This is a genomic window from Mesorhizobium sp. M8A.F.Ca.ET.021.01.1.1, from assembly GCF_003998025.1.
In the GTDB taxonomy this organism is placed as follows: Bacteria; Pseudomonadota; Alphaproteobacteria; order Rhizobiales; family Rhizobiaceae; genus Mesorhizobium.
Map to the genome: position 1 here is coordinate 1 of NZ_RZSJ01000004.1, position 44,533 is coordinate 44,533.

The 44,533-nt window shown below is 55.2% G+C and carries 40 protein-coding genes and 1 pseudogene; 27 read left to right on the forward strand and 14 right to left on the reverse strand.

Annotated features, from left to right (window positions below; translation table 11 throughout):
• Window positions 1-1,291, forward strand: a 1,291-nt coding sequence (locus EOA36_RS01380) for a malate synthase G (RefSeq protein WP_127275288.1), incomplete at its 5' end; no start/stop codon positions are given.
• Between the two features lie 176 nt (window positions 1,292-1,467).
• Here the strand turns inward: EOA36_RS01380 and EOA36_RS01385 are convergent.
• A pseudogene (locus EOA36_RS01385) lies at window positions 1,468-2,370 on the reverse strand (ATP-binding protein); the annotation flags it as partial.
• Between the two features lie 118 nt (window positions 2,371-2,488).
• On the opposite strand from EOA36_RS01385, the gene EOA36_RS01390 reads away from it, so the two are divergent.
• A complete protein-coding gene (locus tag EOA36_RS01390) occupies window positions 2,489-4,282 on the forward strand; it encodes a recombinase family protein (RefSeq protein ID WP_281040037.1) in 1,794 nt (597 codons plus the stop codon).
• A 927-nt stretch (window positions 4,283-5,209) separates the two neighbouring features.
• On the opposite strand, the gene EOA36_RS01400 is transcribed toward EOA36_RS01390, so the two are convergent.
• A complete protein-coding gene (locus EOA36_RS01400; protein WP_127275291.1) occupies window positions 5,210-6,673 on the reverse strand; it encodes a hypothetical protein in 1,464 nt (487 codons plus the stop codon).
• A 192-nt stretch (window positions 6,674-6,865) separates the two neighbouring features.
• Between EOA36_RS01400 and EOA36_RS01405 the strand changes: the two genes are divergently transcribed.
• From EOA36_RS01405 to EOA36_RS01415, 3 genes are all read left to right on the forward strand, one after another.
• Window positions 6,866-7,822 carry a hypothetical protein gene (locus EOA36_RS01405; RefSeq protein ID WP_127275292.1) on the forward strand — a complete coding sequence of 319 codons (957 nt, stop codon included), beginning with the start codon at window positions 6,866-6,868 and terminating at the stop codon, window positions 7,820-7,822.
• Window positions 7,823-7,906: 84 nt separating this feature from the next.
• The gene (locus EOA36_RS01410; RefSeq protein WP_127275293.1) at window positions 7,907-10,846 is read left to right on the forward strand and encodes a plasmid replication protein, CyRepA1 family; all 2,940 of its coding nucleotides are present in this window, start codon (window positions 7,907-7,909) and stop codon (window positions 10,844-10,846) included.
• 268 nt (window positions 10,847-11,114) lie between these two features.
• Window positions 11,115-11,486, forward strand: coding sequence for a hypothetical protein (locus tag EOA36_RS01415; protein WP_127275294.1), 372 nt, complete (start codon window positions 11,115-11,117; stop codon window positions 11,484-11,486).
• Window positions 11,487-11,541: 55 nt separating this feature from the next.
• On the opposite strand, the gene EOA36_RS01420 is transcribed toward EOA36_RS01415, so the two are convergent.
• On the reverse strand, window positions 11,542-11,805 hold the full coding sequence (locus EOA36_RS01420) for a helix-turn-helix transcriptional regulator (RefSeq protein ID WP_127275295.1): 264 nt from the start codon (window positions 11,803-11,805) through the stop codon (window positions 11,542-11,544).
• A gap of 105 nt (window positions 11,806-11,910) precedes the next feature.
• Here EOA36_RS01420 and EOA36_RS01425 point away from each other — a divergent pair, with 105 nt between their 5' ends.
• Together EOA36_RS01425 and EOA36_RS01430 are read left to right on the forward strand one after the other, a co-directional pair.
• A complete protein-coding gene (locus EOA36_RS01425; protein WP_127275296.1) occupies window positions 11,911-12,240 on the forward strand; it encodes a hypothetical protein in 330 nt (109 codons plus the stop codon).
• Window positions 12,241-12,250: 10 nt separating this feature from the next.
• A complete protein-coding gene (locus tag EOA36_RS01430) occupies window positions 12,251-12,796 on the forward strand; it encodes a hypothetical protein (protein ID WP_127275297.1) in 546 nt (181 codons plus the stop codon).
• Here the strand turns inward: EOA36_RS01430 and EOA36_RS01435 are convergent.
• Complete coding sequence (locus EOA36_RS01435) at window positions 12,793-13,122, reverse strand: helix-turn-helix transcriptional regulator (RefSeq protein WP_127275298.1); 330 nt, start codon at window positions 13,120-13,122, stop codon at window positions 12,793-12,795. The two genes, EOA36_RS01430 and EOA36_RS01435, sit on opposite strands and share 4 nt — an antisense overlap.
• 261 nt (window positions 13,123-13,383) lie before the next feature.
• Between EOA36_RS01435 and EOA36_RS37080 the strand changes: the two genes are divergently transcribed.
• Window positions 13,384-13,533, forward strand: coding sequence for a hypothetical protein (locus EOA36_RS37080; protein ID WP_189553062.1), 150 nt, complete (start codon window positions 13,384-13,386; stop codon window positions 13,531-13,533).
• Window positions 13,534-13,613: 80 nt separating this feature from the next.
• Here the strand turns inward: EOA36_RS37080 and EOA36_RS01440 are convergent, their stop codons facing one another.
• Window positions 13,614-13,997 carry a hypothetical protein gene (locus tag EOA36_RS01440; RefSeq protein ID WP_189553064.1) on the reverse strand — a complete coding sequence of 128 codons (384 nt, stop codon included), beginning with the start codon at window positions 13,995-13,997 and terminating at the stop codon, window positions 13,614-13,616.
• A 220-nt stretch (window positions 13,998-14,217) separates the two neighbouring features.
• Here EOA36_RS01440 and EOA36_RS01445 point away from each other — a divergent pair, with 220 nt between their 5' ends.
• The 5 genes from EOA36_RS01445 (at window position 14,218) to EOA36_RS01465 (ending at window position 18,418) form a co-directional block, all read left to right on the forward strand.
• Window positions 14,218-15,438, forward strand: a complete 1,221-nt coding sequence (locus EOA36_RS01445) for a hypothetical protein (RefSeq protein WP_127275299.1) — start codon at window positions 14,218-14,220, stop codon at window positions 15,436-15,438.
• A gap of 75 nt (window positions 15,439-15,513) precedes the next feature.
• Window positions 15,514-15,948: a MucR family transcriptional regulator gene (locus tag EOA36_RS01450; protein WP_127275300.1), complete on the forward strand. Its 435-nt coding sequence runs from the start codon at window positions 15,514-15,516 to the stop codon at window positions 15,946-15,948.
• A 316-nt stretch (window positions 15,949-16,264) separates the two neighbouring features.
• On the forward strand, window positions 16,265-16,735 hold the full coding sequence (locus EOA36_RS01455; protein ID WP_127275301.1) for a hypothetical protein: 471 nt from the start codon (window positions 16,265-16,267) through the stop codon (window positions 16,733-16,735).
• Window positions 16,736-16,743: 8 nt separating this feature from the next.
• Window positions 16,744-17,574: an excalibur calcium-binding domain-containing protein gene (locus tag EOA36_RS01460; protein ID WP_127275302.1), complete on the forward strand. Its 831-nt coding sequence runs from the start codon at window positions 16,744-16,746 to the stop codon at window positions 17,572-17,574.
• A gap of 13 nt (window positions 17,575-17,587) precedes the next feature.
• Window positions 17,588-18,418 (forward strand): hypothetical protein, encoded by an 831-nt coding sequence (locus EOA36_RS01465; protein ID WP_127275303.1) that lies wholly within the window; start codon window positions 17,588-17,590, stop codon window positions 18,416-18,418.
• Here EOA36_RS01465 and EOA36_RS01470 read toward each other — a convergent pair.
• Window positions 18,372-18,848 (reverse strand): DUF488 domain-containing protein, encoded by a 477-nt coding sequence (locus EOA36_RS01470; RefSeq protein WP_127275304.1) that lies wholly within the window; start codon window positions 18,846-18,848, stop codon window positions 18,372-18,374. The two genes, EOA36_RS01465 and EOA36_RS01470, sit on opposite strands and share 47 nt — an antisense overlap.
• A 1,141-nt stretch (window positions 18,849-19,989) precedes the next feature.
• Between EOA36_RS01470 and EOA36_RS37960 the strand changes: the two genes are divergently transcribed.
• Window positions 19,990-20,508 carry a DUF2235 domain-containing protein gene (locus tag EOA36_RS37960; RefSeq protein ID WP_127275306.1) on the forward strand — a complete coding sequence of 173 codons (519 nt, stop codon included), beginning with the start codon at window positions 19,990-19,992 and terminating at the stop codon, window positions 20,506-20,508.
• Between the two features lie 650 nt (window positions 20,509-21,158).
• Window positions 21,159-21,692: a hypothetical protein gene (locus EOA36_RS01485; RefSeq protein WP_127275307.1), complete on the forward strand. Its 534-nt coding sequence runs from the start codon at window positions 21,159-21,161 to the stop codon at window positions 21,690-21,692.
• A gap of 894 nt (window positions 21,693-22,586) precedes the next feature.
• Here EOA36_RS01485 and EOA36_RS01495 read toward each other — a convergent pair.
• Window positions 22,587-24,635: a radical SAM protein gene (locus EOA36_RS01495; protein WP_127275309.1), complete on the reverse strand. Its 2,049-nt coding sequence runs from the start codon at window positions 24,633-24,635 to the stop codon at window positions 22,587-22,589.
• A gap of 36 nt (window positions 24,636-24,671) precedes the next feature.
• Window positions 24,672-26,687, reverse strand: a complete 2,016-nt coding sequence (locus EOA36_RS01500) for a radical SAM protein (protein WP_127275310.1) — start codon at window positions 26,685-26,687, stop codon at window positions 24,672-24,674.
• 180 nt (window positions 26,688-26,867) lie between these two features.
• On the opposite strand from EOA36_RS01500, the gene EOA36_RS01505 reads away from it, so the two are divergent.
• Window positions 26,868-28,463 (forward strand): S53 family peptidase, encoded by a 1,596-nt coding sequence (locus EOA36_RS01505; RefSeq protein WP_127275311.1) that lies wholly within the window; start codon window positions 26,868-26,870, stop codon window positions 28,461-28,463.
• Between the two features lie 85 nt (window positions 28,464-28,548).
• On the opposite strand, the gene EOA36_RS01510 is transcribed toward EOA36_RS01505, so the two are convergent.
• Window positions 28,549-29,277: a recombinase family protein gene (locus tag EOA36_RS01510; RefSeq protein WP_127275312.1), complete on the reverse strand. Its 729-nt coding sequence runs from the start codon at window positions 29,275-29,277 to the stop codon at window positions 28,549-28,551.
• A 99-nt stretch (window positions 29,278-29,376) separates the two neighbouring features.
• Here EOA36_RS01510 and EOA36_RS01515 point away from each other — a divergent pair, with 99 nt between their 5' ends.
• The 5 genes from EOA36_RS01515 to EOA36_RS01535 all read left to right on the forward strand — a co-directional run bounded on the left by EOA36_RS01515 (window position 29,377) and on the right by EOA36_RS01535 (window position 34,131).
• On the forward strand, window positions 29,377-30,654 hold the full coding sequence (locus EOA36_RS01515; RefSeq protein WP_127275313.1) for a hypothetical protein: 1,278 nt from the start codon (window positions 29,377-29,379) through the stop codon (window positions 30,652-30,654).
• A 362-nt stretch (window positions 30,655-31,016) separates the two neighbouring features.
• Entirely contained in the window at window positions 31,017-32,195 is a 1,179-nt protein-coding gene (locus EOA36_RS01520) for a DUF3800 domain-containing protein (protein WP_281040036.1), read from the forward strand.
• Window positions 32,196-32,263: 68 nt separating this feature from the next.
• Window positions 32,264-32,899 (forward strand): DUF2971 domain-containing protein, encoded by a 636-nt coding sequence (locus EOA36_RS01525; protein WP_127275315.1) that lies wholly within the window; start codon window positions 32,264-32,266, stop codon window positions 32,897-32,899.
• A 170-nt stretch (window positions 32,900-33,069) separates the two neighbouring features.
• Window positions 33,070-33,282, forward strand: a complete 213-nt coding sequence (locus EOA36_RS01530; RefSeq protein ID WP_189553066.1) for a DUF2158 domain-containing protein — start codon at window positions 33,070-33,072, stop codon at window positions 33,280-33,282.
• A gap of 21 nt (window positions 33,283-33,303) precedes the next feature.
• Entirely contained in the window at window positions 33,304-34,131 is an 828-nt protein-coding gene (locus tag EOA36_RS01535) for a hypothetical protein (protein ID WP_127275317.1), read from the forward strand.
• Window positions 34,132-34,180: 49 nt separating this feature from the next.
• On the opposite strand, the gene EOA36_RS01540 is transcribed toward EOA36_RS01535, so the two are convergent.
• On the reverse strand, window positions 34,181-34,441 hold the full coding sequence (locus tag EOA36_RS01540) for a hypothetical protein (RefSeq protein WP_245464224.1): 261 nt from the start codon (window positions 34,439-34,441) through the stop codon (window positions 34,181-34,183).
• 81 nt (window positions 34,442-34,522) lie between these two features.
• Between EOA36_RS01540 and EOA36_RS01545 the strand changes: the two genes are divergently transcribed.
• From EOA36_RS01545 to EOA36_RS01565, 5 genes are all read left to right on the forward strand, one after another.
• The gene (locus tag EOA36_RS01545) at window positions 34,523-34,849 is read left to right on the forward strand and encodes a hypothetical protein (RefSeq protein ID WP_127275319.1); all 327 of its coding nucleotides are present in this window, start codon (window positions 34,523-34,525) and stop codon (window positions 34,847-34,849) included.
• Window positions 34,846-36,255 carry a His-Xaa-Ser system radical SAM maturase HxsB gene (gene hxsB / locus EOA36_RS01550; RefSeq protein ID WP_127275320.1) on the forward strand — a complete coding sequence of 470 codons (1,410 nt, stop codon included), beginning with the start codon at window positions 34,846-34,848 and terminating at the stop codon, window positions 36,253-36,255. Before EOA36_RS01545 ends, hxsB begins: the two co-directional genes overlap by 4 nt.
• Window positions 36,252-37,352, forward strand: coding sequence for a His-Xaa-Ser system radical SAM maturase HxsC (gene hxsC / locus EOA36_RS01555; protein ID WP_127275321.1), 1,101 nt, complete (start codon window positions 36,252-36,254; stop codon window positions 37,350-37,352). Before hxsB ends, hxsC begins: the two co-directional genes overlap by 4 nt.
• Entirely contained in the window at window positions 37,349-37,882 is a 534-nt protein-coding gene (hxsA, locus tag EOA36_RS01560) for a His-Xaa-Ser repeat protein HxsA (protein WP_127275322.1), read from the forward strand. Before hxsC ends, hxsA begins: the two co-directional genes overlap by 4 nt.
• Before the next feature lie 897 nt (window positions 37,883-38,779).
• Window positions 38,780-39,064, forward strand: coding sequence for a hypothetical protein (locus EOA36_RS01565; RefSeq protein WP_210212392.1), 285 nt, complete (start codon window positions 38,780-38,782; stop codon window positions 39,062-39,064).
• Between the two features lie 281 nt (window positions 39,065-39,345).
• Here the strand turns inward: EOA36_RS01565 and EOA36_RS01570 are convergent, their stop codons facing one another.
• On the reverse strand, window positions 39,346-39,954 hold the full coding sequence (locus EOA36_RS01570; protein ID WP_127275324.1) for a DUF6338 family protein: 609 nt from the start codon (window positions 39,952-39,954) through the stop codon (window positions 39,346-39,348).
• A gap of 100 nt (window positions 39,955-40,054) precedes the next feature.
• Window positions 40,055-40,828: a hypothetical protein gene (locus tag EOA36_RS01575; protein ID WP_127275325.1), complete on the reverse strand. Its 774-nt coding sequence runs from the start codon at window positions 40,826-40,828 to the stop codon at window positions 40,055-40,057.
• A gap of 345 nt (window positions 40,829-41,173) precedes the next feature.
• On the opposite strand from EOA36_RS01575, the gene EOA36_RS01580 reads away from it, so the two are divergent.
• Complete coding sequence (locus tag EOA36_RS01580; protein WP_127275326.1) at window positions 41,174-41,389, forward strand: dodecin; 216 nt, start codon at window positions 41,174-41,176, stop codon at window positions 41,387-41,389.
• 393 nt (window positions 41,390-41,782) lie between these two features.
• Here the strand turns inward: EOA36_RS01580 and EOA36_RS01585 are convergent, their stop codons facing one another.
• Both EOA36_RS01585 and EOA36_RS01590 read right to left on the reverse strand, forming a co-directional pair.
• Entirely contained in the window at window positions 41,783-43,549 is a 1,767-nt protein-coding gene (locus EOA36_RS01585; RefSeq protein WP_127275327.1) for a retron Ec67 family RNA-directed DNA polymerase/endonuclease, read from the reverse strand.
• Window positions 43,550-44,118: 569 nt separating this feature from the next.
• Window positions 44,119-44,533 (reverse strand): HigA family addiction module antitoxin (locus EOA36_RS01590; RefSeq protein ID WP_210212393.1); only part of this gene is annotated, 415 nt, incomplete at its 5' end.

Sequence of the window (44,533 nt, forward strand, 5' to 3'; positions counted from 1 at the left end):
GATGAAGGGCGACCTCGCCGAAGAGATCAGCAAGGGCGGCAAGAGCTTTGTCCGCAAGCTCAACCCCGACCGCGCCTACACTGGACCCGCCGGCGGCCAACTCACCGTGCCTGGCCGCTCGCTGATGCTGGTGCGCAATGTCGGCCACCTCATGACCAATCCGTCGATTCTGGACCGTGACGGCAACGAGGTGCCGGAAGGCATCATGGACGCGGCGATGACGGCGCTGATCGCGCTGCACGATGTCGGGCCGAAGGGGCGGCAGATGAACTCCCGCGCCGGTTCGATGTATGTGGTGAAGCCAAAGATGCACGGACCGGAGGAAGTCGCCTTCGCGGTCGAGATCTTCGACCGCGTCGAGGCGCTGCTCGGCATGGCGAAGAACACCATCAAGATGGGAATCATGGACGAGGAGCGGCGCACCACCATCAACCTCAAGGAAGCGATCCGCGCCGCACGCGAGCGCGTGGTGTTCATCAACACCGGCTTCCTCGACCGCACCGGCGACGAGATCCACACCTCGATGGAAGCCGGCCCGATGATCCGCAAGGGCGACATGAAGCAGGCCGCCTGGATTTCCGCCTACGAGGCCTGGAATGTCGACACCGGTCTCGAATGCGGGCTGGCCGGTCATGCCCAGATCGGCAAGGGCATGTGGGCGATGCCCGATCTGATGGCGGCGATGCTGGTCGAGAAGATCGCCCACCCCAAGGCCGGCGCCAACACTGCCTGGGTGCCGTCGCCGACGGCCGCGACGCTGCACGCCACGCACTATCACAAGGTCGATGTCCACGCCGTCCAGGCGGCGCTGAAGAGCCGGCCGAAGGCGAAACTCGACGATATCCTGTCGGTGCCGGTGGCCGTGCGGCCGAACTGGACACCCGACGAGATCCAGCGCGAACTCGACAACAACGCGCAAGGCATTCTGGGCTATGTCGTGCGCTGGATCGACCAGGGCGTCGGCTGCTCGAAAGTGCCCGACATCAACGATGTCGGCCTGATGGAAGATCGCGCCACGCTGCGCATCTCCTCGCAGCACATCGCCAACTGGCTGCGCCACAAGGTCTGCTCGGAAATCCAGGTCAGGGATTCGTTGCAGCGCATGGCGGCCATCGTCGATCTGCAGAATGTCGGCGATCCGCTCTACCGGCCGATGGCGCCGGATTTCGACAGTTCGATCGCCTTCCAGGCCGCCTGCGACCTGGTGTTCAAGGGAACGAGCCAGCCGAATGGCTACACCGAGCCGGTGCTGCATAAGCGGCGGCTGGAGTTGAAGGCGAAACAGGGCTGAGCTGGCGCAAGCTTGGGCCGGAACCGGCCCACGGACCCTCCTGAATGGGCTCAGTTCAGCCCAAGCGCATCGCGCAGCTTCGAAACGTTATCTGCCAGCCGTCACCGGCCCGGCCGGTGCCTCGAGGCCGCCTCGCGAGCGTAGAGCCGGCAATGTTGTGCCCAGTACTGCGGTCTCTACGCCGCCTGCGCCACACGCTCCGCGCTCATGCGATAGGAAATCGCCTCGGCCAGATGGATGCGGCCGACGGTTTCGCTGGCGTCGAGGTCGGCCAGCGTGCGCGCCACTTTCAACACCCGGTGGTAGGCGCGGGCGGAAAAGGCGAGTTTTTCGCTGGCGTCCTTGAGCAGCGACAGGCCGGCGGCATCGGGCATGGCGATCGCCTCGATGACAGCCGGCGCGCAATGCGCGTTGGTGGTGGCGCTGTTGACGCCGAGCCGTTCGAAGCGCTCGCGCTGGAGCGTGCGCGCGCGGCCGACGCGGAGTGCAACGTCAGCACTCTTCTCCGCCCTGTCGGGGCGGATCAGGTCGCTGGCCGAGACCGCCGGCACTTCAATACGAAGATCGATGCGGTCGAGCAGCGGTCCTGAGATGCGCGCTTGATAGTCGGTGCGGCAGCGCTCGCCGCGTACGCAACGATAACCCGGCTCGCCGGCCATGCCGCAGCGGCACGGATTCATCGCCGCCACCAGCTGGATGCGCGCCGGATAGGTGACGCGGTGGTTGGCGCGCGCGATCATGCAGTCGCCGGTCTCAAGCGGCTGGCGCAGCGCATCGAGCGTCTGCGGCGTGAATTCGGGGAACTCGTCGAGGAACAGCACGCCGTGATGCGCTAGGGATACTTCGCCCGGCCGGGCGCGCATGCCGCCACCGACCATCGCCGCCATCGAGGCCGAGTGGTGCGGAGCGCGGAACGGTCGCCGGTCCGTCAGCTTGCCTTCGCCGAGCTCGCCGGCCACCGAGGCGATCATCGAGACCTCCAGGAGCTCCTTCGGCGCCAGCGGCGGCAGGATCGACGGCAGCCGCTGCGCCAGCATCGATTTTCCAGAGCCGGGCGGACCGACCATCAGGACATTATACGGTATTAAACTCATTAATCATATACAATGACATGATAGCGTATGACATTAAAATCAGAAATGGCGGTTGGAAACTGACATCATTGTAGGGTATTAAGTTCTCAAATCGGAGGCTCGCCTGAAAAAGCCACTCGCCTATTCCTACGTCCGCATGTCCACCGACATCCAGCTAAAAGGCGACAGTTTGCGAAGGCAAACTGAGAGGTCGAAGCAATATGCAGACGAGCATGGCCTCGAGTTGGTAGAAGACTTCAGACTAGAGGACATCGGCGTCTCAGCATTCAAGGGGGACAACGTTTCCTCCGGCGCCCTCGGTAAATTCCTGGATGCGGTGAAGGCAGGCAGGATTCCAAAGGGTTCGTACCTACTGGTGGAGTCGTTCGACCGCCTTTCCCGCCAAAAACTGAATGCCTCGGTCTCTCTGTTCTTCGATATCACCTCCAATGGGATCAACCTCGTAACCCTATCCGACAACCAACTGTACAAGGCAGGAGAGGCAGAGTTCGCGCAGCTGATCATGTCCATCGTTGTGATGGCACGCGCGAACGAAGAATCGGAGATGAAAAGCCAGCGGCTTTCCGCTGCCTGGGATGCCAAACGAAGGGCTGTAGGCGAAAAGAAGCTTACGGGTCTTTGCCCTGCATGGCTGGAGCTGTCAGAGGATCGCAAAAATTTTCACGTTGTCGACGATCGGGCTCAGGTCGTCAGACGGATATTCGAGGATAGCGCCAGCGGCCAAGGATCATTCGTCATCACGCGACGGCTGAATGATTCTGGGGTACAGGCATTCGGGCGATCAACCGGATGGGTACAGTCATACGTCACCAAGATTCTCCAGGCCCGGGCGGTCCTTGGCGAGTTCCAGCCACATACTAAGCAGAACGGAAAGCGGGTTCCGCTCGGTGATCCGATTCCAGACTATTACCCACAAATCGTCGACGAGAACTTGTTTCTTCGAGCACAATTTGCCCGAGGAAAGCGCAGGATCGAAGGTGGAGGACGCAAGGGAGGGGCATTGCGCAACCTGTTCACCCACCTGGCGACATGCGGGTACTGCGGTTCTCCCATGCATTTTCTAAATAAAGGCGTCGGCCCGGGAGGTGGGACTTATCTGAAATGCAGTCATGCCCTGCGCGGACTGGATTGTGTTCCGACGGCATGGCGCTACCAGGATTTCGAAAGGTCCTTTTTCCTATTCGTCAAGGAGATCGATCTGGCTGAGATGCTCAGGGCGTCGTCGCAAAAATCCGAGGTGCTGATCCTGGACGAACGTGCGGTCGCTTTGGCGGAGAAAAAGAGCGAACTAGAACTGAAGCGAGAACGGACATATGCGCTGATCGACGACGGAGCGATTTCAGTCGAGTTCCTGACGACCAAATTGCGAGAATGCGAAGCCGAGTTGGCTTCAGTCGAGCACCAGATAGCCGACGTTGATCGTCAGCGGCAGGAAATTCGCGAACAGCAGTCGATTTCACCGGATGAGCTGCGGGTCTTGATCGACCAACTTCAACAGATGGAAGGTCCTGAGGCGTTTTCACAGCGTTCGATGTTGGCAACAAGGCTCCGCGAAATCGTCACCGAACTCAAATTAGAGGTCCAGGGCTCACGGCCTCGGCAAGGCAAAGCCGCTGCCCTACTGGATGCTGCGGACATCGATCCCCAAGAGCGCAGCCAGATCTTGGATCTTATCGAACGATCCGATCGAGAGGCGCAGCGGTACAACAGAAGCTTTAGCGTGGTTCTGGCAGATGGCGTGTCTCGGCGGGTCGTCCTGAAAAACGATGATCCGGCAAGTTTCGTCGCAGAGGTTCTCGTCGGCAAAGACGGCGCAATCTCAGGCAGTGATCGCGGGATGCCGATTGGCTGGTCTGACGGGTGGGACAACGTATTCGACGAGCCTGTTTCGGTGTAGTGGCCGGGGATTTCTCACCCAAGCCGAGAGTTTCGCGATCTTATCGCGATAAATAGCCGGCCGGTGAACCGGCTATCATTCTCAGAACCTCCAGAACCGCCTTTCTTCTCGCTTCTCAGTTTTCCCTTTCGAAATCGGCCTTCGGGCCGTGCTGACGGCTTATCCTCGCACGACTTCGAACACCCAAATCCATTTTCACCCACCGCATTTCCGATGGGTCTATATCCCTTTGAAAAAGCCACTCTCATGCTCCAAACGATCTCAAATCCCTCTCCCACTTCAATCATATGCCAGTACGCATCCTGGTTCGACGACAGGATCGATCATTTCATCGACGAGCACAAAGGCAGGTTCGATTCCGTCTCAACATTCAAGAAACGGAACGGTCTGTTCATCACGATCTCATTCGATCACAGCCGTCGCAATCAGCGGTATGAAGGTTCCGCGTCAATCGACAGTCCCAAGGCGAAATCGGTGCTGGATACGTTCACCGACATATACAACTTCATCTGCCGACAACTGATTGGACGGAACTATCATCGCCCATCGTTCGATCCGTCAAAACCATTGGCAATCGGTTGCCTGGACATGAATGGATCGAGATACTGGAGATCGATGGGAGTTCTGGAAAACCCCCATATCCATTCGATATGGATTTTCAGGGATGAAGTTCGAGAGGGCTTTCAAAAACTGTTAGCCGACAGAGAACGGTTTCAAGCCTTCAAGGAACGGTTCTCGATAAGGGAGATGGACATCCAGGCTCTGGATCACGACCATCGAAATTCGACGGGTGAGAGTCGTGCAACTTCGTACATGGCGAAATTCATAGGGCACAACAATTCAGAGCTTTTGGTAGGAGACGATTTTAGGGTGCTACCGATTTCCAAGCGCTCTGCGCTTCAATAGCCGGCGAAGCAATCAGGGTGGTTAGTCAGCATCCTCCTCGACGTCGTCATCGTCAAAATCATCGTCTTCATGGATGTCCTGCGCCTCACCATCGACGTCGACAGCTTCGATCCAGTTCCAATTCCTCGCTCTGACCTCCGCTTTGAAACGTTCGATCATGGGAAAAGGAATTTTGTAGCTCGTCTCGAACAGGTCAACCAAGTCACCAATCCTTACGTTCTGAACTGCAAACGCAAATTCGAACGCTTGGGTCCGAATTCCGCGCATATTCGACGCCGTGACCTCAACTTCGATCACGAACGGTCCTTCATGGTGGGGATCGATCGTCGCAATCCCCTGGAACTCCCACGTGCGACCATGCCGGAAATCAGCGCAATGGATCTCAACGACGGGAGATCGGTTCGGCTCGACAGCAAATTGCATCTCGTGCTTGCCAATCACTCGCGGACTTCGGAAATTCTCAGCCAGCCGAACGGGATAGAGGCTTGATCTTGGCTTAGGGGCAGCCGGGCCAAAGATCGGATGATAGGTGAAGCGATTGTGAAGGTTGCCGCCTCTTCCAGTCAGTTTGAGCACCAAGTTTTCAACCTGTAATCGCCCAACGTTCTTCAGCATGAACGTGAACGGGATTTGCCCGTAGAGAACCTCGAGAAACCTGTGGACCGAGGCGGTGTATCGAGGAACGACCTTCGTCCGATATTCGCGGTAGCGGTCGCCATAGCTGTAGTCTCGCCGAAGGCTGTACGGTGAATCGTCATCCTGACTTGGATTACGTTGAATCACGTGTGCGGTGATTGGCCTCCTGGCATCTCTAGGCACCGGATCAACACGAAAGACGGTTTGAGGCTGCTCCAATCCAAATTGCAGGGAGCACTCAACCGACGGCTGAGCTTCTTCCAACTCGCGAACACGAGCCTTCAACCGGACGATCTCTTTGTCATTCGGACTAGGCTCAGGGTCCGCCAACCAATGGTCAGGCATCCTCCAGGACCTCAATCCATGGCGTGATCCGATCGCGATCGGGTTTGTATCGTGAGAGAGCAGCCGCTTCCGTTCCGCAGGCACATCCCGAGCATAGAGGATCTGGGCCACCACACGATCATCGCCCTCGCTCGGATCAAGATCATCATACTGATCCCAGTTAATGCGGGCGGAGCGAGCTATCGCAATCTCGACAGCAGGAGGGCCGACGGCGATTTGATGTGGCGTCGCACTTTCGGCGGCAGGTGCAATTAGCCGATTAAAGGCTCTAGCGCGTTTGCCCAGTCGCCCATCGCGTTTCCGCTTGTCGATCTCGGAATTTACCTGCGGAACAACCAAGATCAGAATGGGACCGGTGGGATCAAGCTCATGCCAGGGCAACGTTTCTAGTGGCTTGCCTTCAAGGGCAACCATGCTGTCGATGAAAATGATCGACGAATACTTCGTGTGGTCAAACGCCGATTCCATCCTTGAAGCGTACCGGCAATCCACCGATTCGACCATTCGTGTTCCCAAAAAGCCGCCAACGGTTTCACAATTTCGGAGGTTCTGCGGGTGAACCGAGGGCATTTCGGGAAGCGCAAAGGAACGATCTGCATTCAAGGGGGCCTTGCGCCGAGAACTTGCCGTACCTATCTACCGCGTCCGCCTTCAGGGACATCTCTGCAAGGCGCCAACGGAGGGACTAGAAATCGCATGGCAGGATCGACATCCTCGAAAACTCAGCCCGGCAAACTTGGCCTTAAGGCCTCAAAGGAATACTCCAGCGACATATATTTGTATGCTGGTGATATAAATGAAGACGGATACGAGGCACTACTTGCTGACGTATCTGAAACCACCCGATCAGATAAAGCAATCCTAATTCTGATCACGAATGGCGGTTCTGGTGCCGCAGCTTTCAAAATAGCCAGACTTTTCCAAAACACATATTCGCGTTTCGGTATATTCGCTCCCGGACAATGTAAAAGTGCTGGGACGATTGTGGCGCTCGGTGCTCATAACATTTGGATGAGTCCGGGGGCGGAACTTGGTCCTATAGACGCACAAGTTCCTCAGCCGGACGAAATCGCAACAATTGAGTCGAGCCTGTCCAGCCGTGCATCTTTGGATGCGCTTATGGATGCAACGATCCAATTCTTCGATACGTCTGTCGCGAATCTGGTTACAAAGAGTCAAGGCAGTGTCAGTTTTAAGTTGGCTGCCGAAATAAGCGGGTCCATGGCCACCAGCATGGTGTCGTCATTGGTTGCCAAAATCGACCCGACCTTGCTTGGCCGGCATAGACGTGGTGTGAGCGAGGGTATCAGGTACGGGACTGAACTCGCTTTGGTATCCGGCAACGCGGAAGAGGGCACGGTGGCCAGTTTGGCGAACGATTATCCGTGCCATGGCTTCGTTATCGATTTCGTTCAGGCCGGGAAATTGTTCCGTGACATCTGCCTAGCGGAAGGCACTCTGCTGGAATATGGAAAACAGCTAACCGACGCAGTCCGCATCTTTCCGGAAGGCGCAGTCAGCGCTGGAATTCTTCATAGAACTATCACTCAGGTAGGATCGGGTTCCAAGCGCACTCCTGAACCGAAACCCACCCGCCAAGCTAATGACGACCGGCCGCGCCAGGCCGACGAAGTGAGCCAGAAGGCGGCATAAACTTCCCCAAAATTCTGCTTGAACTCAGGGCTTCGCTCTCGTTGGGCGAAGCCCCGTCAGCTTGTGCAGCAAAAGGGGAATTTCATGGAAATCTTTGACGAAACTGCCAATCATCAAAAGCGCGGGCGGCAGGCCCACGCTGATGCGCTGAGTTATCGCTCAGCCGCTCGACGTCCAGAGGAAATTAGCTGGCTGACGCGGAAGATGCGCTTGTCGATCAACCGCCGTCTGGTCGACAAAAATGTCCTGAAAGACGAGGGAGCATTCGCGTTTGGGTTTGAGCCATATCAGCTCGACGTAAAAGGGCTACTCGGCAACATCTTGCAGGGCTACGCGTACAGCGCTCAATTCAACGGATCTCGTAGCAATAGCAATTTCAAGGCGTCCGACGTCCTTTCCATCGACATCGATGGCACGATGACCCTTGACCAAGCTGTGGAGGACCCGTTCGTCGCCGCGCATGCGACGTTCATCTATACCACTGCAAGCCACACACCCGAGAAGCATCACTTCAGGATTGGTTTCGCACTGGAGCGAACGATCGAAAATGGTGCAGAAATGCGAGCAGCAACGCGGTCGCTGGCTCTGAAATTTCGGAGCGATATCAATGCAGTGGACCAAGCTAGGATATTTTTTGGCAACAGGAACGCTGAGCCTATCTATCTTGACGGGGGCATTCCTGCAGCGCTGCTCGAAGACCTTATTGAACAGGGTCTCGACGCAGACCAATCGGATACCGACTTCCCCAGGGTCGCATCGACCAGGTCGAAGCTGTGCATCGAGGATGACCAGGTCCTGGTCAGCGCAAAGGGCGTTCCTGGATTTCTCCGACAATTCAATCGCTCGGAGCCGCTTCATTGCCCTTTCCACAAGGACGAGCATGCAAGCGCATTCGTCATCGAAAACAAGCAAGGACAGAAAGGGATACGTTGCTCCGCCTGCGTTCAGAGCTTCTGGGCAACCGGATATCACGATCACTACGACTTCTACAGCTTTGAAAAGGCTGCCCGTGCGATCCTGCAATTTCCAAAACTGAAATCGGACCTCGACGAATTCTTTCCGCATGAGGAGGGGGACGATTTCCTTTCCGCTGCCAGAATCGAGTTTGTCGACGAGGAACGTCTCGGACCGATCCAGTTCTTGCCAGGGGCTACGTTCATTCGCAGCCCAAAGGGAAGCGGAAAAACGGAGCGTTTGAAGGACCTAGTTGCGCAAAAGAGGGGTCGGATTTTGCTCATTGGCCATCGGCGCACGCTGATACGGTCGACGTGCAACGATCTCGGCCTCGAATGTTACCTGACTGAAGGAGAATCGAACCGAAGCCAGGATCGCTACGGGATTTGTCTCGACAGCTTGATGAAGATCAAAACCGACAAACCATACGACTACATTTTAATCGATGAGTCAGAGCAGGTGCTCGCCCACTTCCTCTCATCGACAATGGCCGAAAAGCGTTTGCCGATCCTGCACAGGCTGATGCATCTGATATCCAGTGCAAAGTCCGTGATCGCGCTGGATGCCGATCTGTCCTGGAATTCGTTCCGGCGAATATGTGAATGGCGCTCAAAGCCAGATCAGCTCGGGAATAACCGACTGATCATAAACACGTTTCGAAAGGAAGGGCGCGGAACGATCCATTTGGTGCCCACGAAGCGTCAGGTCGTTGGAGAAATTCAGAACGCGATAGCGGAGGGGAAGAAGTGTTTTGTCACTGCAAACAATCGCGGATTTATCGAAAAGCTGGAGAAGTCGATCCTCGCAAAAAATCCAGAGGTGGTGCTGATCGCGATAACCTCCACGACCGTTCAACGGGAGGATGAGCGGATCAAATCTTTCTTGGCCGACCCGAAGCTAGAAGCACCAAAATATCAGGTTGTTCTTGCTTCGCCTTCGCTAGGAACCGGTGTCGATTTCAGCTTTAAGAGAGAATGCGATCGCTTCGATATTGTTTTTGGCATGTTCGACCCGCTGCTCCTGACGCATATGGATTGTGATCAGCAGCTAGCTCGTGTGCGGTCGCCGAAGGAAGTGCGGGTCTTCATCACGCCCGCCAAATTTACCTTCGAAACTGATCTGGATTCGGTGACGGCAGATGCCCTCTCATTTGAAATGATGGGGCATCTGATAAAGGGCTATGATGCCCGAGGCGTGGTGAGATATCACGATCAGCCGGACAGTGATCCTCTGTTGCGAATAGCGGCGTCCGTTCTCTCAGTCGAACGCGCATCTAAGAACAACCTGAAGGGTCATTTCATTCTGTATGCGCGAAGGCAAGGGTGGGACATTGCACATGTCCAGCAAGATGATGCCGTCTATGAAGCCGGCACATTGGCTTGGACGGTCGGTAGCGAACTTCACAGGGAGCAGTCTGCTCGTCGGCTGTTGGACGCCAGGTCGCTGACGGACGAAGAATTCGAAGAAGTTAGGGCGGCGCTCGACGAGGATGACCCGATCGAGGATGCGCTTCGCGCGTCGTACACCCGTTCCGTACTTGAGCGTTTCTATCGCCAGGCGCTCACCGAGGAGCTGATCGCCCTCGATGACAATGGTAAGTTCAGGAGACGGGTTAGGCTTTTCGAGGCGTTGATCGATCGGAAGTTCCTCGATGTCAAACTTTTGATGGCTTCTCAATCGGAACCCGGAGATCTCCGGAGAGCTACGCTCCTCCCGCACCAAACGCTCAAAGAGCATTTGGTTGCGGAGCTCCTCGCGACCACACCTTTGTACTCGCGTGGAGAATTCAACCTCGACGCTGAATGCGGGGGTAACGATCTGACCGACTTTATGGTGGGCATGGAAAAGTATGCCCAGGTGTATGAAACGCAGTTTGGTAAGCCCGTTCGAGCTGATCTGGAGCAGAAGCCAATTAGTCAGCTTCGGACGATCGTTAAGATGGCTGGACTGTCGCTTTCCCGATCGCGGACGACGTCCACGGGTGGTGTCAAAACATATCTGTATCAGATCGCCCCGCTCTCCTACGCAAAAATGGAAGAGATCGCAGATCGCAGACGCCGCCTTGAATGATTTCGGGTATTTTGGATGGAATTAGGGGTAAATGGTGATTGGATTTTTGGGAGAAGGATAACTAAATGGATTTACACGTTCTTCTTCCAGCCGCACAGCGAGCTCGGATAACACCGCAGTTTATATAGAAGAACATGTAAATCCATTCACTTATCCTCCTCTGACATTGGGATTGTGTCGTGCTTTGGATAAGGAAAGGCGGGACCTGTTGACCTTCTCAGCCATCTGACGGGACGCCGTTGTCGATCATCAACGGAAGGAGATCGCAATGGCATTCGAAGGATTGAAGCTGGTGGCAGCCCCGAAACAGGCCCCGACTGATCCGGCATCCAAGCGTCGGCAACGGCTGATCATGCAGATCGACCATCAGCTTTATATGGCTGAGCCGGAGAACGTCGGCCGGAAATTCCGCGGTCGCTGGTGGACCATCGATCTGGACGGCAAGCCGACGCTGTCAATCAAGTATGGCAAGGTTCCTCTGGAGCTAGCCAAAGGCAAGCATGCGATTGCATGCAGCGACATGGCTGGCGTGGTCGACGCCCTTAAGAAGGCACGAGAAGCCGCTGTCGAAGGCACGTTCGACAGTCAATTGACGACCGTGTCGGAACAGGTCCGGGCCAGGTTCAAGAAGGGGCGCTAAGGCATCATTGCCCAAACGACCACCCATCCCGCCCCAAGCGGTGGGATGGGTTTAGCTATCGCGCCTTTTTTCGGCCCGCCTTCAAGGTCGTCGGCACCTGTTCATCAGATTCGGGCTCTCGAAATAGCTGCGCGATATGGACATCGAGGGCTATCGCCACCTTCTCCAGCGTAAAAATCGTCGGATTGCGCGCTGCCCTCTCTAAGTGGCCCACGTAGGCACGCTCAATGCCAGCGCTAAGCGCTAGGTCATCCTGTGAGATGCCCCTCTCTACCCTCAAGCGCCGTAAATTCCAGGCGACCAATGACTGCACTTCCATTTGGAGAAAGCAATCAGTTGCCCTTGTCTGAAACCACGTAATATAAGACCATGATTATGGGTTGAGGAGCTTACCTCCTCGGGTGTCAGACTTGTTGGGGGAATAATGGACGAGACCGTTTCGCCGGCCGCTACGATCGACTGCCCGTATTGCGCGGAGCCGATCAATCCGAAATCCAAGAAATGCAAGCACTGTGGCGAAATCCTCGATCCCCAAATGCGGGAAATCGAGTTGCTAAAGAGCCAGAGAAACAGCCCGCAGGTTTTCATGAATGCCGGCGGCGGAGCTGCAGCCGCGGCTGCATCAGGGTTTGGCGGTCCAGTGAAGCGATTCCCCCACTGGATTCACATTCTACTGGTGATCCTATCCGGTGGGCTCTGGATACCGGTCTACATCCTGATGTACCTGTTCCGAAACAAGCGATATTACTACTGAGGGCCGACGGATGAGCACTCTGTTCCTAAAAGCCCTCGGTCGTCACCTCCCCCAAACCGTCTTAATCGCAATGGCCGTCTCAATGCCGGTTAGCGCGTTCGCGGACAGCAGGTTTCGCGGGTTCACGGTTTCAGACAGCCCTGACCAGATCGATAAGAACGCGAAGGACGAGGGGATGACCGTGAAATGGGGGGCTCCTGTGTTTGATCCCGACGGCAACGGTAAGCAGGCGACGCTCAAGGATGGCGACAATGCCTGCGGATGGATCATATTCAACGGCGATCAAAAGATCGAATCGATGGTGTTTGGAGAATGCTTCTTCGGCGGCGAGGGGATGGGGCTACGTACGGTCGCCCAGGAATTCGTCAACAGGTTCGGCGGACCTGCTGAAATGGAGGTGATCTCCGACCCGATGTGCAAGGACGCTGAGCCGTTTCGGTTCAAGGGTAAGACATCAGAGGGCGAGCAGTTCCGGATCGAACAGAGCTGTGCCAACTGGAAGCTGGAGGTCACCGTCGAGATCAAGCCAGGGTCGGGTAAGGGTCTGAAGTTCTAGACGCCGATACTGGGTCGTGCATCGGTGCCCCGTTGAAGCAGTTCGCATAGCGAAGTGACTGCCTCGTCAATTCCCGGCTCATTGCGCGTATAGAAAACTCGCGTTCCGACCTTCGTTGCGGAAACCAACTTGGCCTCCGTTAGCCAACCCATGTGCAGGCTGACCGATTCTTGTGTGACTCCGAGCCGGCCGCAGATCAGCTTGTTCGTCAGGCCGGTCTTTCGCGCGTTGGGAACATCGGGAAAATACAGCTCGGGCCAGTTGAGAAAGTCGAGGATCTTGAGCCTGCTTTCGCAAGCCAGAGCTTTGATCACACGAGCGTCCATTGCCGTTCTCCATCAGTTTCATCCGATGGACGGCGCTATCCCTGAGCAGGCGCCTTTCGACAACGGCAAAATGCTATTCGTGAGGATACCAGTTCCTACCTCGAACACGCCTCCGACCGGGTTGTAATCGAGTACAACGCAGAGGCTGGACCCGCGCTTACACCAGCTGAAAATTTCCTCTTGCGCAAATCCCCGGCACTGCCCCACACTGCGAAGCAGCAAGCAGCACCACTCGTTTTTCTTTTTGCGAGAGGTGCGCCCATGAAAAACCCGAAACAAGCTGCAAGAAATTATTTTACCATCAAGGTCGGTGAGGCATTTGAAGCCTCTGCTGGCGGGCCTTTGGGCATATTGGCGCTTCTAGCATTGCTAGTTGTATACGGGTTCGGGCGCTATTTCGGCCTCTGGTAGAAGTTGTCAGAAGGCGGGGCAAGCCCGAAGCCAAAACGGGGGCAGAGCCCCCGCTGAAGAACATATCGCTGTCGGCTATTTCATCGGAACGTATAGATCGATCCTGAACCGTACGCCGACGTCACGGTTACCTTAACGCCGCGACGAACCCACCGCCCGCCAAGATGCTCGATGATCCACCGAACTAGCCGGCCGGCATATTTCTTCATTTCGTCGGTGAAACCAGCAGTGCCAACATGGCGAAGCACAAATGGCTCTGTAGCGATAACCGGCGGTCGCGAGGGAGCCGCGATCACAGCACCCATAAGCACGGCGACGCCTAGCCTAGAAGTCAGCAACTCGAAGATACCCTGTCCTATAGATGTGTTGTGCGCATTGGCGTGGGAGCCGGGATCGAAAACGAAGTTGTTTAGGTTCGGATCGCGGCTAAGGCTGATTTGGTCGGGTCGGTAGTTGTTCGGCATAGCGCCACTCCTTTGATGAGGTCGCTCAAACTGAGCGTTTCCTTCGCGTTGATGCGTAGGCGCATCCTGCTAGGGATAGGCGGCATATAAGCGACTTGGCTGCAAGTTGCAAGACGTCAAATAAGACGCCTTAGCCAGTGCAGAACCACGACAAGCCTTTGATTAGTGCGTCTAACACCCCGCTCGAGGAGGCGGTCTCCCGACCCTCCAAGTTGAAATTATGAAATTAATTTCACGCCTGCCTCGGCTCAAGGTCGAAGCGCTGTGCTCCCAATACAACCTCAAAGCAGCCTCCGCACCGACGGAACGAGCCGAGAAAAGCGCCAATATTTTATCCAGCGGTTCAGACCCGCCGATGACCAAGATGGTTAAATCCAAACGATCCTCTTCCAAGCCGTTGCCGACTGCGAGTTCGATACGGAAGGCAAGCTATCAGGAGATAGCCGCCATGCATCACAATCAAAATAGCCTGCCGCTCGACCGTAGTGGGTCTGACCAGTCAATTATTGCCCTGCTTTCGCGGCAAGACAGCGCTCAAGTCCTGTCGATATGGACGAATGATCGCATATGCGAATACCTGCTAGCATCAGATACGCGGCGGCACACTTGGCATGCATGGCTTGCTGCAAACGGAAATTTCATCAGCGATGCAGTGGAAACGTACCGGTTCTTGACCTTCGCTAAGTCCCGCCAGATTCTCACGGATGCGTTCGGCTCCTGCCCTGCCGGCATGATCTCGACACTCGGTAAATTGGGACCGTACGCCTGGCCGAGACCTATCTACGTGGCGATCCATCAAGCGCTGATGGCTGCTGGACCGTTGGCAAACCTCTTATATCAGGCAACGGAATTCCGGGACGACGACATTCTTTCACTGGCATCAGCCTCGACGATGCCAGTGTCGAACCGAGTTCTCCGCTCGCTGCTGAAGTGCAAAATACCCGCCCCGGAGCTGGTTGAGCTGCTGTGGGTGATCGCACGGCTGTCACCCATGCACGATGAGCAGCGACTGGTTCGCGCCATTGTTCAGGGTCGCCAACCGCCTGCAATTCTGGCAAACCTATTCAGTCTCATGCCGTTCCCCAACCCTCCGTTTGAGCAGGTTGGTGCTCTCGCTCCGATCACGACAGCAGAACAGCTTCGAAAAGCAGGGCACGAATTTGATAACTGCCTGAAGGGTGGAGAAGAGCTTGCATACGCGCTCGCATCCATCCAATCGGCGCAGCGATACTTCTATCGATGGGATGGCGAACACCCGACGCTCCTCGCATTTTGTCGATGTGGTTCAACGGGGTGGATTTTGGCCGAGCGTTCTGGTCCAGCTAATGCCCGCGTTTCGCAAGTTACGGTCAATCAGATTGGTGAGGTCTTGTCGGGCATTCCCAACGTGCTCGTCGGAAAACGAGGCGCGGGAATGTTGGAGTGGATTTGTGCGAGGTGATCTCGAAGGCCGGCCCGCCGTTGATTAGCCTGTCGCCAAAAGCTAGGAAGGCTAATTCTTTAAAGGAGAACCCCATTGGCCGACGAGTCCAGCAACCTGATCGAACTAACCGCAGATATCGTTTCAGCTTACGTCAGCAATAATCCAGTACCGGTTGCGTCACTGCCGGATCTTATCCAAAGCGTGAACCTCTCTTTGTCAAAGGTCGGACAACCGGTAGAGCCCGAAAAGCCGGTTCTCACGCCGGCGGTCAATCCCAAGAAATCGGTGTTTCCCGATTACATCATCTGCATTGAGGATGGGAAGCAGTTCAAATCGTTAAAGCGGCATCTGATGACCCACTACAACCTCACGCCGGAAGCGTACCGTGAAAAGTGGGGCCTGGCGCGCGATTATCCGATGGTCGCCCCGAACTATGCCGCCCAGCGTTCTGCTTTGGCGAAATCGATTGGGCTGGGGCGGAAAGCAGCGCCTCCGAAGAAAGCTCCGGCTAAGCGGAAGGCCAAATAGGCAACCCGGCCATACGCAAAAGTCGGTGCGCGCTTCCGCGATAACACCATAACGTCGCGCCGGCGAATCGGGGATTCAGGACTGGCGGCGGATCTGATTGTCCGCTTGGCCGGTGTCGCGTTGTTCTCCAAAGCGTGACGCCGGCCTCCCAAAACTCGGCTAACCGATTTCCGTCTGTGGTGCTCAGTGTTCCGAGAACTCAGCCGAATCAAGGCTCACACGGCCACGGCTGCTTAACCTTCCACACGCGTACGTGAAGAAAAACTCTGGACTCCCGTGGCAAAGCTGCCGCATTTAGTTGCTCGGGGGAAATCAAATGAGAAAACTGGAAGTTCTAGCGAGTGCCGCGCTTTTTCTGGCCGGCTGCTCAACGAATCCTGTTGTTTCCGACAGTGATCTAACGGCGATGAATACCGTGGCGTTGTGCCATGTTTTGGCCTCCAGCAATGACGAGCAATACCGAACAAGAGTAGCCGCTCTGCTAGTCCGTCGCGGCGCAACGGCAGACAAATGCATGCGGCTTGTACAAGCCGACAATGCTGTAGCGACCGGAATAGCGGTGGCTGCGGTAGGTGGTGCGGCGGTTGCTGTAGCCGCCAACAACGGCGGCGGCGGATATTACCGCCCGCCTCCCACGGCGTATGGTGTAGCCTGGGACCAATTCTACGGACAAAACTATGCGCTAATGTGGCGATGCCGGGACAAGGCCACCGGGCGGTTCGTTGACGACTTCTATTGCAATGGAGCGCCGATGATCGACAGCACTTGGCCAGGCTGGTCGGCTTAGGGTCTGCGATGGATCGATCTCGCTACGACAACCAGTCCGATCAATGGCGCAAACGACGCGGGGCGCAGCGGCGGCGTGCGCGTCTGCTAGCGAGCATTCCGAAGCGGCTTATCTTCGTCACGGTGGCGGCGACGGCAGCCTTCGTCGTGCAATTCGTTGGGCAGCACATTGAAGGCGCCCCCGACCTGAACGTGTCGCGCAGGATTGGACAGTCGCCGGAGTCAATCGCCGGCGTCGCCTCAGTCATCGACGGCGACACGATCGAGATCCACGGCCAGCGCGTCCGCTTCAACGGCATCGACGCGCCGGAGAGCAAGCAATACTGCGACGACGCCAAGGGCTTCGAATACCCATGCGGTCGACGATCGGCGAAAGCGCTGGATAGCTTCCTGGCGGCTTCGTGGCCGGTGCAATGCACGTTCGTGACTTGGGATCGCTATCACCGTTTCGTCGGCGACTGCCGGCGCGCCGACGGCGCCAGCGTGGCGGCGTGGATGGTCGAGCACGGCCAGGCGCTCGATTGGCCTCGCTACAGCAACGGTGCCTATGCTGCGCTGCAGGCCAAGGCGGAAGCGGCGAAGGTCGGCATTTGGGTCGGCAACTTCCAGGCGCCGTGGGACTGGCGCGCTGAGCATGCAGATGACGCTACACCGAAAAGCAAGCCCCTCGGGATCGTCAACCGCAAGCTGGTCGCGCAGAGCGGCTATTCATGCGAACCACGGCGTACGTGCAAGCAGATCAGCTCTTGCGACGAGGCTCAGTGGTACTTGCAGAACTGCTCATGGGGCGGGAAGTTGGATCGGGACGGCGATGGGGTTGCGTGTGAAACCCTTTGCTAGGGAGCGCCTAACGATGGTGACGAGAACCGCCAAGATCCTTGTACTATGCAAAACGTATCCGTCGCCAAGCAGCAAGTATTCTGAGACGTCATGCGTGGCCGGGATGGAGGAACCGGCCTCCTTAATCAGGCTGTTCCCAGTTCCGTTCCGATTGATCAAGGATGACCAACAATTCAAGAAGTGGCAAATCATCGAAGCTACGATCGAACGAGCGAGAGATGACAACCGCCCAGAGAGCCACCACATTAAGGTTGACACAATTCGGCGGGCTCAAGCTCCGCTTTCAACCAAGCATGGGTGGGCCGACCGGTGGACGTGGATCGACAAAGTCCCGATCCTTGGCGATTTCGCTGCGGTAGAGAGGGCCCGTCAGGCCGGCGGGAACACCCTTGCGCTTCTGAGGCCGTCGAAGATAGTCGCGCTCGACATCGCCCCGACGGCAAATCCGGGCTGGACCCCTCAGGAGCAGAAAAAACTCTTGCAACACCAGCACCAGGCAGGGTTATTCGATGATGCGGACGCGCCAGCGATCAAGACCCTTCGCAAACTGCCCTACGATTTTCACTATCGCTATCGATGCATCGCCGCAGGCATCGACGCCGAGTATCGGCACAAGATCGTCGATTGGGAAATTGGCGCCCTCTATTGGAATTGCCGCAAACAGTACGGCAAAGATTGGGAGCCACCTTTTCGAGCCAAGCTAGAGCGCGATCTGCCAGCGGCGGATCTCATGTTCCTAATGGGCACGATTCACAGGTTTCCCGATCAGTGGCTGATCGTCAGCCTCTTATACCCGCCTAAGCGGCAACTCCAAACGGCTCAACGATCTCTGTTTGATCTGTAAGGTGGGCTATAGAAGATCCCGTTTTCCGGGCAGCAGCCCTCGCCACGTATGTCCGATGGCAGAATCTGTAGTCTGCTTCGAAACACACCAGGCACGTATTTTTCGACTGAGTGATCTCAGCCACTTCAGCGACAGCTGGCTCTTGGCCGCCTAGGTACTGGAGGAAGCTCGCTGTGTAGATCGACCAGCTCCCATCTCGCTTGTATCGGTCCCGAACGGCCTTTGGGCACCCCATAGCCTTGGCGTGTACGTAGGCAATTCCGACTGCGCTTAGAGCCTCCCCAAATGCCACTTTCGAGAAGCCGCGTTTGCGAGACAGCGGCGTCGCACGCACGTCAACGACCAGATTGATACGCGCTGATTGCAGCCTCTCGATAAAGCGTTCAATGCTCAGGCCCTCATACCCGAACGTGTAGATGCGTCTGGCCATGCACTACCTCCTATCCCCCGATCTTATAGCGAGATCGACAAAATCTGGAAGACCGATAGGCTGTGAGTGGGACGAACCGCCTACCTATCACCAAATTCGAACTAATTAGCTGATTTTATTGGCGCACCCGACGGGATTGGAAACTGGGACCTTCGAGGGCCAGGTAGAGGGGTACGCTTCGCTTCACACATTTCTTCCGCAAAGCCGAAATAGTTCGGTGGATGCGTAGGATGAGGGGTTCGACGTTTGTGACCGCCGTGAGACTGTTTATCCTTCTTGGAGGATGATTCGTGTCCCGGAATATCGTCATCTTTTCGGACGGCACTGGCCAACGCAGCGGTGTGTTCTTCGACGAGAATAGGAGCAACATCTACAAGCTTTATCGGGCTACCACATGCGGCCCGGATTCTAAGGTCAATCCTTCGCTGCAGCTCACTTTTACGACCCTGGCATTGGTCCGGAACCGATCGACGGCAATTTTTCTCCCGGTTCTACAGCCCTCTCCATAACCTAGTCAGCCAGGCAACCGGCCTTGGACTGACACGGAATATGCTCCAGTGCTATGGAGCCATCATTCGGCTGTGGCGACCGGGTGACAAGATATTAGCCGCGGCGCTTACACGGTTCGCGCTTTAGGCGGCGTGTTGATGTTTTGTGGTGTGCCGACACAACAAGCTGCCGGCTCCTTCTTGACGAGGCTTCGCCGCTGAAGATCGCAAGCGAAGCGGTCAAACAGGTCTATCAGTTCACCAACTCCCGGAATCCTCAGACAGCCACGGAACGGCAGTCGGCACGGCTGAAACAGCGCGATTTGATCGCTTTGAGGTTTCGGACAAATTCAAATCCGACGATCAAAGGCAGTCCAATGCGGTGCCACATTCCATTGGTGTGTTTGACACCGTCGCGTCTCTCGCTAGCCCTGTCGCTATTGCAGGGATGATCGCTGCGGGTGCTTTGATGGTTGGCGTTTTGGCAGCGGCTCTATCGCTTTTCTGGCTGTCTTTCACGGCCTGGTCGGCGATTTTTCTCGGTCTAGCGGTCGCAGCCGCTGCAATTTGCTACCTGTTCGACCACATCAAAATGCCAGGGGCTTTGCCCGGTTTCAGCTTTCTAAAAAACGATCCAATGGACCGAATTTCGGATGCGCTTCTACGATTGGCGGCTGTCTCCAAGGGTTCCATATGCGAGGCACGCGCTGTCGATCGATGAGAACCGCAAGGATTTCAATAGGGTGCTCTGGGGCATGAAAGGCGATCCAAACGATGTCGATGAAAGCGGTACAAATCGCTTTCAACAGGTATGGTTCGCGGGCGATCACTCTGATGTCGGCGGCAGCTATCAAGAGAATGACTCCAGGCTTTCGGACACATCACTGAAATGGGTGGTCGATGCTGCAAAGGCTGCAGGGCTTCTTTGCGATGACGATTGGCTGAATGTCTTTCCGGACGCGGCAGGCCCACAGCATGACGAACGACAGGGCACAGTCTTCCGGTTAGTGGCACCATTCGTCAGAAACATACCAACTGACGCGACCCTTCATCAGTCAGTCCTGGATAGGTTCACACTGGCAGAGGTGCTTCAATACAACGTCCTGAAGCCTTATCGACCGGACGGACTGCGGCGGCACGATAAGGTCAAACATTTTTATGATTCCGGCTGATGAGTAGGCGAGCGGCGAAACTGTTCACTGTTTGAGCGTGGAACCTCTTGCCGGTTGGGCTGACGGCGCCGAGGTCATTCAACATCCGAGCTACTTCTGAATAGGACATCATGACCCGCCAATCGGGAGGCAGGAACCTTTCAATGTGCGCAGCGAAGGCATCGGCACTTTGGCGGTTAGCTTGCGCTAACACTTTGCAGTTTCGTCCTAGAATCGTACCCCTGCGCTTAGCCTGGGCGAGTGCAGCTTTGCTTGATTCGTGCATGTCAGCACGCTAAGCTACTAGCAGTCCTATAATGACTCGTGTGTGAACAAGATATTTACGGCCCCACGGTGATTCAGTGAAACCGCTACACATAGGCGCGCTAGCAATTTTGATCTGCACACTTGTTGTCGCTCAGGCACAAAATGATCCATTAGCCAAGAATACGGAAGAAGCCCGGCTTCAGCAATGTGCGTCTTTGCAGGCCAAGTTGGATCACGATATTCTCATGACCGACGACGAAATAGCTGCACTTAAAAATTGTGTGGCAGTTATACCTACTTGTGCTGGTAAATTGTGTGAAGCGTATGTCCCGAAGCGCTATGATCTACTTACTAGGCCCGGCGACATCGGGTCGGACTGGCAATCCTTGTACCCCGGGTGAACGATGATTGATTATGGCCACGCAGCTGCGTCTTCGGCCGCAATAATGTTATTTGTCGCTCTCGGGAGCTTCATCTTCTCTGCTGCCGTTATTGCGTTGCTGTTTTATACGGTCGGTCTTTTCACAAAATGGCAACAAGGTAACAAGGTTGCCCTGGGTCAAGCGCTTTTCTTCGCCTTTCCGTTCTCAGTGCTCGGCGTGACGGTGGGTTTTGTAACGAGTTTGAGTCGTGAGTCTGCGGTCGGCACTGTTCTTCCGGCGATTCTTGCACTTGTTGGAGGTGTATGTGTATACTTGGTGTCAAAAGGTGGGCGATCCGCGATCACATCTGCTGTAGCAGTGGTCATGTTATGCGTCTCGTTTTCGGCAGGCGTAGGCTATGGGTCCGAAGCCCGCGTAGAGAACGAGCAAAATGCCCTCTCTCCGGCCACTCAGCGTGCTCTTGCCAACCGCGAGGCCAACATCAAACGCTACCGGAAATCCGTTGGGTTGGACGACGAGGTAGTGCGGCCGCCAATTCCAGCCAGCAAGCCCTGATTGAACTGGCACGACTGATGCCTACGAGTCAAAGTAAGGGGCTTTGAAATCGACGATTAGGATCGAACGAACCTCGTCCGAGAGGTTCCAAGCGTAGTGTTCGACTGAGTCATCGAAGATAAAACATTCGCCTTCGGACCAATGAAAAGTCTGGTCGCCCACGCAAATCCCGCAGTTCGGTGGAACTCTAAGACCGAGGTGAAGTCGCGATACCGGGTAGGCATATGCTTGCACACCGCTGTGCGGTTGTACCCGAGTCCTGGGGTTCATTCTCGAAAATTTTGCATTCACAACACCAGGAAAAGCGCTAACCAACTTTGTGGTGATTGGGCACACTTCACGCAAGCTGCCGTTCCACGCATAGAAAGTGCACAGATTGGCAACTTGCCAGCCCCCAGGACGATATAGATAAGTTGCGGTCGCCGGACCGTATTCCCGGGCTGATACCAAGTTCATCTCATCACGAATTGAGCGCCAATCCGCGATGAGATCATGAACATACGGTAGAGAATCCAGTATCTCCTGGCTCATCAAAGGACACTCGAAACATTGACAATTTAGCCTGTCCAGGCGCTTGCCGTAACAGCGTAGTTCCGTGCCACGGATCGCGTTTCCACGACATGCACCGCTGCAGTTGGATCGTCCGTATGTGCCACCAAGTTGGTGCCTGCTACCATCGGAGACAGCAAATGATCGGCTACCTTCGTTGTTACCACAGGCTCAAGACTGACTATCTTGTCATCTCCAAAGCGCACGTTATGACGTTCGAAAACGTCGGCGACGGCGTTCGCTAAATCATCAGAAAGAGCCTGAGACTTCAGTATCGCGGCCCTCAATTCTCGGGTGGATCGTGCATCATGGACTGTCGAAATCCGATGCGGATCTTTTTTTGGACTAGACGCCATATCTTTCCTCCTCAATTGACGAAGTGCGCAAGCTCTCAGCGGTCAGGTTCGTCCATCGCACCTCTTCGTCGGTTACGATATCATTTCCGTAAAGTACGTCTATCAGACCTATCGCTGCGCTCCTGGCGCTCGAATCTCCCAAGCCAGTTATCCGTGCGATCTCGGGCAGCGCCTCCCCAAAGGACATCCCTCGATCCAAAAAGCGGATGATAGAACTAGCAAAGGCAGAGACCTGAATACATCTACCAGATCCGGTAACTCTGTCAAATACCAAGCAATAGCGGCGATACTCACCTAGTGGAAGCACTTCCGGCAATTTGTCATCGCATACAGCTTCCCATGCCCTTTCGATGTCTATGTTCAAGGAAATGCAAGCACGCACGGGGGTTGGGGTCTCCGCCGTCCCTTGGCTCGGATGCGCGCCGGCTAAGTCCACAAATGCGCATTCATATAAGAACAGTTGCCTGGCGACTGCCCGTGTCGGGTTCGACACACGATTGAGCATTCTTCGTATGGCATCAACAACAACGTCTATATTGGTGTTGATGGCAGAAATGGCCGAAGGCTCGTTCTCCGAAAGTGCCGCGGCCTGCCACAAGCGAAAAATCTGAAATGGCGTATGCCCGGACGACTGGAGAGCCGAGATAGTTAAGGGGAAACGACCTAGAACCAGGTAAACGAAGGTGTCTACGCCAACGATCTGGGACCGGGCCATAGCCCGCCCTTCAACATAGTAGAAATTCGAGAACAGCTCTGGATGCCGCTTGATCATGTCAACGTCAGCATCGCTCACTGGCTGACCAGTCTGATCCGATGAGTAACCATCAAATTGCAGTTCGTCTTTGTATCTCTCGTACAGTTCAGTTCCTACGTAGGGCGCAAGTAGGTGCATCTGTACGGCGATGCGCGAGCGGTGTGTCTTGATAAGCGCGATAATAAGGCCCAATGACTCGTTAAGATCATCCACCGTCTCGTCGGGAAAGCCTGCCATGAACGAGCATGTAACAGTCATTCCGAGCTCGACCGCTTCCGCAACGCGTAACTGCACCGCATCCAGACGAAGGTTCTTCTTAATTCGTTTCTGTAAGGAAGCCGAACCGGTCTCAATGCCAAAGTAAATCTCATTGCAACCCGCGTTGACCATGGTTTGTAACATTGGCGGTCTGACGCAATCAATACGAGCAGATGAACTCCACACTCGTTTGGGGCTCAAAGTTGCCAGCCCTTCACACATCCGACCGACCAGATTCCGGTTAACAGTTAGCATGTCGTGCACAAATCGAAACGTGCGGCCGCCACCAAACAGAGATTCGAGAGATGCCATCTCCGCTTCGAGTCTCGCGGCTCCTTTCAGTCGATAAGTTCGATTGAAAAATAGAGCTGTCGAACAGAAATCACATTTGAATGGGCAGCCTCGGCCAGCCTCTATGGGCAGGAAATGTACCTGTCGGTCGAGAAAGGCATAATAGCTGAAGTCGGGGAGAGGTTGATCATCTAGATTCAACAAGAGTGGCGCATCCATTGCCCTGGTGCAAACACCGTTCTCGCGAAATGTCGCGCTGCGCACATCTTCGAAAGATGTCCCGCTATCAAGCGCTAACAGAAGTTCAGGAAAAGCGACCTCGCCTTCGCCTCTCACAATAAAGTCAATAGCAGGGAATCCATTAAGGGTAGCTATATCCACCGCGGTAGCTTGAGGGCCTCCCAAAACTATCGGAACGTTCGTCATCTTCTTTAATTCTTCTGCGATGCGTAACGTGTGATGGTAAGAATCACACATAGTCGTAAACCCAATTACATCCGGGCTTGACGACAAAACACGTCCAGCGAGGATCTGGTAAAGCCCACGCGCGCCCATACCACACTCGGTCGCTTCTAGATTTAGGTCGACCAAATCCACGGTGTGACCGAGGGACTTTACAACACCGGCTAGCGTCAACAAACCAAGCGGAAATGGATATTCGCGCACGATGTTGCTTCTCTGCTCGCAACCAAAGTGGTGTGCGTAGCTCAATGTTGTGACGAGCGAGATATGCATTTGGTCGCTACCGTGGCAATGGCGTAGCCCTAGACATCAATCGACATGAATAAGGCCGGTGCTTTCGAGGCTAGTTATTGTTTCAAGACAGTTGGCGCGAATCGAAGCGACCGCATCCTCTCCGGCAACGCTCTGTCGGGAGGAAACGCGGTACACAAGATCTTCAATAGGCAGAGAGTCCGCGCTATATGCCAGTACTTCGGCGGCGAACCCTGTTGATTGGTATACAGTTAGCCGCCCATCCCGAATTGCGAGTGCTATCGTACCATCGAACGGTACCGCAGATGGGGGCGCATCTTGTCGACGCATTTGCTCGATAATCGCCAAAATATCATGGGTATACCGCTTAAGCACGATCGCCGGTGCAAGCCTAATTCGCGGTCCAGTATCCTCTCCGATAAGGTGGGGGTTATGGGTCTCGCGGAAACTCGTACCTTGCGTAAGACGAAGACGTGTATTCTCATAGTCAAATAAGTCGGTCAAAAACGGACTCTCATCCGAACGAAAAGCGATCAAATGGTGCAGAAATGCTTGAAACTCTTCGAACGTTCCATAGTGCCGAAATGAAGCGAGCTTGCTATTTGTCCGGTCGCTGCGCCGGAGCCACTCGGACCATTTCTCGAAGACGTACAGTGGATCGTCTGACAGTTGGTTAAGGGCGGTATACGTATACCGATACTCATTCATCAGCGGAAAGAACTGGTCCGCTCCCTCGATTAGATGGCCAATCCCGGACGTCTGGTATCGAAAGTGGCCAGAGAACACGGAAGGGTTTTCCCTCATCAGCTCGTCACGAATAGCAACCTCCGACGCTGACTGGGAGACATCAATAAAGTGGCCGGAAAAAGACAGTTCTCCCGTATAGCTCTCGAGCATGGGGGTGTCCCCATACGGGGCCGTCGCAAAGATCTGAGCGAGAAATACATCTTCCATAAGTGCTCTATTTATTGCAGAAAACGTATGTTTTACGGCAGGATATGTCTCGCCAGGAAATCCAACCATGAAAGGCGTGGTAACTTGTACACCGCGCGCTCTCAATTGGCGGATCAGAGAAAACGAAGCATCCAGATCCAAATTCTTTTTAATGGCTTTCTGAGTATCAGGATCGCCCGACTCAAGGCCAAAATAAACGTTGGTGAATCCTGCAGCGGCCATCAACTCTGCAAGTTCGACGTCCATCGTATCCGTCCTGGAGGAGCACCCCCAACTTATCGCAAGCTGCCGACGGGTGATTTCATCACAAAGTGCTACTACCTCGCGACGATTGGCGGTTAAGCAGTCGTGAATCAGCGAGAAATTTGTGACCCCATACGTTTGTTGCAGGTGCTCGAGCTCATCACATAGCCGAGCTGGCGATTTGATCCTGTAACGGCGGTGCCAAAAATTATTGGTCGAACAAAAAGCGCAGCTGAAAGGGCAACCCCTCCCCGCTTCGATAGACACAAGATCAGTAGCTGCAATTGGAACCAGATCAAATGCGGGGACCGGCAGAGTGTCCAGAGAGTCAATCAACCTTCTAGATGCTGTACGCACCAACGTTCCATCGGTCCTAATGCACAGACCCGGAACGTCCGCAAGGGGCCGATCGGACTCAAGCGCGTCAACTAGATCTAGAAGCGTAACTTCCGACTCGCCTCGAACGATGAGATCAAACTGCGGAAATAGCTTCAATGTAGCTTCGGGAGTCGCGGTCGCCTGAGGGCCTCCTAAAATGACCACAGTCCGCGGGCTTCTCCTTTTGATCTCCGCAGCAATTTTCGCAACATGGTGAAATGTATAGTATTCGGTCGAGAACCCAACCAGATCCGGGCTCTCTATAAGAATAGCGTCAGCAGCGCGTTCATAATTAGCACCTATTGGCCCTTCGTGGAGCCAGTGTTCTTCCCAAAAAGCGCTTACGCGAAACAGGCTAACCGTATGGTTCTGGTCCCTAAGGACTGAAGCGAGCGATAACAGACCAATTGGAATATATCCGATCGTGCGCGGAACACGAGATTCGGACAGCCAGCTTCCATAGTCGACATAGGGGGTGCTCGAAAGGATGACACGCATATCAATGCCCTTTTCGACTTCTCTACAACACTATGAACTACGAACAGGGTGGAAAGCAATAGCAAGTCATTGTATTAGGCGAGGTACCAATTCGGAACAGTCAACGGTCGGAGTCGGGGAGTGAAGCAAACCTGGACGCGCTTGGAAGGCTCACGCCGGTTCCGGCGAGCCGGAACAACCATGCTGGAGAAAACCCCGCCTGGCTCTTCGATCGAATTAACAATCAAGCTGCGACGTCAAAACCCTCTTCCTGATGTCAACAATGGTGACGTAAGGTACACTCTTGAAGGCCTTCGTCAGAAGTGTGGGGCGGCGGCGGCCGATATTGCGCTGGTTGAAGGTGTACTGCGAGCGGCGAACATCGAAGTAGTTTCGTCGGACCTCGGAACACGAGCCGTAAAAGCAAAGGGGGATGCTCGGTTTGTGGCGGCCCTCTTCCGGGTATCACTTTGGGAGGCTTCTGACAGCAGAGCGAGCTTTCGCATACGCAGTGGAGAGCTGTCCATTCCCGCCGAACTTCATAACATTGTGGTTGCTGTGTTTGGGCTTGATAGCCGACAAATGGCATATCGCGCCGTTACGGCCAAAGAACATCGTCCTATTCCGAGCCCTGAAGATCGCCCTTGGTTCCTTCCAAACGAGATTTTGCCGTTCTATGGTTTTGCTGACAGGAATTGCTCAGGTCAGACTATCGGCTTGCTGGAGTTTGGGGGCAAGTTCGTCGAAAGCGACCTAAAAATGTTCTGTGAATTAACGCACTTGACCACGTATCCGATAGTGAAGATCGTCGATGCGGGGCAAATACTAGAGGAGCATAGAGACGACCCTGGTGAAGTGAGTGAGGTGATGGTCGACGTGGAAATGATTGCCGGAAGCTGCCCGGGAGCCACGATCGCGATATATTTTAGTAGCTTTACTGAAAAGGGGTGGATCGACGCACTCGATGCCGCAATTCACGACTCGGAAAATAGACCTAGCGTTCTCTCTATCAGTTGGGGATGCGCTGAAGGCGCAAAAGTATGGACGGAGCAGGCGGTTCGAGAAATCAACGAATGTCTCCAGGAGGCCGCGTTGCTTGGTACTACAGTGTGTGTGTGCTCTGGCGATGACGGAGCCGGCGATCAGATTCAGGACGGTCGTGCGCACGTTCATTTCCCTGCTGCTAGCCCATACGTTTTAGGCGTAGGGGGCACTATCCTGTCCAAGCGCGACGGGGTTGAGCGCGGCTGGACCGAGGGGACAGGGATACGCGAAACCGGAGGCGGCAGTACGGGCGGTGGCATTAGTGCTTTGACGCCACGGCCTACTTGGCAGGATGTGGACATAAGCCTGCCGACATCGGCTAGAGAGGGAGGAGGGGGCCGGTGCGTCCCCGATGTGAGTGCAAACGCGGCCCGTGAAACAGGGTATTTCACAGTTTTCGGTGGCGCGCCGTGGATTTCAGGGGGGACAAGCACCGCAACACCACTTTGGGCCGCAGTGATTTGCCAAATCAACTCGTCCCTGAAGGATAAGACAGTGGGCTACTTTACACCAAGCCTGTATCGTCCAGCGCCGGACTCGAAGAAGGCGCTTGGCTCCCTAGTCTGCAACGACGTTGTTAAAGGCGACAATTCTGTCGCGAAAGTACGCGGCTACAAGGCTGGTCGGCGTTACGACTTGGTGACTGGGTGGGGCAGCCCGAAGGGCGACGCTTTGTCCAAGTGGTTAAAATCAATGGCGGAACAAAGAGTGCTTAGCGAGCCATCTAGGGAAATCCAATCAGAACGGCAATGAATTTGGATGCTCTTGGGGGAGAATGCTAAACGCACATATTCCAGCCTGTTACCTCCATCAAAACAGGCTGACATGCAACAGTTCGTCAGTCGGTTTTGGACGGGGCTCTAGTTACTTGAGCCTCAGTACAACGTGCAGAAGAGACTGCGTCAGCACGAGAGTGTCGAACGGTCTCGTGCGCGTAGCTACCCGCTAGCCGGGTGACAAAGCTCCTAACCGTCTGACAATGGAACTGCTTGCCAGTTGGACTTTTGGCGCCGATTTCATTCAATCGGCGAGCTATCTCTGAGTATGACATCACCGGCCATCCGGAAGGCAAGAACTGTTCCATGTGCCTAGCAAAGGCAACGGCGCTTTGGCGGTTAGCTTCCGCCAAGACCTTTCCGTTTCGGCCAAGCACTGTCCCTCTTCGTTTAGCCTGGGCGAGTGCAGCTTTTGTACGCTCGGATATCAGCCGTCGTTCCTCCTGGGCAAGGGCTGCAAAAATATGTAGCTGGAAGTCGGTCGCATGGGGCATTTCAGCGACGACAAGCTGAACGCCTCTCTCCATCATGGTCGCAATGAAGCTGACGCGTCGTGAAAAGCGGTCCAGGCGCGCGATCAATAGCGATGCTCCCGCCTTTTTCGACGCAATCATCGCTTTTGCCAGTTCAGATCTTTCATCGTTCCTACCTGATTCCACATCAACGAACTCAGCGACCAGCGCCCCATGAGTCGCGGCAAACTGGCGGACCATCTGCTGCTGAGCCTCTAAGCCGAGCCCAGAGCGCGACTGCTTCTTGGTGGAAACTCTGTAGTAGCCGACATATTTCATGGTGCCTCGTCAAACATAAACGCTGGTTTATGTTTTAAGGGCTCCTCCCTAAATGCGGTCCGAGACAACGGCGCCTAAGTCCCTGGAGGAGAAGCTGACGTGATATCGAGAGAAGAGCTGTACCGGCTGGTCTGGTCCGAGCCCATGACGAAAGTCGCCCAGCGGTTCGAGGTTTCAGGCAGCTATTTGGCTCGCGTCTGCACCGTTCTGAACGTTCCTCGACCTGAGCGTGGATATTGGTCGAAGCTTGCTGTCGGAAAGGCTCCCAAGGCAGACCCATTGCCGGAAGCTCGACCCGGAGATCAGACCTCTTGGTCGAAGGATGGCGAGCTACCGATGCCACCAAAGCTGCGGCTACCGCCTCGGCGCCGATTGGACACCCCGGTACGCATTCCTAGGACCAAGGTTCATGGTTTGATCCGTGGGGCCAAAGAGCATTTCGAGAACAGCAGGCCTGTGGACGAGGGAGCGTATCTAAGGCCGTTCAAGAAGCTTCTGGTTGACGTCACGACATCCAAAGCTTGTCTCGATAAGGCGCTCGATTTCGCCAATGACCTTTTCAATGCCTTCGGTTCCGTCGGACACAGGGTCGTCATTGCCCCACCTGACGAGCATTTGCACGGAACGACTCCTGACGAACGCGAGGTCCGCAGCAAGGAGCGCAATCCCTACTACCATAGCGGTCTCTGGTCCCCGAACAGACCGACGGTCGTCTACATTGGCAGCGTGGCCATCGGAGTTTCGGTCGTTGAAATGTCCGAGGAAGTCCTGATGCGCCACGTCAATGGCAAATACATTCGGGATGCCGATTATGTCCCGCCGGTGCGTTCACGCGACTACACGTGGACCACTACCAGAACACTGCCCACAGGCAGGTTGAGGCTGATAGCGTACTCTCCCTATTGGCGGGTTACATGGTCCTCAGACTGGCAGGAGACAAAGCAGAAATCGCTTCGCCCGTCGGTGAAGTCGATTGTGCAGTCAGTTGAGGAGGCGGCTGTCGATATGGTTGGCAAGCTTGAGGAAGCCGACCGGCAGGCAGAAATCCAGCGCATCGAAAGAGAGGCAGCTGAAGAACGGCGGCGCAGGGAGGAGGATCGTCGTCGCGTTGAACAGTCAATTCAGGACAGCAAAGACCACTTGGGCAAGGTCATCCAGCAATGGTCGCACGTAATGAGCGTCGAGCGCTTCCTTGTGGGAGTGGAGCAGCGCGCCCACGAGTTACCCGATGATGATAGAGGTGCCGTACTGGAACGGCTGAAGCTTGCGCGAGACTTCTTGGGTACTCAAGATCCACTTGAATTCTTTCGATCTTGGAAGACCCCAGAGGAACGGCATCGCCCGCTGTATCCAAATACAGATCCAAACGAGGCCTAGCGTAAACAAACAAGAACTGCATCAGCGATTGGGGCAAGATATTGAAGGTGAAATTGTCTCGGAAATTGACAGTCAGACACCCTTCGGATGCATCGTTGCATACGATCTGAGTGCTGGCGCAAGGAAGTGGTTTGAACGCAGCGTCGCCCAAACACCAACTGCCGGGACGGCATGGGTGTTGCGGTTCCTCGCCAAAACATCGCGCTTCGATCAGAGTTTTGAGCTATCAGAAGGTTTTTCGGGATGCCGAGCTAAGAAATCAAAGCTTCTTTTCCAAATTTGGCCTCGATCCGGAAGAGGCTCGGCAAGCGCTTTCGAATGCCGCTCAAGCGGCGGAATAACCTAACGATGAGTCGGCCTCCTTGCTAAAGCCCCCAGCTCTGATCTCTTGCGACGAAGCCGGCTTTACCGGACCAAAATTGCTGGATGAAGACCAAACCATTTTCGCATATGCGGCGATCGACCTCACGGCTGACGAGGGCAAGGTGATTGTCGAAGAGATGCGAGCAAAATACAAAGTCCAGTCACCCGAGCTAAAAGCCGGGCTTTTGCGCAAACGAAAGAACTGGATCGAAATTGCTCAGGGCTTGGCAACGCGGCTTCGAGGGCGTGCCATGGTGATGATCTGCGACAAGCGGCTCAATCTCGGCGGAAAGGCTTACGAATATATTTTCGAGCCTGTTCTCGCGGAAAACAGCGCCCTTTTTTACCGCTACAATCTTCACCGCTTCGTCATGAACGCGCTCCACCGGATAATGTACGCAAACGGGCAGCCGGTGCATCAAATTGCGACCGAGCTCCAAACCTTTATGCGCAGCTTCAAACCGGAAGACGCACCCGCACTTTTCGACGGCAGTCACCAAGGAAATCATGCGCACATCGTTGTGAACTGTGTGCTGCGGTTTGCGAAGGGTTTTGCTGCGAAAATTGCGGAGGAGTCTACCCACCTTCAGGAGGATGAGAACCCTGTTGGTAAGTGGACCCTCGACCTCACGGCCACAGCTTTGTGGAGCTTGCTATTGACCGGCTGGGGGCATCGCCACGCTAGGCTGGACGTCTTATGCGACGAGTCAAAGCCTCTTGGAGCTATGGTTGACGCATTTAATGGCTTTGTCGGCAGAACAGAAGCAATTCCGATCAATGATGGCCAAAACCCGAGGACACTAAAGGCCAACCTTGCGCAGCCGATCCGATTCGGCACTTCGATCGACAATCCCACGCTTCAGATTGCTGATGTAATTGCCGGTCTCAGCGTTGACGCCATTCGCTATGCAAACGATCCAAATTTCGCCGGCTTAAGGCGTTGGTTGGACGGTCACATGCACATCGATTACACGCTGCCAGATGACGATTGGATCGACACCCGAAAGATCCAGCCGCGTGTCAACCTCGCCGTTCTCCAGGAGTTGGCGTTACGCGCCGACCGCGGAGCCGACCCGCTTAACGGTATGGACGCATTTTATGCCGCGGCATTCAAGAAATTCAAGAGCCCTGCCTCGCGTGTCCGGAATCCGTTGCAAACGCTTCTCGGAAAAATTTGACACGATGACTGCAACCGGGCTCATGATTGTTTGGATTTTTCTGCCAAGATTAAGCGGGACTAGAAACTATGCGTCTTTACCACTTCACGCATGCCGCTTACGCCCTTCAAGACATTGAGCATCGTCGTCTGAAGATCGCAGAGATTAAGGATCTCAATGACCCCTTCGATCTTCGAGCGCCGAGGTTGAATGACAGCCGAGAGCGCCGGCGTTGGGAGAATTGGCGCGACGAAATGGGTAGGAAATTCGGCTTGCTCTGCTTTTCACCTGATTGGACGAATGCGGTGATGTGGAGCCACTACGCAGATCGCCACAGGGGAATCTGCCTCGGTTTCGATGTGTCCGACCAGATTGCAAGCACAGTGACGTACTCACAGGACCGCCCCGAGATTGATCTCTCGCGCAAGCCTCAAGAAAGTGACATTCAGCCTCTCTTGTTCATAAAAGGACCTGATTGGCGGTACGAGGAAGAATATCGCGTCTGGACGAGGCTGGAGAATCGCGACCCGACGCACAATGTCTACTTCTTGCCGTTCGACAAAGACCTGGTTTTACGTGAGGTGATTGTCGGTCCGATTTGCACCGTTACGAAGGCGGACTTGGAACCGCTCGTGCAGGGGCTTATGCCTGCCGTTTCGTTGATCAAAGCTCGACTTGCATTCGAGTCCTTTAAGGTTGTGACTCAGAACCTGGGGTTAAAGTGAGGCCCTAACCAAATGCCTACCGCCGGGAGGTAGCGAGCCACGATGGTGCCCGCGCTTCCGTGATTGAGACTGTGAATTGCGGGGAGACCTTTCATATTCGGTAGCGAGGCATGCTGCGTGAGCGCAGGCTGACGCAGCGAGACGCAGCGATTCGACACGTGGAGGCTAAGATGACTGAGGACGATTTCACCATCGGCGACGAAGTCGCGCACCGCACGGGTGGAAAGAAAATGATCTACACGGGCAAAGGCATGACTGGAGAGGCCATTTGCGAATGGTTTGACGGAGCACGACGGCATCAAGAAACATTCGCATTCGTGGCGTTGAAAAAATTCGAGGAGCCAGGGCAATCGAGTTTGTCCGGCAGTTCGACTCGCGCATAGCGCTGATTTGGCGTTGCTCCGATGGAAATAAACAAAATCGACAAAGAGGAACTGGATCCAGACAGCAAGAAGAAGGCTGCGCGTGCGGCCATCAATGCAATCGCCGGAGCCATTCCATTTGTAGGGGGCCTGATCTCGGCGGGCGTCGGCTACTGGTCCGAAAACGAACAAGAGGAGGTCACCAACATTCTGCGGCAATGGCTGCAGATGCTCGAGGACGAACTTCGCGAGAAGGGAAAAACGATAGCGGAGATCGTCGCGCGTCTCGATATGAATGACGAGAAGGTAAAGGAGCGCATAGAGTCCCCGGAATACCAGGCTCTCATGAAAAAGGCGTTCCGCAATTGGTCGTCGATCGACACTGAATACAAGCGGCAGAGGATTCGGAATATCCTTGCCAACGCCGCAGCGGCTAAGACAACATCCGACGATGTCGTCCGTCTGTTTATCGATTGGATCAATTTGTATTCAGATTTCCATTTCGAAGTGATCGGGGAAATCTACCGTAATCCGGGCATCACACGCGGTGGAATTTGGGACAACCTATCGAAACCTGAGGTCAGGGAAGATTCTGCGGAAGCAGATTTGTTCAAGATGCTGGTTCGCGACCTAAGTACAGGCGGGGTTATCCGGCAAGTTCGACAGACGGACTATGCAGGGAATTTTCTACGGAAACCTCCAGCCAACAAATCAAGGCCGGGACAGGCGCCGCGCACTGCAAAGTCGGCATTTGACGAGGTTGAACCCTATCAGCTGACAGATCTTGGGCAGCAGTTTGTCCACTACGCGATGACGGAAATCGTTGCGAAGATTGAGTTTCACGAATTCGCGCCTGGCACACCCGCGTGAACACGGTGACGCCACGCGGCCGCTGGGTCAGCCTCCGGCCAGTGACAACTCAGTCGTCAATCTCTTCGCCTTGATCGTCCTCGTCCGAACCCCGAGAAGGATCTTCCACGTACGTCTGACAGCCCTCATTGAACGATTGGCTATTTGAACTGCAATCACTGTCGTCGGTAATCTGGTTTTGCTGGGCCCAGTCGTAGCCCGCCTTGTGGCCAGAACAATCTTCGGTGCAGTCATTTCCCCCAAAGGTCTGCTGCGCAAGGCACGGAGTGCCGAACGCCACCGTAAGCGTCACGGCCGCCAAGCGAGCCATCGCTCGGATTCTCATCTGCACCCCCTGCGAGGTAAGGCCTCAGGCACGCTTGCTACGTTGGGAACAGTGAAACACGGTCCGATGTTCAAGGCGAAAATTTCCAGTATATTGGCCGTCGGGTCGGGAGAGGGGTTCCAAGGGGTGGATGATCGCGTTCTGGAGCAACCTACAATCGACATTCCACAGAGCTTTCGAAGTTTCGTGGAAGGCGCACTGCTTCGCGTTCAAACTCAGTATCCGGCTCTCCGCTTCAGGGCTACCGCCGCTGGCATCGAGATCGCCTCTGTCACCGTCGACGATTTAGACGACTTGCGGAAGAACGTGCTCCATGCGGTTTATCGAGAGAAAATCTACGCTGAGACACTGCCGCTTCGGCGAGCCCTGATCGACGCGGTGACTGCGAAATGACGGTTTGGCCGCTTAAGTTTCGCGAGTCTGGCGACGGAGAATTTCTGTTCGCTGACGATGCCGGCGGGTTCTTCTTCAGCGATCGGTCATTTCTCGAACGGTATGCCAACGGAGAATTGTCGCCTGCTGATCAGTCCTTTCTTCGTGGAAACGGTCATGCTTTCGAACGGGAAGGCGATCCCGACTGGACAGCGTTTACCTATCGATGGACACAACGGCAGGCAACGCAAAAGGAGCTTTCGTACGTCATTCTTGTTCCAACACTGCGCTGCAATTTGACGTGTGGCTATTGTCAGGTTTCACGAGCGCCTGAAACAGCACCAGGTTTCGACTGGACCGACGAATCGCTGACTGCGACGCTCAGCTTCATCGGAGCGATGAAGGGTTCGCAGATCAAGGTCGAGTTTCAGGGCGGCGAGCCTTTGCTGCGGATTGATCTGCTTGAACAGGTTCGCTCGTTCGTCCGCACGAGGTTTCCAGGCAGCCAATTTGTCGTCTGCACGAATTTACAACGCTTGGGTGATCGAGAATGGGCCTTCCTTGACCAAGAGGACACCTTTGTCAGTACATCGTTAGATGGAGATCGAGGCACCCATCAACGCCAGCGCACCCATGATGATCTGGCAACCGACGCGTTCTTTAGAAACCTAACCGAGGCTGTGCAGCGCCTTGGACCGGGCAAGGTATCGGCCCTGCCGACACTCGACGTTGATGAGCCGCCAGACTTCGAGGAGCTGGTCAGCAATTTCGAGAGCTTCGGGATGCAAACCATCTATTTGAGGCCTATCAACCACCAAGGGTTTGCCCGTCGCCGAAGAAGCGATCCGCGTTCGATAGCCAAGTGGAACACGCTCCATTCCAGCTTCATCGACTACCTGATTGGTCGGAACCACCGCACGGGACGCTATGTCGAGGAATACTATTTTAGCCAATGCCTAAGACGGTTCCTGAGATCAGGAGCGGACGACCATGTCGACCTACGCAATCCCAATTTCTTCGCGTCAGACTATATCGTTATCGATCACGACGGGCAGCTTTACCCGACCGACGAAGCCAGGATGCTCTCGCGCATTGGGCGCGTCGATCTGTCGGTCGGCACGGTGACGACCGGCATAGACCAGGCCAAGGTGCAGTTGCTCAACCACGCCTCGCTCAACAACTTCGACCCAGACTGCATCCATTGCGTCTATCAACCGTTCTGCGGGACAGACGTTGTCGATGACCTATCGAGGGATGGGCGAATTGACCTAGCTCGTACCGATACTTGGTTCTGCCAGCGACACATGTCCCTCTTCGACAAGATCGTTGAAGTCATCCGTCGACGCGATGAGCCTGCGCTAAAGTCGGTAGCCAAATGGGCTCGAGTACCCTCTTGGGGGGATCACATGATCCCGGTGCATGCATGATCCCGCTCCGGCTGAAAGTCGATGCTGACGCTGTTGATCCATATGTGGTTCGGTTGCGGTCGTTCGAAGGAATGCCTGGACCACCAGGCAATTTCGATTATCTCGATGCAGCATTGGAAACTGCCGACGGAGAAAACGCGCTCTTTACCGGGGCGACTGGCAATCTTCGCGTGTTTGGGGTCGATCCATCCGAAGTTGACGGCGATATCGTGTTCGTCGTGCCATCGCGAAAAATAGCACATCGGCTAATTCGGGCGAATTCCCAGCACAACACGCTTTTGATCACTGAACGTTGCGACCAACTATGCGTAATGTGCTCGCAGCCGCCGAAAAAGCATCACGTCGACATGTTTCCGTTTTTCGAGACGGCCGTGTTTCTGGCCCCGGAGAATTCAACAATAGGCCTGTCAGGTGGAGAGCCTACGCTTTTCAAATCGGAGCTGTTCGAATTCTTGCGGGAGACCATGGAGCGGCGGCGCGACATCGACTTTCACATCCTGACCAACGCCCAGCATTTTGATCGCGCTGATCTCGCGAAGCTTCGCGATTTGGATTTGAGCCGGATTCTGTGGGGGGTTCCCGTCTACTCGAGCGTTGGTGCCATCCACGATCACATCGTCGGAAAGCCAGGAGCCTTCGATCGGGTCAGGAAGAACCTTTCCATCCTTTGCGAGGCTGGAGCAAAAATCGAGTTGCGGACGGTGCTGATTAAGCCCAACGCACCCGGGCTGCTGGACTTGGCAAAGTTCGTGGCGGTCGCCCTACCATTTATCGACACCTGGGCAATCATGCAGCTCGAAAATATCGGCTATGGCCGGCAGAACTGGGATTCGCTGTTTTTCGACAGTTCGCAGGGCTTCGACTTGGTAGGTAGGGCGCTGGATTTCTCCATTAGCCGCGGCATCAACACCGAGCTCTATAATTTCCCGCTGTGCACCGTTCCGGCTGAGTACCGAGCATTCGCACCATCGACGATCTCAGACTGGAAACGAGCGTACGTCAAAGGCTGCGCCGACTGCAGTCTTAGAAGCAAGTGCGGCGGCTTTTTCGAATGGCACCCAAGGGTGCATGGGTATGGGAGGTTTGGTGTCGCATGAAGAAGCGGATTTTCGCGATCCCATCTCTGCTAGCTGCCGGTTTTATGCCGGTTGAAAGCATCGCTATGCCGCTAACACCTCCAAGTGAGGGAGGTAAGTCAAAGTCGCTATTCGACATTTTCAAACTCGATCACAAATACACCTTGGCTGGCCATAGATCGCATAGCAGCCATAGTTCACATAGCAGCCACCGATCATCGGCAGGAGGCTCGATCTATTTGCCTAGGGCACCGGTGTATTCATCGCCGACCTACCAACCATCTGCACCTGCGTATCAACCACCCTCAACTACACCGCCGGCTTCAACGCCGTTAAAGACGCTTCCTGGGAACGCGTACAGGTTCAAGGAGATCGTCCTCCAAGTCCAATTCGCAATGTTGGCGTACGGCTACTACACGGGGGAGTTGGACGGCACGATGAACCCGGAGATGAGATCGGGTCTTATGAAATTGCAATCGGACTACAACCTCAAGGTCACAGGGACGATTACGCCTGAAACGTTGACCGCGCTGCATATCGTTGCTGAGTAACTGCTTGGGGTCGCTGCTACAGATCAGAGCGGCCCTTAAAGGCTTGCAGTTTGATCCCATCCCCGAGTAACTTGTCCGCTCGGAGGGTCCCCATCAATGAAGAGGACGTTGCTGGCCTTCTGATTGGCCTGTTTTCAAGGGATCGACGGCGCAATGCCACTCGGTTTTGATGCAGGCGATCGCCGGACTTGAGCATGAAGCGACACCCTCACTGATTTTGCAGATGCTGCATCCGTCATTGAATTGTTGGCAGGTCGGATTCTCCCGCATCTGCTCTGTAAGTGTGCCACCAGCGCAAGCTGGAGCAGTCAAAAGCACCGAAACCATCACTACCAGAAAGGCTCGCATACCGCCGTCCAGATCCTGACATCAAATCGAACGAATAGTGTCGCTGGGACTGTACGGCCAATGCAGCTGTCGACGCGATCGAAGCAGTGACCCGTACAACTTGCGTAAGCGCAGCATCCGTCAGGTCCGCCGCCTAGGCCACAGGCCGAGCCGAGGGCAAACGCAGACCAAGGTGGGACGATCATCGGCGACGCCGAGCGGGGTCAGCAACGCGCATCGATTTTGGCGATATTAGGGCGCTCGAGGGTTACTGACAGTGTCCTGACACCCAACGGTGCAATAGATTCGCAGAATCAAAACCTCTTCGCTAAATTCGTGCTGCACGGGGCCAGGACGGGGACGAGAATGCCAGCCGAGATTCCACCTTGGGGAAGGCCGCTATCGTTTTGGGAACGCCTGCTGATAAGGTTTAGGCTTGACCCACAAGGTCGGCGCCGGCCATCGGTGCCGAGCAGCGCCGATTACAGCCACACGTCCGTGAGGGGCAAAGTTCACGATACGTCGGAAATCAGGACCGTCGAGGACGGCGCCGAGGTGGCAGGCACTCGCTTGACGCTATCGACAATCGGCGGCCTTATCCCCTTCGAGCTTAAAGGCTTTGAGGCTCCAGCCGGGCAAGGCGATTGGGTGGAAATCTTTTACGCCAGGGCTCCAACCATTGATGTCCCACACCCGGTCTATTTCCACAATAAAGGCACCGGTGTGCTTACCGAAATCGACTACGGCATCAAGCGATGCGCGGCCCAGGGCGGTTCGACCGAAGGTTGGGCGATAGCGCTGCTTAAGCGCGAGGCCAGGTATTTTGCCTACGAGCATTCAGGCGTAACGACGTAAGGGGCGACGCCTACCCGGGGCGGCCTTCGAGCCAGCTTACATGTTCGAGCGCCAGCAGCCTGGCAAGGTCGTCGTGATCCCAATCCGCGCTTACGCCTACTTCTTGCCGCCGCTCGACCCGCCGCTCGGTGGATTCGAGGGAGTACTGTGGCTTGTCGGGCCTTGATACCCTCCTTGTACCGATCCTGTGCCTTGAGAACCACTGCCACGCTGGGGCTGATACCCCCTGTTCTCCGAAGAGGATGTTCCTGTCGAAGGACGACTGGCGTTGCCTTTGGCTGTCATTTTCCGTTCCTTTCGGCTGGTGTGAATTCGATGGTTCGAATCTCGCTGGCACAGATCAGAACACTCTTGTTCGTGGGAGTCCACGCCCCGTTGTCTCCTACTTCAAAGACGCGCTCGATCAGCAAGTCGCGCTCGTCTGGACGCGACGAGGCGAACGACCTGTCGCTCCAGTAGCCTGCGAACGTCGTGTCGTTCTTAAGGATGACAAATACCCATGAGCCGCACATCGTGGAAAACTGATAGTCCCACGCCGTGGGGATTACGTGGATGGGGGAAAGTCCGAACCATCCGTACATTTTTCGGAGCCATCCGGCCTTCGATGTGACGCCGCTCGCGAACCCGATGATGGCTGGGGCTGCGAGTAGGACGAAACCCCACGCTAGCGCCCGGACCTTCGCATCGCTGCTGGAGTTCACGACGAGATAGATCACCCACCCGGACAGCGCGAAGTTCAAGGCGCTCAGGGTTAGGAGGCGGACGAAATAGTCCGGTCCGTCCAGTCTCTGGCCTGTGATGAAATGCGCCCGAAACGACGAGATGATGTAGCCCGGCACTACGAAGACGAAGGCGACGTAGACCGCGTCCAGCGAGAGGAAATTACCCATTCAACCCATGCCCCGAGCGAATCGCGCCATTTTATCTGGGGCGCAAAGCGGCGGCTAGATCGGTGCAATTAATTTGGCCAAACGACTGCAGTATTGGCGCCTACGGGAGTGGCAAAACATCGATCTCGTGCAGCATATGCTCGCCGATTTCGACGACAGTTGACAGATCGCAGAGCATCTGCGGGTGCAGGTAAACGGGGCGAGCCTGTTCGCTGAAGGAATGCATCATCAGCGGATTGAAGATGCCGAGGCTTTGCTGCTGGCCTCGTAGCACGCCGTATCGCTCATAGTCGTTTTTCGCCTGTGCGATATCCTGCTCCAGGCGCTCGAATTCAGCCCTCTCCTCGTCGTTGAGCTGGCGCGGCGGGATATAGAGCGGAATACGGTGCGCAAGAGCATGCCGATAGTCTTCGAGATAGTCGAACCATGCGTCGGCGTTCGCCAGATAGTCTTGGAAAGGCTGCGACAGCGACGCGCGGACGGGAACGTGGCCGGGCGTGAGGCCTATAGCCATCGGCTTCAGGGGGGTTCCGTTAGGCTTCCGGATATCCGCTTCCATGCACCAGATGCGAGCCAGGTTATCGATGGCGCCGAAGACGTTAATCACGAAGGTCTGCAAATGGCCCGTCGCGTCCATAAGCATGTCGCCTGTGGGGGCCGTCTCCTGTGGGGGCAGAATCTGGAAAGTGCGCTGGATCGCATGCTTGAGGGTAAAGAGCCGGCGCACTAGGCCATGGCGTACGAGTTCGGATGTTTCCGGCTTTCTGAATTCGCGAGTAAGGAAGGCGATCGTGAGATCATCCTCCCGATCCAACAATTTGGCCAGCTCTTCGGAAAAGTGGCGGATTTGGCTCTCCGGATAGACCACGGACATGGGCTAGACTCTGAAACGGTCAAGCATCGCCATGAGCCTTTGCGAGATAGGTCAGCCAGATACCATCGGATCATCGCCTCGGACCACGGCCTCGATTGCCTCGCGAGGGATGTCTCTTTTGATCATGATGTCCCAGCCAATAGCCTCCGGCAAACTCGAGGTGGTTCAACTCGCGGAATACACTTCGATTCCGCCGGTGGCTCGGTACGTTTGACAACAGCAGGCTATTACGTAATCTCAACTCCCTCGTGTCTGAAGACAAGCAAGTGCCTCATCCACATGAATCAGTCACAGGCGCGAGGTGTCAGGAACAAAATTACAACCTGCGTCGAATGGGAGGATAATATGAGCAACCACGTTTATAAAAAAGTGGACCTCATTGGCAGTTCATCGGTATCGGTCACCGAGGCGATCGAGACCGCCATCGTGCGGGCCTCGAAGACGATGCGAAATCTCGAATGGTTCGAAGTCGATCAGATCCGAGGTCATATCAAGGATGGCGCGGTAGCGCACTATCAGGTCGTGATGAAGGTCGGATTTCGGATCGAAGACACGCAATGAAAACGCTGGAGGACGGTTGTCCTGCATCCGGCGATCAGCGGCCTTCCGAGCAGCGATCGTGGCGCGCCGTTTAAATTAGCCACAATGTGAGCATGGCTGACCCGCCGGGCTTAGGCTACCGGAGGCGATTTCGACGGCAGCTTTGCCCCACATGTCAGTCATTGTGGGCTTTTATGCAGGTTTCCAAAAGCAGATGTCAAAATTCCCTCGAACTGTCCGAGAGTGTGAAACGGGACTTTTACACGAAGACCGCGGCGTTGCGATGCAGCCAACATGTCAGTGGACGTGGACCACTTCCCGAATTCGAAGGCCAACACCCGCGCATAACGGCGGAAAGCACACGCAGCAGCCTTAGGGCTGCTTACAACCAGGGTGCTACATATTCTCAGTCGACTAAGGTGCGCCAGCAGCCGCCGCTGAGGTCGACACAGCGGCGACCGTAGGCGAGACGACCGTGGTCTTATGGTGATCGATGACTTCCGCGATAGTCGCGAGCAACGGCTTGAAACCATCAAAATCCACAGTTGCCTTATTTGCGGCGACTACCTTCGTCGCGAACACTTTCTTCCCGTAAAATTTGGTGCCGTCTTTCTCCGCATTGGTCTTATCGAACGTCTTGCCGTCGTAGATCGTTTTTAAAAGCGCAACGTCGAAAAGCCGCTCGATATCGGTATCTTTATTTCCGATCTTAGGGATGGGCACAACGTAAAGATTTGCCCCCATATGGTACCAGGTCTGCGAACCGTCCACCTTTTTCCCGGTCTTGGATTCGACAGCAGCGAAGAGCTTTTTCGACCCCTCATCGGAGTCAGCGATTATAATTAGTGGGTGTTGCCCGCCACTTTTGAACTTCCTGATGCGGCTTGGGTATGTGTTAGCCAGCTTTCCCAGCTCACCGGCCCCGCCGCTCAATTGCTGCAGTGCCGCCGATGTTTTCGTATACTTAAACAACTTGATTTTCAGTTCGCCGGCTGGGCTCGCGAGCGTGGGGTAGACGGATGCAAGGGCTTGGATGGCAGATTTGATGTAGATGTTGTCCGTGACTCCCTCGCAGAGCACGACCGGCCGTTCGATGCCATAGAGGTCGACGTAGTCCACGAACCTCTCGAAGAGTTTAGAACTCGCCCAAAGTCTGCTACCTTTCGGCTTTTCCTCTTGATCCTCAGGCGCCGCTTTGGCGAGCGGGCCTCTACCGCGGACCTGGTAAATATAGGCGAGTCGCCCGCGCAGTTTCCGGCGCGGCAGCGGCTGCTTGACGCCCCCGATTTTAACGAAGCACTCCCCATCCATGAAAAGGTGATGGCACATGGCAGCGGCTTCTGCGTAGTAGCTGGCCGGAACGTTCACCTTCTGATTGACGACGACGCCGGTCACTTCCTGCCGAGAGTAATCCAGTTGCATACGGGTCTTGGCTGGATTGACCTTGAACCCAGCCTTTTTTATTATCTTAGCGAGGCTGGTTCCAGCTTCCCACAAGTTGATGCTGCTTACGTTTCGCCGTCCAATTGCTGGCGCAAAAATCTTCTCGCTGGACGAGAATGTGATGTCGTCTGCATACCGGGTATAAGTGCAATTGTGCCGATGCGCCAATTCGTTAAGCCGGATATCCATAACGCTAGCTATGAGGTTAGAGATGACCGGCGAGCATGGACTTCCTTGGGGTAACTCGTTGTCATGGCAGGCGATCTGCGCGAGCACAGTTGCGACACCGGGCTTTAACTCGAAGTCCTTATGCTTAATAAAGAAACCGCGCACCCGGCCAAAATTGATCGTAGGGAAAAAGTCCTTCAAGTCCACGTTGAACACGTAGCGTCGTTTGCGATGATTCTCCCCATTTGTCATGATGGAGAGCTTCTTCTTAAAGCCGTGCGCGAGAATGCAATTTGTCTTCTTTACGCGTGACTGTTCCAGAACCTGTTCGATTTCTAGCAAGTCCTTCGCGAGCCGCTTCTGGACCGCTTTCAGCGTTTTATGGGGTGCTTTGATCGTCCGGACGCCACCTGTCTTTTTAGGGACCGTGAATTCTTCGTATCTGTCGGCCAGTGGCAAATGGTAAAGCGCATAGGAGATGTGAGCAGGCTTCAGACCGAGAATTTTTGCAAGGTCGGTGATGTCCTCAGCTTTCCGATACAGCTCCAGTTTAAGGGATACGACTGTCATGGGGGTGGCTTGCGGATACTCCTAAGCGATTCAGCGTAGTATCGCCCATATCATCATGTTGCTGTCGGCACTCTGCAGGTAGCACTGAGGCCGTCTTGCTTTCACCTGTGAAGATCCCCCACAGAAAAATCTATCCGCAAGCCGCGCCCGGTAGGCACGAATGCGCGTGATTCTTCAAGTCGTCAGTAAGTAAAATCGGGGGATTACGGCCCGTGCATCACTTCAGCGTGGCGGTCTTGGGCCGCGCGCCGGTCATGATTGAGCTTCAGAAAGCGGATAAGCCACCGCGAGATCGTCGCTGAAAGGCCAACCGGAAGCTCATTATACACTCCGACAAGGGGCGGAGCGGGCTGGCATGACGCGCGAGGCCCCAGTCCGCTCGCGGCCCCAATTTCGGTCATTGGAAAATTGGCTGCGAATGATTGGTTTAAGCACCCATCGGGCCCTTTCCCGGCCTCATTAATTGGCCACAATGTCAGCATGGCGACCCGCCGGGATAGGCAATCTGGCTGCAAACTAGGGCAAAGAGTTTAACTAACCCCAACAGAGGTCGTGATCCGAACTAGGCCTCAGTCATCGCTGGAGAGCGGATCGGCTTCTTCCATGCGAAGTTTGACCAGCTTCGGTGCCTTCGCCGCAAGCCTGCGATACGCGTCGAAAAGATCGACTCGCTTTTGCATGTTCAGCCATAGGTCAGGCGAGGTGCCGAGTACGAAGGCGAGCCGAACTGCCATGTCAGCAGTGATGGCACGGTGTCCGTTTATGATCTGGTTCACCGTGAAGCGAGAGACATCGAGCGCATCGGCCAGAGCTTCCTGCGTGATGCGAGAGCCCGGCTTGCGTAGCACGCGATCGCGCAGAAAAATCCCTGGCTTCAGGGGTGGAAAATCACGTTGGTCAGCCATCATCCTCATGCCAAAGTTGCAGTTCGACTGGGCCGAAACGTTGAATCCAGTCGAACATGAGCCACCATCCGTCCGCGAC

Coding starts and splice junctions, on each gene's coding strand:
- EOA36_RS01400 (WP_127275291.1), bottom strand. CDS start 6,673: ATGGTCGAATCGGTGGATTGCCGGTACGCTTCAAGGATGGAATCGGCG.
- EOA36_RS01405 (WP_127275292.1), top strand. CDS start 6,866: ATGGCAGGATCGACATCCTCGAAAACTCAGCCCGGCAAACTTGGCCTT.
- EOA36_RS01410 (WP_127275293.1), top strand. CDS start 7,907: ATGGAAATCTTTGACGAAACTGCCAATCATCAAAAGCGCGGGCGGCAG.
- EOA36_RS01415 (WP_127275294.1), top strand. CDS start 11,115: ATGGCATTCGAAGGATTGAAGCTGGTGGCAGCCCCGAAACAGGCCCCG.
- EOA36_RS01420 (WP_127275295.1), bottom strand. CDS start 11,805: ATGGAAGTGCAGTCATTGGTCGCCTGGAATTTACGGCGCTTGAGGGTA.
- EOA36_RS01425 (WP_127275296.1), top strand. CDS start 11,911: ATGGACGAGACCGTTTCGCCGGCCGCTACGATCGACTGCCCGTATTGC.
- EOA36_RS01430 (WP_127275297.1), top strand. CDS start 12,251: ATGAGCACTCTGTTCCTAAAAGCCCTCGGTCGTCACCTCCCCCAAACC.
- EOA36_RS01435 (WP_127275298.1), bottom strand. CDS start 13,122: ATGGACGCTCGTGTGATCAAAGCTCTGGCTTGCGAAAGCAGGCTCAAG.
- EOA36_RS37080 (WP_189553062.1), top strand. CDS start 13,384: ATGAAAAACCCGAAACAAGCTGCAAGAAATTATTTTACCATCAAGGTC.
- EOA36_RS01440 (WP_189553064.1), bottom strand. CDS start 13,997: ATGCCGAACAACTACCGACCCGACCAAATCAGCCTTAGCCGCGATCCG.
- EOA36_RS01445 (WP_127275299.1), top strand. CDS start 14,218: ATGAAATTAATTTCACGCCTGCCTCGGCTCAAGGTCGAAGCGCTGTGC.
- EOA36_RS01455 (WP_127275301.1), top strand. CDS start 16,265: ATGAGAAAACTGGAAGTTCTAGCGAGTGCCGCGCTTTTTCTGGCCGGC.
- EOA36_RS01460 (WP_127275302.1), top strand. CDS start 16,744: ATGGATCGATCTCGCTACGACAACCAGTCCGATCAATGGCGCAAACGA.
- EOA36_RS01465 (WP_127275303.1), top strand. CDS start 17,588: ATGGTGACGAGAACCGCCAAGATCCTTGTACTATGCAAAACGTATCCG.
- EOA36_RS01470 (WP_127275304.1), bottom strand. CDS start 18,848: ATGGCCAGACGCATCTACACGTTCGGGTATGAGGGCCTGAGCATTGAA.
- EOA36_RS37960 (WP_127275306.1), top strand. CDS start 19,990: ATGCGCTTCTACGATTGGCGGCTGTCTCCAAGGGTTCCATATGCGAGG.
- EOA36_RS01485 (WP_127275307.1), top strand. CDS start 21,159: ATGATTGATTATGGCCACGCAGCTGCGTCTTCGGCCGCAATAATGTTA.
- EOA36_RS01495 (WP_127275309.1), bottom strand. CDS start 24,635: ATGCATATCTCGCTCGTCACAACATTGAGCTACGCACACCACTTTGGT.
- EOA36_RS01500 (WP_127275310.1), bottom strand. CDS start 26,687: ATGCGTGTCATCCTTTCGAGCACCCCCTATGTCGACTATGGAAGCTGG.
- EOA36_RS01505 (WP_127275311.1), top strand. CDS start 26,868: ATGCTGGAGAAAACCCCGCCTGGCTCTTCGATCGAATTAACAATCAAG.
- EOA36_RS01510 (WP_127275312.1), bottom strand. CDS start 29,277: ATGAAATATGTCGGCTACTACAGAGTTTCCACCAAGAAGCAGTCGCGC.
- EOA36_RS01525 (WP_127275315.1), top strand. CDS start 32,264: ATGCGTCTTTACCACTTCACGCATGCCGCTTACGCCCTTCAAGACATT.
- EOA36_RS01530 (WP_189553066.1), top strand. CDS start 33,070: ATGACTGAGGACGATTTCACCATCGGCGACGAAGTCGCGCACCGCACG.
- EOA36_RS01535 (WP_127275317.1), top strand. CDS start 33,304: ATGGAAATAAACAAAATCGACAAAGAGGAACTGGATCCAGACAGCAAG.
- EOA36_RS01540 (WP_245464224.1), bottom strand. CDS start 34,441: ATGGCTCGCTTGGCGGCCGTGACGCTTACGGTGGCGTTCGGCACTCCG.
- EOA36_RS01545 (WP_127275319.1), top strand. CDS start 34,523: ATGTTCAAGGCGAAAATTTCCAGTATATTGGCCGTCGGGTCGGGAGAG.
- hxsB (WP_127275320.1), top strand. CDS start 34,846: ATGACGGTTTGGCCGCTTAAGTTTCGCGAGTCTGGCGACGGAGAATTT.
- hxsC (WP_127275321.1), top strand. CDS start 36,252: ATGATCCCGCTCCGGCTGAAAGTCGATGCTGACGCTGTTGATCCATAT.
- hxsA (WP_127275322.1), top strand. CDS start 37,349: ATGAAGAAGCGGATTTTCGCGATCCCATCTCTGCTAGCTGCCGGTTTT.
- EOA36_RS01570 (WP_127275324.1), bottom strand. CDS start 39,954: ATGGGTAATTTCCTCTCGCTGGACGCGGTCTACGTCGCCTTCGTCTTC.
- EOA36_RS01575 (WP_127275325.1), bottom strand. CDS start 40,828: ATGTCCGTGGTCTATCCGGAGAGCCAAATCCGCCACTTTTCCGAAGAG.
- EOA36_RS01580 (WP_127275326.1), top strand. CDS start 41,174: ATGAGCAACCACGTTTATAAAAAAGTGGACCTCATTGGCAGTTCATCG.
- EOA36_RS01585 (WP_127275327.1), bottom strand. CDS start 43,549: ATGACAGTCGTATCCCTTAAACTGGAGCTGTATCGGAAAGCTGAGGAC.